The sequence below is a fragment of the Lentibacter sp. XHP0401 genome, assembly GCF_025751535.1.
In the GTDB taxonomy this organism is placed as follows: Bacteria; Pseudomonadota; Alphaproteobacteria; order Rhodobacterales; family Rhodobacteraceae; genus Lentibacter.
The window spans coordinates 112,836-158,648 of the sequence record NZ_JAOWLC010000011.1; the positions used below are offsets into that span (position 1 = coordinate 112,836).

The window sequence follows — 45,813 nt, forward strand, 5'->3', positions numbered from 1 at the left end:
CGGCGGTGCAATCGTGAACATTGCATCGCGCGCCATGCTTGGGGCCTCACAATACATCCACTACGCCACGTCCAAAGCCGCCGTGGGCGGGTTCACCCGCTCGCTGGCGCTGGAGCTTGCGCCAAAGGGCATCACAGTCAACGCAGTCGCCCCCGGAGTCATTGAAACCGATATGCTGCGCGCCCGATCCGACACCAACCTCGACGCGCTGCGCGCCATGCAGCCGGGCGGAACACTCGGCACACCAGATGACATCGCAGCCGCCGTGCAGTTTCTCGCCTCCCCTGAGGCCAAATTCATCACGGGGCAGATTCTACTCGTTGATGGCGGGCGCTCTCTGGGCGGCTCACTTGGAATTTGAAGGACACCACCATGACATTTGAAGGTAAAACTGTGGCCATCACAGGGGCCGCCGCTGGCATCGGACAAGCCACTACCCGCCTCTTCGCGACCCGTGGTGCGCATGTGATCGCTATAGATCGCGATGCAGAGGCGCTCAGCAGGCTCGACATCAAAGGCATCACCCCCTTGCAAGGCGACGTGACTGACCCGAACTTGCCCGCAGCGTTAAAGGCCCGGATCACAGCTCTCGGCGGGCCCCTCGCCGTTTTGGTCAATAACGCAGGCATTGGTGGCGGTGGCCGTATGGATCAGACCAGTGACGACGATCTGCGCAGCTTTTTCGAAATCAACGTGCTCGGCCTCTTCCGTCTTGCTCGCTTCGCCGTCACAGAAATGCAGACCGCAGGGGGGGGAAGCATCGTCAACGTCGCCTCAATTTACGCCGAAGTCGGCGCGCAGAACTCCGCAGGTTACTCAACATCAAAAGGCGCCGTCGCCGCCCTCACCCGACAGATGGCAACCGACTATGGCCATGATGGAATCCGCGTCAACGCCGTCGCTCCGGGCCTCATAGAAACCCCGCTCACAGAAGAGCGCATCCGCACCGAAAAATGGCGTCACAAGATCTTTGTTGAGCAATGCCCGCTTCAGCGTGTGGGTCAGCCGGATGATGTTGCCCGTGCCATAGCATTTCTCGCCAGCGACGAAGCCGCCTTCATTTCAGGCGAGATTTTGCGTGTAGACGGGGGGTGGGCCATGGGCCGCTTCCCGCGCGAGGCACAGCTATGAGCACCCCCGCCAAACCCGCAGACACCTATGATCTAATCGTTGTCGGCTCAGGCGCCGCTGGCATGGCTGCTGCCCTCACCGCCAGCATAGGCGGCCTCTCTGTCGCAATCTTTGAAAAAGATAAACAGTTCGGCGGCTCCACTGCCGTGTCGGGCGGCGCGATCTGGGTTCCAAATAACCCCCTTATGCGCGCCGCAGGGATGGACGACGACGCCGAAGCTGCCATGCAATATCTCTCGGGAGAGATCGGCAACCTGATAGACCGCGACCTCGTGCAAGCCTTTATCGACAGCGGCCCCGAGATGGTGAACTTCTTTCAAACCAACACCGAGCTGCAATTTGAGTATCGCGCCTATTCACCCGATTATCACCCCGACACACCCGGCGCATCTCTGGGCGGGCGGGTGCTTGATGCAATGACATTCGATGGCCGCCGCCTCGGCGCAGAGTTCACCCGCCTCAAAAACCCGATTGATGACTTTACACTCTTTGGCGGCATGATGCTCAACAGGTTTGACATCGGCCACTTCATGAACATGACCCACAAACCAGCGTCCGCCCTACATGCCGCCAAACTGCTGGCTCGGCATGCCCGTGACCGTCTCAGCCACAAGCGTGGCACGCGACTGACACTCGGTCAGGCTGTGGCAGGCCGCATGGTTCTCTCGGTCCTCAACCGCAACATCCCGATATTCACGGACATGGCGCTCGACAAGTTGCTTACCCAAGAGGGCGCAGTCACAGGCATCCAGACGTCCGATGGCACGCAGGTGCTCGCGCGGCGCGGCGTCGTTCTGGCCACAGGCGGCTTCCCTGCCAACGCATCCCTTCGCAAGGAGGTCATGCCCCATGTCGCGCGCGGTGAGGCACATTACTCCATGTCGCCAAAGCCAGCTACAGGTAGCGCCATCCTCGCCGCCGAAGATATCGGTGCACACTTCATCACAACAAACCGGAACGCAGCTTTCTGGGCACCCGTGTCACTCATACCAGAGAACGGTGGTGAACCTCGTCCCTTCCCTCACCTGTTTCTCGATCGCGCCAAGCCAGGCGTGATTGCCGTCTCCCCCGAGGGAAAACGCTTCGTCAACGAAGCCTCATCCTATCACGATTTCGTCTCAGGCATGCATGAAGCCAACCTCGCAAGCGGCTGGCTGGTCTGCGACCACCGCGCACTCAGGCGCTATGGCTTAGGGCCGGTGCGTCCAAGCCCTGCGCCCTACCGTCAACATTTGAAATCCGGCTACCTGAAAAAAGCGCAGACCCTGACAGAGCTCGCCATGCTCATCGGCGCGCCCGAAACAACGCTCACAGCCACATTTAAGCGCTTCAATGAAGATGCCGCCCAAGGCAACGACACCGAGTTTGGCAAAGGCTCCACCGCCTACCAGACATACCTCGGCGATGCTGACAATGCACCAAATCCCTGCCTGAGGCCTCTGAACACCGCGCCGTTCTACGCTGTGCGCATTTTTCCGGGCGATATCGGCACCTCAATGGGCCTCGCCGTCGATACCAACGCCCGCGTTCTGCGCGAAGACAGAACCGTGATCAAAGGCCTCTACGCCTGCGGAAATGATATGAACTCGATCATGGCAGGCACCTACCCAGGCGCGGGGATCACCCTCGGCCCGGCGCTGACCTTTGGCTACATAGCAGGGCGACATGCCTCTAGCTAGCAAGCCTCACAACCAAAAATGCGAGCAAAGCGAATTCTCAACGGGATCACATTGTTTTACAAAGGTAGCTTCAGAAGAGAACTACAGAACACCAAGTAACCCTTTGTTTTATATGGCGGTATAGGGAGTTCTACTCCCACCCTGCAGCACTAGGTATATTCCGACCGCGCAGAAAGCGCCCGCGCCTTTTCAGGTCAATCAGCCTTACAGCGCCCGCCACGGCTACAGCTCAGAATATCCTTCCGCGCGCGGGTGTTCTCCGCGCTGAAAACCGAGCCGGCACAAGGCTCAAGCTCAAGTTCATAGCCACCGCCGCTGATCTGCTTCAGAAATGCGATATATCGCTCCCCCGCCGCGATTCCGCCGCACCAAGGGCCGGCGCAGCTTATAACAAGCGTCACAGGAGCCGAAAACTTCGGCCCGAAAGCGCCTTGCGCAAGCTGCCAGCCCTCCATCCGCGCAGCAATCCTGTGTCCGTTTTCGGGCGTGTTAGGCACAGCCTGCCAGTCAAAATCAATCTGCCCCTCAACGACAACATAGTTTTCTTCCGCCGCCGCAAAACGTGCATAGCTTCTCTTCCCGTCCGGCGGCATACAAGACAAAGCCTGCGCCGCCCCCGCCGAAAACAGCATCAGGGCAATGGCACGTAAAATCATAATTTGTCCTCGAATTCGGCCAGAACCGCCGCATAAACCTCACGTTTGAACGGAACAATATTCCCCACCAAATCGCTCGGCGCCAGCCAGCGCCACTCTGAAAATTCGGGGTGCTCAGTCTCGATGTTTACATCATCATCCGCACCCTGAAAGCGCATCAGAAACCATTTCTGCTGCTGCCCGCGATACCGCCCTTTCCAGATGTTCGGCACAAGCTCGTGGGGCAGATCGTAAGGCAACCAGCCCGCGCTTTCGGCCTCGATCGTCACCTTGTCCGCCGTCACGCCCGTCTCTTCCCAAAGCTCGCGCAGCGCGGCAGTGCGGGCCTCTTCGCCCTCGTCCACACCGCCTTGCGGCATTTGCCAGGCATCTTGGTCACGGTCGCGCCGCTGCCCGACAAAAACATGGCCCTCGGCGTTCACAAGCATCACGCCCACACAGGGGCGGTAAGGCAGCTTGGAAATCTCGTCTAGTGTCATAAGACCCTCACTTCAGAAAAAACAACAGCGTCATAATCAGGCCCACGGCCACAATACCGGCGCGGAGCAGCTTCATATTAGTGATCTTACGCGCATAAGACGCGCCAAAATAGCCCCCTGCCGTGGTGGCCAGCGCCAGCACAAGCGCACTCTTCCAGGCAATCAGCCCCGCCATAGCCAGCGCCAGAGCCGAAACAATCGAAATCATCGTCGACATCAGGTTTTTCAACCCGTTCATGCCATGCAGGTTCATAAACCCCATCAGCCCGAACACCGCCAGAAGCATGATCCCCAGACCGCCGTTGAAATACCCGCCATAGATCGAAACAGAAAGCAGCACCGCAACAGAACTCACCGGCCCAAACCCCTTGCCCCTTAGCAAGCTCAAGAGCTTTGGCCCTGCCGCAAAAATCACGGTGGCAATCAGCAAGAGCCAGGGCACGAGGCCCACAAACGCCTCCTCGCTGGTCACCGTCAACAAAAGCGCCCCGATCAAGCCGCCCAACGCCGCCAGCCCCAGCATCACAGGCAGGCTTAAAGCTCCCTCCGCCGAGATATCCTTGCGAAACGCCCAGGCGCTGCCTGCATAGCCCGGAATGGCTGTTAAAGTTGCGGTGGCATTGGCCATAATCGGCGGAACGCCAAGCCAGACAAGTGCAGGAAACGAAATAAACGTTCCGCCCCCCGCAACCGCGTTGAGCGCGCCTGTGGCAAATCCCGCGACACATAGCACCAAAATTTCCAGCATAGCTTCATCTCCCCGGTTGCGCCCTTTCTGGCGCATTGCTCCACCGCCCGCAATCCCGCTTGGCCCCCAAGTCTCACTCTGGATCGCTCTTTCTTTTTGCCTCAAATATCCTGGGGGAGTGTGAGGGGGCAAAGCCCCCTCACCACCGCGACGCGGCGAAGCCGCGGCGCAACATACCCGGAACAAAGGGGCCGCGCCCTCACAGGCACGGCCCCTTCATGTCTCGGCCTTCGAGCCTTACTTATTATCTGGTCCAAGTGCCGAAAGGCCCTTCAGAATATCAATCGCATAGGCAAGCTGATAATCTTCCTCGCGCAGCTTCGCAGCGGCCAACGCCTTTTCCTGATCCTTCTTGATCTGTTCGATCTCGTCTTCAGTCAGGCTGTCGTTGCTGATGCTGCCGCGCAAGTCGGCCTCGGTGCGGGCATTGAACTTGGTTTGCTCTTCTTCCGTCGTCGCCTCCGGCTCGCGGCGTGGCTGTTCCACAACGATGTCGGGAGACACACCCAGCGCCTGAATAGAGCGCCCAGATGGCGTGTAATAGCGTGCCGTCGTCAGGCGCATCGCGCCTTCGCCCCGCAGTGGCATCACCGTCTGAACCGAGCCTTTACCAAAGCTCTTCGTGCCAACAACAATCGCGCGGCGATGGTCTTGCAACGCACCGGCAACAATCTCGGAGGCCGAAGCAGAGCCGCCATTGATCAAGACAACCACAGGCTTGCCACCTGTAAGGTCGCCCGCCGTCGCATTGTAACGGTCTCCGTCTTCAGGGTTGCGTCCACGAGTCGAGACAATCTCTCCCGATTCAAGGAAAGCATCCGACACGGCAATCGCCTCGGTCAGAAGCCCGCCGGGATTGTTACGCAGATCAAGGATAAAGCCGTTCACATTATCAATGCCGCCGGCTTCTTCAACCTGCTCCTTGATACCCGCTGCAAGGTTGGGCGAGGTCTGACGGTTGAATGTGGTCACCCGCAGCACAACGCTTGTGCCCTCAATACGCGAGCGCACAGCCGTCAGCTTGATGGTGTCGCGAATGATCGAAATCTCCAGCGGCTCGTCTGCACCCTCGCGCATAACCGTGATGATGATCTCGCTGCCCACCGGGCCGCGCATCATCTCGACAGCTTCATCAAGGTTCAGCCCCAACAGGCTCTCGCCATCTACATGGGTGATAAAGTCGCCCGCTTCCACGCCGGCTTCGTCCGCTGGTGTGCCGTCAATCGGAGAAACAACTTTTACAAAGCCCTCTTCCTGCGTCACTTCAATCCCGAGGCCGCCAAACTCGCCGCTGGTCTGCACTTTCATGCTCTCGGCGTCTTGCGGGCTCAGGTAGCTCGAATGCGGGTCAAGCGAGGTCAACATGCCGTTAATGGCCGCCTCGATCAGCTCGCCCTCGTCAACTTCTTCAACATACTGCGCACGAATGCGCTCGAAAATGTCGCCGAAGAGATCAAGCTGTTGGTAAACATTCGTCGTCTTGGCCGACTCCTGCGCCAGCAAAGGTGCCGCCACCTGCGTCGTGATCAAAACACCTGCGAGCGTTCCAGTTGCCGCCGCCATGAAAAATTTCTTCATGTCTCAGTCTTCCCTTTCTGTGCGAAACCAGCTTTCAGGGTTCACGGGTTCATTGTCTTCTCTTACTTCCAAATAGAGGGATTGTGAAAGGTCACTTCCCGTTCCATCACCGACTTGTGTCAATATTTCGCCGACAGCCGCGTCTTTCCCGCCCATCAGACCCAAAGGTGCGCCCTCGGCAATAACCTCTCCGGTCTGTCCATAAACCACATCAAGACCTGCAAATACCATAAGCAAGCCCGATTTCGGCTCGAGAATCATAACATTGCCAAAGTCCAGAAGCGGCCCCTGATAGCGAATGGTCGCCGCCGCAGGCGCACTCACAAGCGCGCGGGGCCGCGTGGCAATGAGCAGCCCCGCCCGCGCGATACCCGCCGCATCGGCCTCGCCCGCGCGGCGCAAGACACGCCCCGCCACAGGCAGGGGCAGCGCCCCCTTGCGCGCGGCAATGTCCTCGCTTGCGTTGGTTTCAAGTGGTCCACCGCTGATCTCGCCCAATCCGCCGGCAAAGCCTTCAAGCGTTTCCGTAGTGGCAATCAACAGCGCGGTCTTCACAGGATCTTCGATAAACTTGCGCGGAAGCTCGGTGCGGTCGCCAATCGCCTGGCTCAGCCCCGCGCGCGCCTCCTGCACGCCTGTCAGCCCCGCCTGCAACGTGTCCTCCGCCCCGCTCTGAAGCTGGCGCAGCGTGCTCACTTCAAGCAGTGTCTCGCGCAAGCTGTCTGCCTGCGCGTTCAAAGCGGGTGTCATCTGGCTCACAATCATCCCGGCCCGCGCCGTGCCGATCGCACCTTCGGGGTGTAAGAATAAGCTGGGCGAGCCAACCCGCCCGCGCGCCTGCAAAACCGTCAGCAGCGCCGCAATCTCCTGCTCCTGCCCTGCCAGTTTCAGGCTCAACTCGCGCTCGCGTATTGTCACTCGGCGTAGACCTGCGCGCACCGCACCCAGCCCCGCTTCATAGGCCTTCACCGTCTCGGTCAACGCCTGCACCCGCTCTTTTCCGCCCTTGGCCGCCTCAAGCTGTCCCTGTGCTGCGCGCAATTCTTCCAGCGCGGCACTCGCGGCATCTGCAGGGCTCCGATCCTGCGCCGATACCGCAACAGGAGCGCACAGCGTCAAAGCCAGAAGAGCAACACGCACCATCATGCAATCAAACTCTCGCCGGTCATTTCTTCAGGTTGCGGCAGCTCCATTAGCTCCAGAAGCGTGGGCGCAAGATCGCTCAAGCGCCCCTCGCGCAGCTTTGCGCCCTTTGGGCCACCCACCAGAATGACAGGCACAGGGTTCACCGTATGCGCCGTATGCGGCCCGCCTGTCACCGGGTCGGTCATCATCTCGCAGTTGCCATGATCCGCCGTCACAATCATCGCGCCACCCGCCTTGTTCAAAGCGTCAAGCACACGGCCAAGCCCTGTATCCACGGCCTCGCAAGCCTTGATAGCGGCTTTCAAATCCCCCGTATGCCCGACCATATCGGGGTTGGCATAGTTGGTAACAATCAGGTCGAACCCATCCTCGATCGCCCTGACAAAAGCATCTGTAACTTCGCCTGCGCTCATCTCGGGCTGCATGTCATAAGTGGCCACCTTCGGGCTCGGCGCCATATAGCGCACCTCGCCCTCCTCGGCGCCTTCCTTGCCGCCGTTGAGGAAAAACGTCACATGCGGATATTTCTCCGTCTCGGCGAGACGAAACTGCCTCAGCCCCTGCTTTGCGACCCACTCACCCAGCGTATTCACAATCACCCGCGAAGGGAAAACCGTGGCCATATAGCCTTCATGCGCGTCGGAATATTCGACCATCCCCAGCATATCCAGCTTGGGCCGCGCACCTGTGTCGAAGCCGTCAAAATCAGGCGCAGCCATAGCCGCCAATATCTCGCGCGCGCGGTCCGCACGGAAGTTGAGGCAGAAAACACCGTCACCGTCTTTCATCCCCTCATAGCCGCGGAGCACGGTGGCCGAGATAAACTCGTCCGTCTCGCTGCGGTTATACGCATTGGAAATCGCCCCGTGCGCATCCATCGCCTTATAGCCGCTCTGGCCCAGCACCATCGCGTCATAGGCTTCCTTAACCCGCTCCCAGCGGTTGTCACGATCCAGAGCAAAATACCGCCCCGTCACTGTGACAATCTTCGCACCCTCGGGCAAAGCCTCGGTTAATGCCGCGAAATATCCGTAGGCCGATTTCGGCGCCACATCGCGCCCGTCCGCAATCGCGTGGATGGCCACAGGCACACCCGCCGCCGTAATGGCGTTGATCGACGCAATCATATGCACCAGCGAGCCATGCACGCCCCCGTCCGAAACGAGGCCAACAATATGCGCCGTGCCGCCTGTCTCTTTCAGCGTCGCAATAAATGCTTTCAGCCGTGCATTCTCGAAATAGCTGCCATCCTCGATCGCCAAGTCAATCTGGCCCAGATCCATAGCCACAACGCGCCCCGCGCCAATGTTGGTATGGCCCACCTCGGAGTTGCCCATCTGCCCGCTCGGCAAACCCACATCAGGGCCATGCGTGGTAAGAAAACTGGAGGGACATTCCGCAGAAATACGGTCAAAATTCGGCGTGTTCGCCAGCAAGGGCGCATTGGCCTCTCGCCGCTCGGAATGGCCCCAGCCATCCAGAATACACAACACAACCGGTTTTGCCTTGCTCATGCGCTCAATCCTTTTTCAGAGCATTTACGCCCTGCCGCGCTTGGGGGCAACACCCGCAGCCTCATTCGCGATGATACGGCGCGCCCGCCAGAATAGAGGCCGCGCGGTAAAGCTGTTCACTCAGCATCACCCGCACAAGCATATGTGGCCAGACCATCTTGCCAAAACTGAGGCTATGCACCGCCTGCGCGCGCAAGCCGGGTGCAATCCCGTCCGCCCCGCCAATCACAAACGCCACATCCTGCGCGCCCGTATCGCGCCAGCCCGCCAAACGCGCGGCAAACTGCACAGAGCTCTCCACTTTCCCGCGCTCGTCCAAACACACCAAAGCGCACCCTTTGGGCAAAGCGCGCTCCAGAAGCACCGCCTCGGCCTCCATGCCGCCGCCTTTTTTGTCCTCAACCTCGATAACAGAAAGGGCGGTCAGCCCAAGCCCCCGCCCCGTGCGCTCGAAACGCTGCACATAATCGTCAATCAGCGCTTTTTCAGGCCCGCTTCGCAAGCGGCCCACGGCGCAGATATGAACACGCATATCAGGCCTTTTCCGCCTCGGGCGTCAGCCACATCTTCTCAAGCTGGTAAAAGTCGCGCACTTCGGGGCGGAACACATGCACGATAATATCGCCTGTATCTACCAACACCCAGTCGCCCGTGTTCTTGCCTTCGATCTTGGAGGTGCGCCCGTGCTCAACCTTGAGCCGCTCCGCAAGCTTCTCCGAAATCGCGCCCACCTGCCGTGACGAGCGGCCGGAGCAAACAACCATATAATCGCCAATAGAAGTCTTTCCGCGCAAGTCAATCTGCACGATATCTTCAGCTTTATCGTCGTCAAGAGATTTGAGAATGATAGCAAGCAGCTCTTCGCTGCTCAGCACTTTGGCCTTTTTCGGGGCCGCATTCGCCGCGCCGTTGGCCGCAACATCGTTAGGTGACAGGACGAAGTCCCTCCTTCTTACGCATCAGTTAGCCCCGATGCCGAGCATGGCTCAAGCGTAACACCCATGATGTAAATGCTCAATGACAGCTTCTCGCACGCGCGAAAATATGCGAACCACGCTTAATCACGCCGCTCTGGAGACTTCAATGCGTTTCGTCATTTCTGTTTGCGCCCTGTTCTACGCCACACCGCTTTTTGCTCAAGATACGATGGCTGTCGCAGCCCCCGCATGGTCCACGGGGCAGGCCGGCGAAGTCTCTTTCGCCCGTGCCACAGGAGAAACAGGCCTCGCCGCAACGCTTGGCTTTCAAAAGGGCCAATCAAGCGCAGAGCTGGTCATCACAGGCGTCTGGCCCACCAAGCCGCTCATCCTCCGCCTCTGGGTCGCCTATGGCAACGGTCGCCGCGTCCCCGTCGATACATACCGCGACGCCGAAATCATCGAAGTGCAAGGAAAACCCGCCTACAAACTCAACCTCACCCGCGCCGCCCTGCGCCCCCTCAAAGGCGGCGACACACTGGTGATCGAAGACCTGACCCGCCGCGCCACGATCCCCCTCACAGGGTCGTCCGCCGCGATCAAGGCCGCTGAGGCGAAGGCAGGGTTATAAGGGGCAGGAAGTAAATTTTTGCTGCGTTCGGCTTCAATGCCTCTTGGAAAACGACCAAGCGGCCGCCGTTGACTGTGCGAACGTGGGGTGTAAAGCCTTGTTGTTATCTATCGGTTTGATAATCTGCGAAAAACTTCGGCGTTCACATCCAAGCGGGACACATTGACCGCATCCCCAACGGGTCTGAACGAAATACTCTGGCAGATTTTGGAGAGCTGCCGTCTTGTCCATGATACTTGGTCTCAGTTAGGATGTGATCGAATGAAGTTCAGTCAAAACTCATGATCGACATCCAGCCCCTTGCCATTTTACGCGAAATCGAACGGACCGGCAGCTTGACCGACGCCGCGGACCGGCTGAACCTGACCCAGTCGGCCGTCAGTCACGCCATCCGCCGCTTCGAGGAGCGCCACGGCGTAAAGCTCTGGGAGCGCGAGGGCCGCAAACTGCGGCTGACGCCGACAGGGGACTATCTGCTTGGACTGGCTGCCCGGGTGTTGCCGCAGCTCGAACACGGCGCCTCGGTGCTGGAGGACTATGCACGCGGGCGGCGCGGTTCGATCCGCGTAGGAATGGAGTGCCATCCCTGTCAGGACTGGCTGATGCGGATAGTCGATCCGTTTCTCGCCGCTTGGCCGGATGTCGATCTCGACGTAACCTCGGCCTTCCAGTTCGGCGGGCTCGCGGCCCTACTGGGGCACGAGATCGATCTGCTCGTCACCCCCGACCCGGTCGAGCGCCCGGGCCTCGAATACAGGCCTGTGTTCAACTACGAGCTGGTTCTGGCGGTTGCCAATGACCACCCGCTTGCCCGGAAACGGCAGGTCACACCCTCCGATATGGCTTGTGAGACGCTCATCACCTATCCCGTCGCGCGTGAAAGGCTGGATATCTACACGCAGTTCCTCGTGCCCGCTCACGCCCTGCCGCGCAGGCATCGCACAGTCGAAACCACCGACCTGATGCTGCGGCTGGTCGCCTCGGGCCGCGCAGTCAGTGCCACGCCCGACTGGCTGCTGCGCAACGTCAAGAGCGTGACAGGCGTGCGCATCGGTTCCGGCATCCCGAAGTCCATCCATCTTGGCTACCGGATGGGGGCATTGCCGAGCTATCTCGAAGGGTTCATGCAGCTGGCGGAAACCGTCGAAGTTTGACGCTTTAGAGGGGGCAGCCGCCCGGTGCCTAGCCTCGCCCAACATGACAGAATGTCATGGCTCTCCGATAAAAAGTCATTTTATTTCATGTTTGTCATGCAGCAAAAGAGGGCATCCCAAAATCGTCAGGCCGCCCGCCTGCCGACACATGCTTCATAAACACTGACAGGAGACCGGACCGCCATGACCGAGCCCTTTGTATTCCAAATCAAGAGCCTTCGGTTCGACGAAACCTACACACCCGAGAGCGGCACACGGCTGACCACGAATTTCGCAAACCTCGCGCTCGGCGTGGATCGCCGGCAAAATCTGGCGAACGCGTTACGCATGATCAACAACCGGTTCAACGATCTGGCCAGTTGGGACAACCCTCAGGCAGATCGCTACGCAGTTGAACTGGATATTGTCTCCGTCGATCTGGACATGGACGGCAGCGGCGAAGCCTTCCCCGCTATCGAAGTGCTTCAGACCACGATCCTCGACCGCAGGACCGGCACCCGCACGCAAGGGCTCGTGGGCAACAATTTTTCGTCTTATGTGCGCGACTATGATTTCAGCGTGGTGCTGCCCGAGCACAACAAGGGGCGCGACAGCTTCAGCCTGCCTGACGATTTCGGCGAGCTGCATGGTAAGATATTCAAGGCCTTTGTTGCCTCGGATGCCTTCAGGGCGCAGTTTCGCAAGCTGCCGGTGATCTGCCTGAGCGTGTCGGAAACCAAGAGCTACGAGCGCACTGCAAACGTCCATCCCGTGCTTGGTGTAGAATATGTCCCGAACAGCGCCTCATTGACCGAGCAATACTTCGGTAAGATGGGCCTACAGGTGCGCTATTTCATGCCGCCGAGAAGCGTTGCGCCACTGGCCTTCTACCATTTCGGTGACCTCTTAAACGACCACTCCAACCTCGAACTAATCGCCACCATCAGCGCGATGGAGGCGTTTCAAAAAATCTACCGCCCAGAGATTTACAACGCAAATTCCGTAGCAGGACAGAGCTACAAACCAAGCCTCAAACACGAGGATTTCTCGCCCACACGCGTGGTCTACGACCGCGAAGAACGCGCGCGTCTGGCGACTGAGCAGGGAAAATTCGCCGAGGAAAACTTCATCAAAACGCACCACGCCCGGCTGACCGAATGGTCCGCCCAATACGCCACCTGACCCAAAGACCAAGGACCCACACCCATGACCAAACTGCTCCCCACCTCCATAGCCGGCAGCCTGCCGAAACCGTCCTGGCTGGCCGAACCCGAAAAACTCTGGTCGCCCTGGAAGCTTGAGGGCGCGGATCTCATTCAAGCCAAACAGGACGCTCTTCGCGTGACATTGGGGGAACAGCGCGGCGCGGGCATCGACATCGTCAGCGATGGCGAACAGACCCGTCAACATTTCGTCACCACCTTCATCGAAGGGCTCGGAGGCGTCGATTTCGAGAAGCGTGAGACGGTGCGCATCCGTGACCGCTACGACGCCAGTGTGCCAACTGTGGTCAGTGCCGTGTCCCGCCCCAGATCGGTCTTTGTCGAGGATGCCAAATTCCTGCGTGCCCAGACCGACGCTCCGATCAAATGGGCGCTGCCCGGGCCGATGACCATGATCGACACGCTTTATGACGCACATTACCGAAGCCGCGAAAAGCTGGCCTGGGAGTTCGCCACGCTCCTGCACGAGGAAGCGAAAGAGCTGGAGGCCGCCGGGGTCGACATCATCCAGTTCGACGAACCGGGCTTCAACGTCTTCTTCGACGAGGTAAACGACTGGGGTATGGCTGCCCTGGAACGCGCCATGGAGGGCCTGAAGTGCCAGAAGGCCGTCCACATCTGCTACGGCTACGGCATCAAGGCGAATACCGACTGGAAGGCGACGCTCGGCTCGGAATGGCGGCAATACGAGATGATCTTCCCGGCCATCCAGAAATCCAACGTGGATCTGGTGTCTCTTGAATGTCAAAACAGCCATGTGCCGATGGAGCTAATCGAACTGATCCGCGGCAAGAAGGTCATGGTCGGCGCCATCGACGTGGCAACCAACCGGGTCGAAACACCCGAAGAGGTCGCTGCCACCCTGCGCAAGGCGCTTGAATTCGTGGATGCGGACAAGCTCTATCCCTGCACCAACTGCGGGATGACACCCCTGTCGCGTCAGGTCGCGCGCGGCAAACTCGAGGCATTGAGCGCGGGGGCCGAGATCATTCGTCGTGAGCTGGGAGCCCTCGCAGCGCTATGACGGTCGGCACCGCAGATATCGACCCCAAGGCCCTGCGCGACTGCTGCGGCCGTTTCGCCACTGGCGTGACAGTCGTCACCACCCGCACACCCGAGGGCGATCACGGCATGACCCTCAGCGCCTTTATGTCGGTCTCGCTCGACCCGCCACTGGTCTGCATTTCAGTAGCGCGCGGCGCAAATATGCTGCCGAAGCTGCGCACGTCGGGGCGTTACGCGGTCAGTATCCTGAAGGAGAACATGCGCGCCCATGCGCAGCACTTCGCCGGACGGCACGACACGGCGCTCCGCGACCTTTTCGAGGACCGCGCGGGTCTGCCCGTCCTGCGCGGTGCGGCCGCGGTACTGGTGACGGATGTGGCCCAAACGGTCGAAGCAGGGGACCATGTGCTGCTGCTCGGCGCAGTCCGGCACCTCGAGTACAGGCCCGTAGCCCGGCCACTGCTGCATCACGCCGGACACTTCGGCGGCGTCATTGCCCACGCTGCCTGAGTCCTACATAAGTAAACCTCGGAACCCGCCATGGCGCAGGCTCCGAGGTCATATTTTTTGCCGATCAGACGGTTTCCGGCGCGACCGAGGCAACGATGTTCTGGTCCAGCGCCTCGAAGGCGCCCAGACCGATGGTGTCGTAGAGCTCCTTTCTCGTCTGCATCTCGGGGAGCATCGCGGTGGTGGCCCCGTCACGAGCGAGCGCGGCATACAGCCGTTCCTGCGCCTTGTTCGCCACCCGTAGGGACGACACGGGCCAGATCACCATGTTATAGCCAAGCTCCTCGAACTCCTGTGCGGTCAGCCCAGGCGTGCGGCCGAATTCGGTCATATTCGCGAGCAGCTTAACGCCTGGCAGCGCCGCGCGCATCTCGCGGAACATCTCGACACTGGTCAGCGCCTCGGGGAAGATCGCGTCGGCGCCGGCCTCGACGTAGAGCTTTGCCCGTGCAACCGCCCCTTCGATCCCCTCGGAGGCGGCAGCATCGGTCCGTGCGATCACCACCAGATCGCGCGCGGCTCTGGCAGCGGCGACGACCTTGGCCGCCATGTCCTGCGGCGCGACCAACCGCTTGTCGTTCAGGTGCCCGCACTTCTTGGGCAGGAACTGGTCTTCCAGGTGGACAGCCCCGGCACCCGCGTCCTCGAAACTGCGAACCATGTGCATAACATTGAGCGCCTCGCCATAGCCCGTGTCGCCATCCACCAACAAGGGCAAACCCGAGGCGCGGGTGATCTGGCGGACGAAGAAACACACCTCCTCCACCGTGATGATGCCAAGATCCGGCTGCCCCATGGAGGCGGTCATCGCCGCGCCCGAGAGGTAGAGCCCATCAAACCCGGCCGCCCTGGCCTGCAAGGCCGCATGTCCGTTGTGGGCACCGGGCAGGCGCAGGATGCCGGGCCGCTCCAACAGGGCGCGGAACCGGCGGCCCGCACTCTGGGTCGGGAGGTCGTCTGCGATCAGATAGGTCATGCACTCACTCCGCCGCTGCCGAAAGGGTGAACCCGCGTTTGCCGATCGGAACAAAGGCCCGGTTCTCGGGGCCGGTGTAATTGGCCGATGGGCGGATGATCTTGTTGTCCTGCCGCTGTTCAATCACATGCGCTCCCCAACCGGCGGTGCGCGCAATCACGAAGATCGGCGTGAACATGGCCGTCGGTATGCCCAGCAGATGGTAGGAGACAGCGGAATACCAATCGAGGTTCGGGAACATCTTCTTGGCATCCATCATGACCGCTGCGATGCGTTCAGCGATGGTGAACATCTTCATCGACCCGGCCTCTTGCGAGAGCTGTTTCGCAACCCGCTTGATGACCGCGTTCCGCGGGTCCGAGATCGTATAGACCGGGTGGCCAAAGCCGATGATCACCTCTTTCGCGGCGATGCGGGCACGAATGTCCTCTTCGGCCGTATTGGGGTCAGCATAGCGGCGCTGGATTTCAAAGGCGGCTTCATTGGCACCGCCGTGCTTGGGGCCGCGTAGGGCGCCGATAGCCCCCGTGATGGCTGAATAGACATCTGACCCGGTGCCCGCAATGGACCGCGCGGTGAAGGTCGAGGCGTTGAACTCATGCTCGGCATAAAGGTTCAACGTTGTATCCATAGCCCGGACCTGCGCTTGGGTGGGGACATGGCCGTGTAACAGATGCAGGAAGTGGCCGGCGATGCTGTCATCCTCCGTCTCAACCTCGATCCTTCGTCCTTTCTGGGTGAAGTGATACCAGTAAAGCAGAATCGACCCCTGCACCGCGATCAGCCGGTCGGTGATGTCGCGCGCACCGGGCGTGTTGTGATCGGCGGCTTCGGGAAGCGCGCAACCAAGCGCCGAAACACCCGAGCGCAACACATCCATCGGATGCGCCGCCGCCGGAATCGCTTCCAGCGTGTCACGCACTGCTTTGGGCAGGCCGCGCAGCTTGCGCAGATGGGCCTTGTAGGTGACCAGTTCGGCCTCGGACGGCAGATGCCCATGAATCAGCAGATGCGCGACTTCTTCAAAGGTGCAGGCCTCGGCCAGATCGAGGATGTCATAACCGCGGTAGTGCAAGTCATTGCCGCTTTGCCCGACCGAACACAGCGCTGTATTACCCGCCATGATGCCCGAAAGCGCCACGGATTTTTTCGGTTTTCTAACGTCTCCGCTCATGATTTCCTCCCGTCAAAGATGCCATTTGGACGCGGCGCGCCGAGCTTGTCGGCATCGACCACAAAGTTGAGTTGATCCAGCGCGCCCGCATCGAGGTCGGCCAGACCTTCGGCCACATCGAGAAAGCGCTGTTGCTCGGAGGCACTGAGCACGCCCTCCGACAGGGTCAGGAACTTGCGCACGTAATGCGCCCGCTCAAAGGGGCGCGCACCATCAGGATGGGCGTCGGCCAGCGCCAGTTCATCGACGATCTTCGATCCGTCCTCCAGCGTGATGGTCACGCGCCCCCCGAATGCCTTTTCCTTTGGATTGCGGGCATGATAGCGGCGCGTCCACTCGGGGTCCTCGGCGGTCGATATCTTGTGCCAGAGCGCAACCGTCTGGGGCCGCTGTGCGCGTTCGGGCGCATAGCTTTTCTCGTGATGCCAGCCGCCATCTTCCAGCGCGACCGCGAAGATATACATGATCGAATGGTCCAGCGTCTCGCGGCTGGCCTTGGGGTCCATCTTCTGCGGATCGTTCGCACCGGTGCCGATGACGTAATGGGTGTGATGCGAGGTCTCGATCAGAATCGAGGTGACTTTGGACAGATCCTCCACCTTCCGACGCATCTGCCGCGCCAGATCAATCAGCGCCTGGGACTGGTATTCCCCCGAATGCTCCTTGGTGTAGGTGTCGAGGATGGCACGCTTGGCCTCTCCCTTTTCGGGCAAGGGCACGCGATAGACGGCCTCCGGCCCGGACAGAAGCCAGGCAATGAACCCGTCCTCGCCTTCCCACGCCGGGCTCGGCGCGCCCTCACCACGCATCACGCGATCCACCGCCTCGATCGCCATTTTGCCGGCGAAGGCCGGGGCAAAGGCTTTCCAGCTGGAAATCTCGCCCTTGCGGGACTGACGCGTCGTCGTGGTGACATGCAACGCCTGCTGAACAGCCTGATAGATCACCTCGACCGGCAGGTTCAGCAGCGTGCCGATCCCGGCAGCGGCCGACGGCCCGAGATGCGCGATATGGTCGATCTTGTGCTCATGCAGGCAGATGCCTTTCACCAGATTGACCTGAATCTCATAGCCCGTCGCCAGACCCCGGATCAGCTCCGCGCCCGACAGGCCGAGATGCTGGGCAACGGCGAGGATCGGCGGGATGTTGTCACCCGGATGCGAATAGTCGGCAGCAAGGAAGGTGTCGTGGAAATCAAGCTCGCGCACCGCCGTGCCGTTGGCGTAGGCCGCCCATTCGGGGCTGACCCGCGTGGTTTTCATGCCAAAGACAGTCGCGCCGGGTGACATAGGATGGCACAGGGCCTGCGCCCGCGCCGAGGCAACCGGACGACGCGCCACGGAGGCCGCGGCGACGGCGGCATTATCGATGATCCGGTTGATGATCATCCCGGTCACGGCAGGCTCGACAGCAACCGGATCAGCCGCAACCTCGGCGATTTTCCAGGCAAGTTGCTCTTCGCGAGCCAGGTGTTCGGCGGATTTGTAGGTCCGCACCTCATGCGTTTTCATGTCTTGTCTTCCTTTGTGTTTCCAGCATCGCGCGGGGTCGGCCCGCATCGTCCACCGCAACCATCACGAAGCGCCCCGTGAGCACGCCGGTGCCTGCCACGGTCCCGGTGACCTCGACGGTCAGGGACGACTGGCCGGTGGAGATGACCTCGGCTGTCAGCTCGAGCAGCGCGCCAACGGCCACAGGAGCGGTGAACTCCACATGCTCGACGGCCGCCATCACCACTGCGCCGCCAACCTGCCTGAAGGCTGCCGCAAAGGCCGCTTTGGCAAGAATGCCAAGCGCATGGCCCCCGAACAGGGTGCCATAGTGATTGGCGCGCTCGGGCAGGATCAGTTCGCTGGTGGTGATCGGGTGGGTCATTAGAGTCCGCTTCGCAACATTCGCAAAGACAGCTTTTCACAAGACGCACGGTCATCTAAACTACTGAATATGAATATTTTAGCGAAGACTGCACTTGCGAATTGCGAAGATTGCGAAGGGTGACACCATGAAGAAGCCATATATGGGAGTGCGGTTGAAGCGCCTGCGCGAGGAACGCGGAATGAGCCAGGCGGCTCTTGCCCGCAGCCTTGAGTTGAGCCCCAGCTACCTCAACCAGATGGAGCGCAACCAGAGGCCGCTGACGGTCCCGGTGCTCTTGCGGTTGAACGCGGTTTTCGGTCTCGATGTTCAGCTCTTCTCCGAGGCCGAGGAGGCGCGGCTGATCCCCGATTTACGCGCAGCCCTTGCCGATCAGGGGGTGAGAGCCTCGATGGCCGAGATGCGCGAGATCACCTCTAACATGCCCGGCGTGGCACGGGCCATCATCGACATGCAGACCCGCCTGCGCGAAACGGCGGAACAGGTGGACGTCATGGCCGGACATCTGACAGGCGCTGTGTCGGGCGAGCCTGCCCCCTTCGAGGCGGTGCGAGACTATTTCTACAACAATCGCAACTATATCTCCGCGCTGGACGAGGCCGCCGAGGCGCTTGGCCTGAGCGTCCGGCCCGGTCGTATGGCCGAAGGGCTGACGGACCGGCTGGCGGGACGGCACGGCATCCGCGTCGCGACAGAGGATGACGCGTCGGCGCTGCGCCGGTTCGATCCTCAGGCGGGGATGCTGATCCTGTCGTCGCGCCTGACCTCGGGACAACGGGCCTTTCAGATGGCCACGCAGTTGGGTTTTCTGGAACAGGGCAACCTGATCGAGCAACTGGCGCGTGATGCCGAAATGGCAAGCGATGACGCTCGTGCCCTTCTACAGATCGGTCTTGCGAACTATTTCGCCGGTGCCGTGATCCTGCCCTACGGTGCCTTTCTCGAAGCGGCCGAGACAGAAGGGTATGACATCGAACGTCTGGCGCATCGCTTTGGTGTCGGATTCGAGACGACCTGCCACCGCCTGTCCACCCTCCAACGGCCCGAAGCGCGCGGCGTTCCTTTTTTCTTCATTCGTGTGGACCGGGCGGGCAACATCTCGAAACGACAATCAGCCACGGATTTCCACTTTTCGCGGATCGGCGGATCCTGCCCTCTGTGGAACGTCTATGAGGCGTTCGCGCGCCCCGGAGAGGTACTGACCCAAGTCGCCCAGATGCCCGACGGGCGCAGCTATCTCTGGGTGGCGCGGACGGTCAGCCATGGCTCGGGGGGCTACGGCGCACCGGTCAAACGGTTCGCGGTCGCGCTTGGCTGCGACCTCGTGCATGCCGAACGACTGGTCTATTCACGCGGGCTGGATCTCAGGAACCCGGATTTGGCGACACCGATCGGCGCGGGCTGCAAGATCTGCGACCGCCGCGCCTGTCCGCAACGGGCCTTCCCGATGACGGGGAGGCCCGTACTACCGGACCCCAAGCTGTCGCGCCTCGCCCCCTATTCAAGCAAAGAAGCCGGTTGAAACCTGGCTGACCCATCCGCGGGTATATACTATCGGAGGACACCCGGAGGAGGTGCTCCGCCTAGCAACCGCGCCCGGCAATCTGGCCTTGTCCTCCGCTCCGGTCGGCGCCGTGAAGGGATATCGCTGCGGAGATGGTCGAAAGGCAGGTCAATATCAAATGCTGAAGCCGGGTTATTTTTGGGCGTTCATTGAGAACGATGAGGCAACCATCAGGCCCATTCATAACTCGCCAATTCCGCGCCCGATCAGACCGGTTTTCGCGATCACATCATTCAAGGTCGCTTTCGGGGCAGTCGGGGCACATCGCCGGACCTAATTAGAAGAAGCAAGGTGCCGCCCTCGGCGAATCGCAATGCGCGGTCAAAGAGGCGGAGAATTGGGAAGCCGGTGAGAGTCCGGCACTGCCCCCGCAACGGTAATGGCGTTGCAAGGGACGCAACGAAGACCACTGGGGTGGAGGATCCCCGGGAAGGTGTTGCGCCTTGGCCCAGACGGGCCGCGCCAAAGTCCGGAAACCAGCCTTTGCACTACGTCAAACCGCGGGTGGCGGTGCGGGTGCGGATATCCGGGTGGCTCCTCCAATGCCGGCCCTCTTGTCTGTTGCTCGTATTGCCTTCTCGCACCAACAAGGCCGCGGGGCGCGGCAGGAGGCCAGATATGAATACCCCACCGATCAGCGAGTTGCTGGCGCGGCGCAAGCCGGACCATGCACTGGAACAGGCATTCTACAACGATCCGGAGATCTTCCGGATGGACATGGAAATGATCTTTTATCGCGACTGGCTGTTTGTAGCGCCGGCCTGCGATCTGCCCAAACCCGGAAGTTACATCACGCATCAGATTGGTGACTACGGAATAATCATTGTGCGCGGCCACGATGGGGAGATCCGGGCCTTTCACAATTCCTGCCGCCATCGCGGTTCGGTTCTGTGCAAGGCCTCGAAAGGCACGAACCCCAAGATCGTGTGTCCGTATCATCAATGGACCTATGAACTTGACGGGCAGCTACTCTGGGCGCGGGATATGGGAGACGATTTCGACGCCAGCCAGCATGGGCTGAAAACGGTACATTGCCGCGAGCTTGCAGGGCTGCTCTACATCTGCCTTGCCACGGTTGCGCCGGATTTCGACACCTTTGCAGAAACCGCTGCACCCTACCTCGCAGTGCATGACCTGAGCGATGCCAAGGTCGCACATGAGACAACCATTGTCGAAAACGGTAACTGGAAACTTGTCTGGGAGAACAACCGCGAGTGCTATCATTGCGGGGGCAACCACCCCGGGCTGTGCCGGTCTTTCACGGATGATCCGACCGTGACAGGGATCGAGGAAGGCGTCAGCCCGCCGCATCTTCAGGCGCATTTCGACAGGCTGGAGGCGCAGGGCTATCCCTCGCAGTTCCGTATGTCGGAGGACATGCAATATCGCCTCGCGCGGATGCCCTTGTTGCCAGGGGCCAAGAGTTTCACCATGGACCTGCAACCGGCTTCGTCCAAGTGGCTTGGCCGGGTCAAGGACGATTCAGCGGGCACGCTGCTCAAGTATCACTACCCGACGACCTGGAACCACTTCCTGCCGGATCATTCCATCGTCTTCCGGGTGACTCCGCTGACACCGCAGACCACCGAGGTCACGACGAAGTGGCTGGTGCACAAAGATTCGGTCGAGGGCGTAGATTACGACATCAAACGCCTGACAGAGGTCTGGATCGCCACCAATGACGAAGACCGGCAGGTGGTCGAAGACAATCAGAAAGGTATCAATTCCCCGGCCTATGAACCCGGGCCCTATTCTCCAATCCATGAGACCGGCGTAATGGGCTTTGTCGACTGGTATTGCAACACGATGACACGGCGGCTCGACCCCGTCGCCGTTGCGGCGGAGTAGGATCATGAACAACATGTCCACCATTCCGGCCCGCGCAATCTGGTCGGATGAAGAGATGCTGGAATGCGTCTCAATCATCCCCGAGGTGCCCAACACCGCGACATTCACCTTCCGTGCGCCTTCCGGTGCGCTGTTTGACTTTCTGCCGGGGCAGTTCCTGACACTGGAGATTCCTGCGCCGGGCGGCCCCGTGCACCGGACCTACACGATCTCCTCCTCGCCGTCGCGGCCAAGGTCGATCTCGATCACGGCCAAGGCGCAGAAGGACAGTATCGGCACCCGATGGATGCTTGACAACCTGGCCCCGGGGGTTCGGATCAAGGCGTTGGGGCCCGCAGGGCTTTTTTCCCACCTGAACCACGAAGCGGGGAAGTACCTGTTCATCTCTGCCGGATCCGGCATCACGCCGATGATGTCGATGAGCACCTTCATGTTCGATCTTGGGAACGAGCCAGATATCGTCTTCGTCAACTGCGCCCGCAGGCCGAGCGAGATCATTTTCCGCGAGCGGTTGGAGCATATGGCCTCGCGCGTTCCGGGGATCGACCTGAAATGGGTGGTGGAGACCCCGGACCGCTACGCACCGTGGACCGGTTTTCAGGGACAGTTCAACCAGTTGATGCTGGGCCTGATGGCGCCCGATTACCTCGAGCGCGAAGTGTTTTGCTGTGGCCCCGAGCCCTTCATGCAGGCGGTCCGAGACGCTTTGCAAGGCTTGAACTACGACATGGACCGTTATCATCAGGAGAGCTTTCATGCCCCCGTATCGACAGAGGCGCAGGCACCCGTACTTGACGATGTGGTCCCGGACGAGGACACGCGGGCCGAGGTCACATTCTCTGCCTCGGGCGTAACAGCCAAGATTACCGAGACCGAAACCATTCTCGCAGGGGCCAAAGCCAACGGGCTCAACATCCCATCCGGCTGCACCTTCGGCGTCTGCGGGACATGCAAGATCCGCAAAACAGAAGGCGAAGTCCACATGGTCCACAACGGTGGAATTTCCGAGGACGATATCGCAGCGGGCTATATCCTCGCGTGCTGTTCACACCCTATTGGTAAGGTGTCGGTCGATGTGTGAAGCGCCAGATCCAACCCTGTCTGCGGTCTCTTTGCCACACGGGCCCGAAGAAAAAGACCAGACAGGATGGCCATCCTCGATGGCGGCATGGGCCGGGAGTCGATTGCTTGCAGCCAACGACTGCCAACACCACTATGTTCAAGCAGGGTCATGCAGAACACCCCAAACCTGATGCGCGCGGTGCATGATGACGTCTTTAGCGCCGGATCAATTGGCCGCTCGGCCACGAAACGAAAGGCCGGTCAGGGTGGTTACCGCAAACTCAGTGCCTTATGGCTAGACTTTGATATCAAACCTGACCACCATCTAACGGCAATCGCACATAAGCGTACCGAATAGGATGGGTGAGAATGAATTTTGGTGTGTACATTCTATTTGCAGGCACCCTTTTGGCTGTAGAAGCGCAAGCAGGATGTCCACAAGGACAAGAAGCCTTCACCTCATGCCAAATTAAAGGCCGCAACACGGAAGTCTTCGTGTGCTTCGACGATCAGATTGCAACCTATACCTACGGGCCGATTGGCGGTGCCGCTGAACTACATATCTCAGAAGCCATCGAGCGCGTAGACTTCGTGCCTTGGTCGGGGGTGGGCGTGTCGATCCACGAAAGCGTCACTTTTTTCAGCGGAGACTACGCATATAATGTTGGCGGCGGTTTTGATCGTCCGTTTTCCGAAGAAGATATGCAGCGTGAACTGAGGCGTTTCGGATGGATCGAGGTAACAGAAAACGGTGAACATGCCGCCGGCCTTGAGTGTATTCCTTACACAGTGAGCTACGGCTTTGGCGGCGGGATCTATGACCTCAAAGTGGCCGCGGGCCAAACGTGGGATCCCTATTCTTTCACCTGGGTTTCCGATCTCATTCAGCCGACAGTCACCTCGACGCTGCAGAAAAGTTCCCACGACAACATCATCGAGTATTGCCTGCCTACGACCGAGTTTAGCCTTGGGGGCGTGCGTATGGGCGATCCACTGAGCGCGCTTGGGAAGCTTGGGTCACCAGAGACCATTGAAGACCCCGACGGGCGCGGCGAAGCGATTGATCGCATGACACTTGTCGGCATGAATCTCGATATTTTTCAAGATGCCGTTGTTGCCATGTCCACCACATCGCCCGATTGGGAGATGCCTTCAGGCCTGAGAGTTGGGCTGACGCGCGGCGAAGTGATCCGCCTCTTGGGTCGGGTGCCAGACGGGTATACCGCCACATCGCAAACCTTCACGTCTTACGTCTGCTCGGAAAAACCGGTTCCTGATCCCGAATGGACGATGGTGATCGAATTCGGACAAGATAAGCGGGTGGAGCGTATCTATTTTGTGAGCCTGTCGTATTAGCAAATTGCCAGCCGATCGAGGACGTGGGCTTGTGATTAAACTCCGCTTAAGAGAACGATCTCGAACATTTGCAAAGGTCAGCTTTTCAGGAGGCAGGTATGGGAGAAAGGACACTTTGAAAATTTTACCCTCCTTCCTTATCCTCATCTTTTGGATCAGTAGCTGGTTTCCAACCTCGCTAGATAGAGGCGCCATATTTGTGGCCGTGTTCTGCATCATCGGTTTGATGGCGGCACATTTGAGCGCGAAACCTCAGAACAAACACGCCAGACCCTCAAAGACGACTGCGGCTCTCGCTGCCGCCCTCCTTATCATTGGCGCGCTCCTCGCGTTGATGACATGGGCAGAAGGCACGTCTGCAAACGCTGCAATCCTACTCTTCTATGTGTTGGGTGTTGCGGGGTATCTCTTGCTGGTCAGAGCGATTCTATCGCACAAACAAACCTCGCCTGGGTATCGCCGCACAGGAGGCTTGGCTCTTTGCCTTTTGGCGAGTTGGTCCTGGGCCTCAGCGATTGGCATGTATTCCCATCGCGGCGCGGAAAAACAGGCCAGCCATGCTTGTATTCTTGTGCCCAACCCGAGTGAATACGATAGAAAACTAAACTCCATATGGGAAATGCGTCTGCCCCACATTGGATCCCGGAGAACAAGTCCAAGCGGCAGCTACGTTTGGGAGTATCATGCCATCCTTGTCGCGCAAGTTGACCGCCGAACCGAACTCTACAACTGGTCAAAAAAATGGATACGCTTCGAACGCCTTGATCCTGCGCGCAATCCGTATCTACCGACAAATTGCCCATAGGATTGCCCGGTTCAGGTGACGTGTCACCGACATGCAGGGAGACAAATTCGGCTGGAACCGGTCATTCGCTGCGCCTGCGCCAACGGCTGCTATGCGGGACGGTTTGCTTCAAATGATGCGCTAAAATTCCTATCGCTGCGTAGATCATTGTCATGTTCTAGCGCCTCGATTTGGGTCGGAGGTGTGTTGGCCTGAGCCGTAACAATGGCAACATTGGCGTGCTTAGGAGAGAAAAGGACGGAAAACGAGATGCATTCTTATGCACACACCGTCTAAATGACTCCATCTTCCACCTATCGGGGTTCGTTAAGTCTATACCTCGCACTCACACGGAAACATCGTCTCATGAAAAAAATCAGCCTTGATGCAACAGATATACGCATACTGAGCGCTGTTCAGCAGTATGGGCAACTGAGCAAAACCAAATTGGCCGAACTGGTGAACCTGTCGCCAACACCTTGCTGGGCGCGACTTGATCGCCTGAAGGCTGGTGGATACATTCGCGGGTATCACGCAACGCTGGCGTTAGAGCGCATTGTCGATTTCACCCAAGTCGTCGTGACAGTCTCACTCACCCATCATCGCAAAGCCGATTTCGAACGCTTCGAAGCCTATATTCAGGGATTGGATGAGGTGACAGACTGCGTCGCGACGGGTGGTGGGATGGATTACGTCATGAAGACAGCAACGCCAAGCTTGGCCGCGTTTCAGGCGATGATGGAAGAGATGCTGTCGGCCGATCTGCAAATCGACCGCTACATGACTTACATCGCAACTCGGCAGGTCAAGACGAGTCGGCCAAATCTGGCAAAACTTGTCGCAAACAGATCATGAAAAACGAGCGCAGCCTGAACAGTCTGAAATCCGCTCATTTATCAGGCCGTTCAGCCTGTGAGCACGTTTTTTTAAGTCCAGTATCTCCAAGTTATTCGCTCTAGATCACTAACAGGTTTTACCACTCCACTGGCCTGTCAGGCCACCTGCTATGAGGGCGAAAACATGACACAATCAGACGACTTTGGCTTCGGCACACAAATCCGCAAATCTCCCTATTTCGATGCAACCGTACGTTGGGGTGCCAAGGGGTTCTCTGTTTACAACCACATGTATATTCCGCGGGATTTCGGCGATCCCGAGCAGAACTTCTGGAACCTCGTGAACGAGGCGATCCTGTGTGATGTGGCCGTCGAGCGCCAAGTTGAAGTCACCGGGCCGGATGCAGCCAGGTTCGTTCAAATGCTGACGCCACGCGATCTTTCAAAGATGGCGGTGGGTCAGTGCAAATACATCCTGATCACCAATGCCGACGGCGGCATCCTCAATGACCCGATCCTACTGCGTCTTGCCGAAAACCACTTCTGGATATCGCTGGCCGACAGCGACATCCTGCTCTGGGCGCAGGGCGTGGCCGTGCATTCGGGCATGGACGTGCAGATTGGCGAGCCTGATGTCTCTCCGCTTCAGCTTCAGGGGCCAAACTCGGGTCTCATCATGCAAGAACTCTTTGGCGAAGACATCATGGACCTCAAGTATTACTGGCTGCGCGAATTGGAGCTTGACGGTATCCCGCTGATCGTGTCCCGCACGGGCTGGTCGAGCGAATTGGGCTACGAGCTTTACCTGCGCGACGGGTCGAAAGGCGACCTTCTTTGGGAGCGTATCATGGCCGCGGGCATGCAATACGGCCTTAAGCCGGGGCACACCTCTTCGATCCGCAGAATTGAAGGCGGCATGCTCTCCTATCACGCCGACGCTGACATCCACACCAACCCCTTTGAGCTTGGCTTCGACCGTCTTGTGAACCTCGAAATGGATGCCGATTTCATCGGTAAGGCCGCGCTGCGCCGCATCAAGGAAGAAGGCCCCAAGCGTAAGCAGATCGGCCTCGTGATCGACTGCAACCCCCTCACAGGCCCGAACACGACTTTCTGGGAGATCAACTTCAGCGGCGAATTGATCGGCAAGGTGACATCGGCGGTCTACTCTCCGCGCCTTGAGCAAAACATCGCGCTAGCGATGGTCGACGCGGAGCATGCCAACATCGGTGCCGTGGTGGAGGTCGTGACCAAGTCCGGCCCGACACGCGCAACAATCGTGGAACGCCCCTTCTACGATCCAAAGAAAAAGATCGCCGCCGCCTGAAACCAGCACGTCTTCCCGGCGCGCGTGTCCCGAAGCGCGCGCCATCGTCTTCTTGCAAAACCAGAAAGTTCAAACATGTCCGATCTTGCGATCGAGCTGCATTGGCAGCGCGCAGAACCTGCACTGACCGCAGGCAAGTATTCCAACGAGCACACCGTCCAATATAATAGCAGTTTTGATGTTCAGGTCGATTCCGCCCCCGACTGGGGCGGCGATCCGTCGAACACGAATCCCGAACAAGCGCTGGCCTCCGCGCTCTCCAGCTGCCACATGATGACGTTCCTTGCCCTCGCAGCCAAGGCGGAATGGCCCGTGGCGAGCTACCATGACTACGCAGAGGCGCATCTGGGCAAAAACGCGAAAGGGCAAATGTCGGTTACGCGGATTGATCTCAACCCTGTCGTACGCTTTGACACCGGATTCTCCGTGGATGATGCGGAGATGGCCCGTATGCAGGACCGCGCACACCGCTATTGCTTCATCGCCAATACGTTGGCTGACAGTGTTGAGATCAACATCCGCTAAAGGACCGCCCCATGACTGCGACAGACATTCTCCTCTCCGATCTGGACCATGATGGCGTCCTGCGCCTCACCCTCAATGATGTGGCCCGCCGCAATGCGCTTTCCGAAGCCATGCTGGGCGCTTTGAGCACCACCATTGCCGAAGCCGGGCAGAACCCGGCGGTGCGCGTTGTCATCCTCGCTGCCAACGGCCCGGCCTTTTGTGCAGGTCACGACCTCAAGGAAATGACAGCAGGCCGCGCGGGCGCCGACGGCGGCAAGTCCTATTTCGCCAAGGTCATGGCCATGTGCTCGGGCGTGATGCAAGGAATCGTCAACTGCCCCAAGCCCGTCATCGCCGAGGTCACGGGCATTGCGACAGCGGCGGGCTGTCAGCTTGTGGCCAGTTGCGATCTGGCCATCGCGGCAGACACAGCCAAGTTCAGCACGCCCGGCGTTCACATCGGCCTCTTCTGCTCGACTCCCATGGTCGCCCTGTCGCGCAATGTCTCGGCCAAGCACGCGATGGAAATGCTCCTGACCGGCGAAATGACGCCCGCTGCCCGCGCGGCCGAGATGGGCCTCATTAATCGCGCCGTTCCCGAAGACATGCTGCGAGAGACCACGCTGGAAATGGCCCGCAAGATTGTCTCCAAGTCGTCGATGGTGCTGGCAACGGGCAAGCGCGCCTTCTATACACAGCGCGAAATGACGCTTTCGGAGGCCTATGACTATGCCTCCCGGGTGATGGTCGAAAACATGCTCGCACGCGACGCGGTAGAAGGCATCAGCGCCTTCATCGAAAAGCGCGCGCCTGAATGGCAGGACGCATAAGTGATGAAAGCAAATCTCTATAACACCGACCTGGACCGCAACCCGGCCAACCACCAGCCACTAACGCCGCTGACCTTTTTGGAACGCGCGGCGACGGTCTTTCCCAAACATACTGCCATGGTCCATGGCCCTCTGCGGCGCAGCTATGCCAGCTTTTATGCCCGAGCGCGCCAGCTTGCCTCGGCCCTCGCGGCACGTGATATCGGGCGTGGCGATACCGTTTCGGCCATGCTGCCCAACACGCCGGCCATGCTCGAATGCCACTATGGCGTCCCCATGTGCGGCGGCATCCTACACTCGATCAACACGCGGCTGGATGCGGCGATTATCGCCTTTCAGCTCGATCATGCGATGTCAAAAATCGTAATTGTCGATGCCGAATTCATGCCTCTGATGCAAGAGGCACTCGCGTTGGCCGAAGTCTCTCCGCTGATTATTCAGGTGGACGATCCCGAGTATCCCGGCACACGCTTGGCCTTTGACGGGCCGGACTATGAAGACATCGTTGCAGGCGGCGATCCCGCGTTTGACTGGCTCATGCCCGAAGACGAATGGGACGCGATCTCGATCAACTACACCTCTGGCACCACAGGTGATCCAAAAGGTGTCGTCTCGCATCACCGCGGTGCCTATTTGCTGGCGCAAGGCAACGCGCTGACCACGTCCATGCAAAAGCACGCGGTCTATCTCTGGACCTTGCCCATGTTTCACTGCAACGGCTGGTGCTTCCCCTGGACGCTCTCGGCGATCATCGGCACACATGTCTGCCTGCGCCAGGTCCGGGCCGAGCCGATCTGGAACGCGCTTGCCAATGAGAAGGTCACCCACCTGTGCGGCGCGCCGATCGTCATGTCGCTGCTGATCTCCGCACCCTTGGATGTTCAGCGCACGCTTGATCACACCGTGCAGTTCTTCACCGCCGCCGCGCCGCCCCCCGAAAAGCTGCTGGCAGACATGAAAACAGCAGGCTTCGACGTGACCCACCTCTATGGGCTCACCGAAACCTATGGCCCCGCCGTGGTAAACGACTGGCATGAAAGCTGGTCCGCCCTGCCCGGTGACGAGCAAGCACGACTGAAATCACGCCAGGGCGTGCGCTACCTGCCGCTTGAGGGGCTCGAAGTGCTCGATCCAGAAACCATGCAGCCCGTCCCGCGCGATGGGGAGACATTAGGCGAGGTCATGTTTCGCGGCAACGTCGTGATGAAGGGCTACTTCCGCAACCCCTCTGCCACGCAGAAGGCCTTCGCGGGCGGCTGGTTCCATTCCGGAGATCTGGGCGTGATCCATCCCGACGGCTATATCCAGCTCAAGGACCGCTCGAAGGATATCATTATTTCGGGCGGCGAGAACATTTCCTCGATCGAGGTGGAAGAGGTGCTCTACAGCTTCCCCGCCATCGAGATCGCCGCTGTTGTCGCCATGCCGCATGAGAAATGGGGCGAAACGCCCTGCGCGTTCATCGAACCGGCACCGGGCCAGGAAATTGACATCGAGGCGCTGCGGACATGGTGCCGTGACAGGCTGGCGGCCTACAAGGTTCCCGGTCGGTTTGTCGTGGCAAGCATTCCCAGAACGTCGACGGGTAAAATTCAAAAGTTTGCGCTGCGTGAAAAGGCAAAGGAGTTCGCGGCACAATCATGAACCAACGCCCGTGAATTCTTGACAGATATTGATTGATTGCTGTGACAGCTCCCCAGTCGAAGGCCCAATCATCTCTGAAATTCTTGATACGTTTGGTCACATAGCAGTCATCCTTGCACTTTGCAGCATTATGTAAAATGGGCTCAAACTGCCAAGTTCTGCGTGACGCAAAAACGGTGGCAAGCCCCAAGAAGAAGACAAATGGCGCTCGGAAAACCGCAAGCATGTGGATTGCAATCTCTGGACAACCAGCAGTCATAAAAAGTGGGCTTTCGATTGAACAGTGGCCCATTCAGATCAACTCGGTTCACAGCATCAACACGGCATTCAAGTCCTCTCTGGACGTCGATGCTGCGGTCCCTGTCATGCTGACCCGTCCGGAGTCGATTCCCAGGAACAGATCGGAAACCCCTGCAAGCATGTTGAGGTTCTGCTCGCAGAGAAGCACACCTGCTCCCTCGGCAACCCGCTCTTTAAGGCAACCGGCCATGCGGTCGATGTTTTCTGGCTGAACGCCTTCGGAGGGTTCGTCTAGGATGATCAGCTTCGTGTCTTCGATCATTGTCCGGACAAAGGCGAGTATCTTTCTTTCTCCACCCGACATTGTTCCGGCAGGTTGCTTTAGACGTTCCGCCAGTCTGGGGAACAGGTCAAAATAGCGATCTGGTGGTTTCCCGTTGCGCCCGAGGCTCAGGTTTTCTTGGACCGTGAGATCGTCAAACACCATTGCCGTTTGAGGCATATAGCCAATACCCAGGCATCTACGGACATGAGCAGGTAGGTTGCCAATGGGCTGACCGTCCAACCGGATTTCTCCGTGACTCGCTTGGATCCCACCTTGAACAAGACGGGCAAACGTTGTTTTCCCAACCCCATTTCGACCGAGGACACCAAGTAGGCTGCCAGCTTCGATTTTTACCGAAATATCGAACACTACGTTGGTGTCCTGGTATCCACCGGTCAATCCATCAATTTCCAAGAGCGCGGTCATTTTGTTCCCCCTGCATAGACAGCCTGAACATCTGGGTTATCGCGAATCTTTTTGTAGTCATCAAAGGCGAGCACCTGTCCCAAATGCAGAACCAGAACTTTGTCGGAGATGGCTTCGACAATACTCATGTCGTGCTCGATGATGATCACCAATCCTGCCGTTTCGATTTGATAGACACGGACGAGTTCGGTCATCAGCGCCGTTTCGTCGGGGGAGAGGCCGGCACAGGGTTCATCCAGCAAGAGGACCGATGGTTCTGCCGCCACCGTCATGGCGTATTCCAGAAATTGCCTGTGACCCTGTGGCAGATGCTGAACCGGGTCGGTCAGTTCGTTCTTCAGCGGCACCGACGGATTGTTCAGGACCCTGGACAGAGATCTGGACCGCCATTGGAGGGGTGTTGTTCTGAACAGGTCGGCCATTCTGAGCCTGCCCGCCATCATCGCGATGGCAAGATTTTCCGAAACGCTGAGCGAAAAGAAGACAGATGGAACCTGAAGTTTGCGACCAATGCCATTGCCCAGAGCATTGTGCGGCGGACGTGAATCGATCCGGACCTCGCCCAGCATAATCCGGCCTCCGGTCACGTTCAGATTGCCTGTGATCGTGTTGAGCGCACTGGTCTTGCCCGCACCATTAGGACCGATGACACTGACGATACCGGTGGCAGGTGTTTCAAAGGAGACCCCGTTCAGAATTCGAACAACACCAATCTTTAGTTGCACATCTTCAAATCGCAGGGGGGCTGGCCTGGTTCCGGACCGGGTTGGCGGGGCAACCACAGAGGGCGTGAGAGGCGTTGGCGTTTTTGGCCAGACACGCCGGAATGCCGCTTCGAGCAACTCGGCGATCCCGCCTGGTGCCTTCAGCACGACCAATATAAAGACCAGCGCCATCAACAGTTCCCAATAAGGGAAACTGCCGCGCAGTTCAGCCGACGCCCACCCCACGATGACGGCTCCAATCAGTGGCCCAAGAACATGAAAGCGGCCCCCGACCGCAGTCAGGATAACCATTTCTGCGGACAAGGCGAAACCGGTAGACGTCGGGGTGACGATGCCTTGGTGCGATGCGAACAATCCGCCTGCCATTGCCGCAATCATGGCAGAAAACGCAAAGGCGGCCCCTTTGATCATATGGGTTGGAAACCCGAGCAGTTGCATACGTGGTTCATTGTCTAGAACGGCCTTGGCGATCAAATTGATTGGCAATCTGTTCAGGATGAAAAGAAGTAAGCTGACCGCTACCGTCGCCGCGACAATGACGTAGTAGAAATTGCCGAAAGGATCGAGGTCTCCAAGGCTGTTGAACCCGCTCATTCCGTTGAAGCCGCCGGTGAGCGATGTGGCCGTGCCCGCAACCTGCTCTGCGATCATAACCAAGGCCAGAGTGATCAGCGAAAAATAGGGGCCACTTTCGTTTCGACCCCGAAAGACGAGTGTTGCCAACACAAAGGCAACCCCCGCAATCAATGCCAAGACCATGGCGGCCAACACAAGGTTCAGGAAGAGATTACCGTCGACCTTGAGTGTGATAGCCGTAACATAGGCCGCAATGCCGAAGAACAGCGATTGCCCAAGCGGTAAAACACCTGTCTTGCCCCAGAGAAACCCAATTCCCTGAGCGGCGATGCCATAGATCAGGTAGAGCCCGATCTGGTAGGCCATGAAATCTCCGAACAGCTCCGGGATCAAAAGCAGGACTGCAAGCAGCAGACTAGTGGGAAGAAGAACGGACACCATTTGGTTTCAGCCATAGAAAGAGGATTGAAAGGGTGAGGACCGCCAGATACCCGTAGGTCTGGCTGGCAACCGCACCGAGAAACGTTTGGGTTCCGGCAATGATACCAGCGCCGATCCCGAGTCCTTCGAGGCTGCCAAGTCCACCGACGACAAGGGCAAAAAAGGAACGGATCAGATAGTCGAGACCCATCATCGGCTCGATCCGCACAGTTGGGGCCAGTATCAGCCCGGCAACCCCGGCAGTGCAGCAGCCAAAGACAAAGGCCCCTGCAGAAAGACGTGCCGTGTCGATGCCGATGGCTTCTGCCAGTTCCGGATTGCCAACCATGGCCTTGATCTGTGTGGCGACTTTCGATCTGGTATTCCACAGATATAGACCGATGAATCCCAGGACGATGCCGATGATCACGGCAATGCGGTAAGCTGGGTAATCCGCCCCGAGAACACTGAATGTCCCGGTCAGCGGGGGGCTAACCGACTGATAGCCACGACCAAAGACCAACTCCACGATTTCACGCAAGAGAATCGCGATACCCCAGGTGGCAAGGAGACTGTCGAACATCCGGCCATAAAGGTGACGAATGATCGTGCGCTCCAAAACAAAAGCCACAAACCCTACCGTCGCCAGACACACTGGCAGTTGCAACCAACCGGGCAATCCAAGCATCGATGTGATGACCGGAGCATAAGCCCCGATCATCACAAATTCCCCATGTGCCATGTTCATGATCCGCAGTTTGCCGAACACGATGGCAAGTCCCAGGGCTACCAGCGCAAGGGTGCTGATCTGCCAGGCGAGGTTCAGAAGAAGAACAGACGACATGGGCGGGAGATCAGTTCGAACAGGCTTCGGAGGAAGCCACGTTGTCAAATGATGCGACAACGTTGAATGCTCCACCGCTGCCATCGGCAAGATAGATCGTCTGAGCCATGTGACGACCGGTCAGCGTATTTTCACCCCTTGGCGTGCTCCATGTGGTGCCCTCTGCAGCGGCGTCCATGGCGGCCACATCGAGGCTGCCAGCCTTGTTTGCGAGGGCTGCCAAGAGCATTAGACCTTCATAAGCCGACTGGCCCAAACCGTTGAGAGCCGGCGCATCGGAGCCAAAGGTCTTCGAATAATCTGCGGCAAAGGAAGCCGCCATGTCGGTCTCGATAGACGCGAAGTAGCCTGAGGAGGAGTAGAGCCGATTGGCATTATCGGCACCGATGCCTGCCAGCGTGTTTTCCTCGATCAGGGTGCCAAGGCGGATCGCCTGATCATCAAGACCAAAGCCTGCGAAGCTGACGTTGAAGCCAACCGAGCCACCGCCGACAAGGGTGACCAGAACCGCGTCGGCGCCGCTTTCCTTAATGCGCTGAAGCGAAGAGTCAAATTCACTGACAGTAAACGGCACGTATTCTTCACCGACAACTTCACCGCCCGCATCGGCAATGTAGCCCTTTGCCAGAGCGTTGGTGTCGCGCGGCCAGTTATAGTCATGGCCAATCAGATACCATTTGGACACACCTTCTTTCTCCGCAAGGAAGGGGATGACCGGTTCAAGCTGTTGGCTGGGTGTCTCGCCAGTTACATAGAGACCGTCCGCGCAAGACTTGCCCTCGTAAACTGCCGTATAGACATAAGGCACCTGGCCGTTGAAGCGGCCGATCAGAGCTTCGCGCACAGCGGAATCGTGCATACCGACGAAGGCTTTGACCCCTTCTCCTTTCCATAGCCGCAATGCAGCCTGTGCGGCTTCTGCGGGAGGAACGCCAACATCGGCAAAGACCAGTTCGATCTGTTCGCCGTTTATGCCACCACTGGCATTGATCTGCTCCGCTGCCAGTGCTGCCGAGTTCCGCGTAGATGGACCGAACAGCCCCGCAGGTCCGGAATCCGGCACCAGAACGCCAACCATGATGTCGGCAGAGGCCGATACGGTTCCAAGCGCCAGGGCCAAGGCGGCACTGGACAATAGGGGTGCAGTTTTCTTCAACATTTTGGGTCTCCCTTAGTTGGTTGTTGACGTCTATTGCGCCATTGCTTTTTCCGCTGCCCTTGCAAGGGCCAGCAGTGACCGGTCCTGTCCCGGCAAAGCATCGAATTCGATGCCGACGGGCAGACCGGAAGTGACAGGACAGGGCAGTGAAATTCCTGGAGCGCCGATATTCGAGCCCAGATCGGTATTGCGAATGTAGGTCGGGAAAGTCGGAACCTGATTGCCATTCAACTCGACAGTTTCGTCACCGCCGATAGGCCTTGCTGGAAGAGGTGTTGTCGGGAAGGCAATCGCATCCAACCCGTGGGTTTCGAAAACCTGCCCGTAAATCCTGCGCATCTCGGGGCGATGGGTGTCCATGGCGGCCCGATAGGCCGCTTCCGGCATCGCGTCATCGCCCAGCTGACTGCCGATGGCACCAGCGACATCGGGTGATCCGATACCTGCCACCAGCGCTTCAAACGTCAGTTCCGGGGCATGCTCCGCCAGATAGGCAGGCAGGTCGCGCATGGCCTCATAGAAGACCACAGGAAAACTGAAGGCTTCGTTGTGGGGCCAGATCTGTTCAAAGCTGACTTCGATAAGCTTGGCGCCCAGAGACGACAACGACGACAGTTGCGCATCAACTGCCATTGCAACACTAGGGTCGAGGTCATCAAAGAACATCTGTTTCGGCACGCCAATTGTAAAATCGGCAATATTCGCGTCAGCGACGCCCGAGCTATCGCCAGACAGAACACCATCGAAAAGAACAATGTCACGAACGCTTCGGGCCAGCGGACCAACGGTGTCACGGGTATGCGAAATCGGAACGACACCATCACCAGCATACCGCCCGGTCGTCGGGCGAAACCCGATTACACCACACAAAGCCGCAGGGATTCGGCAAGACCCGCCCGTATCGGTGCCAAGGCCGGCCGGGAAAATGCCTGCTGCAATCGCAGCAGCAGTTCCCCCGGACGAGCCGCCAGGAATCATGCTCAAATCGTGCGGATTTCGAACCGCCCCCGTAATGGCGTTGTTCGAAGTGATTCCGAAGGCCAGTTCGTGCATTCCGGCCTTGGCCCCGATGAAGCCACCGGCTTGAACGATCCGTTTCACGACACCGGCATCATTTGCCGGAGTATGATCAAGCAGGGCCTTTGTCCCGCCGGTAGTCGGAAAGTTTGTGGTATTGATGTTGTCCTTGGCCACGATAGGAAGGCCGGACAAAGGGGCCTCGGGATGAGCTTGGAAAGCCTCTGTTGCAGTCCGTGCCAGATACTTCGGATCGAAGCTTTGCAGGGCATTCAGCTCCGAGTGCTCTGCCGCCCGACCTGCCAAGCTTTCGGCATATGCAGCCGGTGAGACTGAACCATTTTTGAATGCCTCTACGGCAGCCGTTGCATCCAGTCGCTCCAAATCTAGCGTCATCCTTGCCTCCCATTTAACTGGAGAACAGGTTAGAAAAAGGAAGGACTAAATTCCTATCATCACAAATGATGGTTTTTCTCGGCCAGATATTGGGCCAGTTGGGTGCGTCGGTTCAGACCGGACTTTCGGAAAATCGCGGCAATGTGGCTCCGCAATGTTGGCTTGGAAAACCCGAGCTTCTCGCAAATCTCATCATCGGTCAGCCCGAGGACAAGAAGATCGGCGACCTCGGCCTCTCTGGCTGTGAAGCCCAACCCATCCACGATCTGACTGAATCGCAAGGAAGGTTGTTGCTTGGACGCACTTCTCGCCCGGATCAACGCATTCACAAGGCTTGGACCGACAGCATCAATAATCTCGGCATCGCGCGGTGTGAAATCCTCCCGGTTTGCTCCGCGCCATATCCGCAGATCACCAATGTTGTCACCCCGGTCATATGCAAAGAAGTTCATGCCGTAACACAGACCGTCCTGCTTGAGAAAATCGTTGAAGAATTCGGTTTTTACCAACCGGTCGTGTCGCATCACTTCGCTGACCGGTGTTGCCTTGCGACGATTCTGAAGTGTTAGGGTAATCGGATCATGAAACTGGAAATAGCTTTCATATTGACGAAGATTATCATCGGTCATGTTGATTTGCACACACGACACAAATTTCTGACTGGCATCATCCCAGACATAGGAGGCAAAGTAATCCGCCTTCAGCAGTTCCAGCAATTTCTGACCAACACGCCTTCGAACCTCGGAATGGTCGAACTCCCCACTCAGGTCTCGCATGATCGAAAAGATCAGATCGGCTTCTTGGTCGGTTAAGTTCACTGCAGCTGCGTCCTCTAAAGGTCTCTAGATCTGGTCAACTTGGCGTGGATGTGCACTTCCGAGAAACCCATGATTAAAATCGCGGGTGTCCAATTGCGCCACGAAGTGCTTGCCGCTTACCTTTTCTATGTCAAACTGCGCACATACTTGCCATTCGTGCAAGCGCAGCGAATTCACAGTTAGTCCCGCAAGCCGTGAGCTCGACATCGGGTCAGGGCCGTGCGTGACGTCGATACCCGTAGTGTTGGCGCTCGACGCCGCGACACAGTAGAGGCCCGGAAACAACCCGAAGTGTACGATGCTGCAGATCCTTCAAATGACTGCGGAGGTTCGCTATATACGGCCATTCACGAGCCGAGAGCTCTGTGAGCACGGCAAGCTCCGAAACCCTTCTTTGCGTGATCGGCCTATCATTTTCCCATTCTCTCGAGCACGTTGCGCGTGATCTGCTCTATCTGGCTATCTTGTCGGATCAGACCGGCGACCCACTCGCAGGTTGCGGCTGTGAATATCTCGCCTTTGCCACGATGCCACGAGACGATCATCCCGTTGCCACGCTTGCAGGCGTCGAGTGTCTCGGGAGTGACCTCACCAAACAAACCCTGTGCCTTGAACGCCGCGTCGGCCGATCTGATGTAAAGCGTCTCGCCCCAGACGCCGTGGTCTGTCTCGATGTTGGTCGCCAGACCCATGGCGAGAATCTCGATTTCTGCAGCAGCCCCGTCCGTGCAGGTTGGGTATGGCAACCCGTCCTCGAAACGATAGTCAAGCCCGTCGACCTCATAGCCGAAGATCCTCGAGCGGGCCCCCAGCACATCGCCATAGCCGACGCCGGCACCGTCAAAAGCCCAATGTTCGTCGCGGTAGACCGTGAAGCCGCCTGCGCCGCCGCCCACACAATTGCCAAGACCGGCATAGACACCACGCAGGGCATTGACACCGAAGGTCAGCGCGCCGGGGCGGCTCACCGGCGCGACCTCGAAGGCGCCCGAGACGCGATGTTCCTGATCCGTGCCCATCAACGGATCCTGATCTGCGATATACTTGTAACAGACTTGCGTGCGGCCCTCGTTTTCAATCCGTGTCTGCCAAAGGAAATTGCCAGCAAACCGTGCGACATTGCCGCCGCCCTCGACATAGGCATCGACCGCGTCGCGCATCTCTGCGCTCCAGTATTCGTCGTGGCCGACGAACACGGCGCAGGCATAGCGGTTCAGCAAGTCCGGCTCGCAGTGCAGATCATGCTGTGTGATCACGTCGAACTCATAGCCTTCGCCCTCGGCCCAGCGGGCAAAATGGCGCTCGTAACTGGCCCAGCCCGCCGAGGCGTATTTCTTGGAATAGCCATAGGCATAGGCCCATTCCATGTATGGGTAGCGCACCATCTCCCCCGGTCTTGTCGGCTGTTCACGCAATGCACGGGGTGCACCCTCGGGCAATTTACAAAAGCCGCGGCTCCAGGGCCTCTGGGTCGAGACGACAGGGGAAAAGGCGTTGCCGTCCAGCCCTGTGATGCCCTCATAGTGGTTCGAGCCGCCCCAGCAATTATAGGCCAGCCATGTGCCAGTCGCGCAAACCAGCACATAGGGCGGTGGCGGGGTGCCGGACGCGCTTCTGACCAAAATAATATGATGCTCTTCAACCAGATCATCACCGCGGCGGGCGCGAAAAGTCATCAGATAGCCGCCGGACGTCCAACTTTCGGGAATGGTGAATGCATAGGTCTCGGGCCAACCGCAACCATTAACCGAACAATCAGTTTGTGTAGGATGGTGCACGCCCGGCAGGCCCGTCTCGGTGAGAAGCGGTTCATAGATCAGCCCGTCACGACCGATCTCGAGATCCCATTCAGGAGCCGTCGTCGATACATGCAGCGCCACGCGGTCACCGGGGGCATAGCTCATCTCGGGCGTGTAGCCCCAGATTTCCAGCACCCGGTCATCCCGGGCTGGCCCGATGTAATAGTGATCAAGAATATGGCGCGCCTTTGCCCGTGTGCGCGGAGTGATGGCAGGTCCTGTCTGGTTTTGGGTCATGTTTTTACTCCGGTAGGTATCGTTCCGACCAGCTCTCTGAGGCCGCGCCTGTATCGATCATGTTTTGAATTTCGGCGTCGTCATAGCCTAGGCCCGCAAGGATCGTGCGTGTGTTCTGTCCGTATTTCGGCGCAGGCCCCGGGATGGTGATCTGCGCTTTCTCTGCGCGCACGGCATTGGGCGCAACCAGATCGACCCAGCGACCCATCGGGTGATGGTCATGGCGGACGGCGCGGAAGGTTGCTTTGCAAATGTCGATCCCGCCGTCGCTTTCAAGATGAAGCCCTTCATCGCGGGTGTCGTGGAGCGAGCCAAGCGGCGTGACACCGGCCGAACCGCCCGCAAAGGCACGTGCCCAGTGGGCTGCTGGCCTTTGCGCAAACCGGCTGGAAAGCGCGGCTTCCATGTCAGTATCGCTCCCTACAAGATCGGATAGTTCCGGCACGCGGGCCAAGGCTGTTTCGCGTTCCGTCGGCGCCGCAAAGAACATCCAGCGATCAGCGGCGGCATAGCAACGATAGAACGGCCCCCAACCGCGTGCTTCACGCCCCGATGGTTCGTCAAATGCAAGGCGACCGTCAAAATCATACATGAACTGGGCCTGAATCATTTCGCCAGCCGCAGCAAGAGAAGCCCGGGCAATTCCGCCCTTGCCCGTCAGCCTCAGCCGTTCCAGCGCGGCACCCAGCGCCACACAGGCGCAATGCCCCGTGAGCGCGTCTATCGTGCCGAAGTGAGCGTGCTCCTCCGGTGTTTCCGGCCCGCCGCCAAAGCGGGTCATCACACCTGTCGCGGCCTGTGCAAGATCATCATAGCCAAGGTGATCAGATTTCGGCCCGCTCCGTGGTCCGCCCCAGGCATCAAGCTGCACCAGAATGAGTCGTGGATTGGTCTCTGCCAGACGTGTTTCGCTCAGCCCCAATGCCTCACGCTGCTGATCCGTGCCGTTCATGGTGATCACATCCGCCTTGGCCACCAACCGCCAGAGTGCCTCTCGCCCTTTCTCAGAGCGCAGATCAAGCAAGACGCTCTCTTTCCCGCGCTGTGCGTGCAGGCCGAACACCACCGCGTTCCACGGATCAACCGAAGGCTGCACTGGCTGAACCAGCGTCACCCGCGCCCCAAAGCGCACCAGTGTCGACCCGATCGTCGGCCCGGCAATGACGTTGGTCAGATCGAGAACCTTCATTCCATCAAGCCAGCCGCCTGTGCCGTGGCCGCCGGTGGGCGTTTTCGGCGGCTCGGCAAGAACCGCGGCAAGTGCGCCTCTGAAATCATCAGGCTCGGGCCCTGCAGTCTTGTTCATCGCCGCCTGATCACCGGCGAGCCAGGCCACGTTCCCCATCTGCCGCATCCGCCCGTATCGGGGATCGTCAAGCTCGACGACCAACCCCGAGGCCAGCGCGTGCTTGTCCGCCAGCCATTCGGCGGTGCTGCGCTGCGCCGTGGCGGGGGCCTTGGCCTCACCGAACAGCGTCTCCCACTCATGTGACGGACGGGTCAAAAATGCCGCCTTCATCGCGTCCGACAGGCGCTTGCGGTCATGCTTGCCAACGGGATAGCTGCGCAGGGCCCAGTCGGCGGGCCAGTCCGCACGATCAACATAGACATCGAAATCCGGCAGTTCCTTGAGCAGATCGCCCAGCCCCAGAACCTCAAGCACCCGTTGCGGATGGTTCACGATCGAGCAGGAAACAATGTAGAAGCCGCGCCCATCGGCGCAGGTATAGGTGCGGTAGAACGGATCGAGGAATTCTGACAACTCGGCAAAGCTCAAATCATTGGGCAGCCCTTCGCGCGCGCGGCGCTCCAGCTCCAGCTCGCGGGGGGATTTGTAGCGCTCGGGGTAGTCTTCGATCTGCTCGCAATTGTAGACGAGCCCTTCCAGCAAAGCCGAGGCCAGCGGCACCTCGATGTGCTCGCCCCCCATGCGCTCGCGCGCAGTCAGTGCAAACAACACGGACATCGCCCCGAAGGCAGCGCCATAGGCCGAGGCAAGCCCAAGCGGCGTGAACGACGGGTTGATCCCCATCAGTCGCCGGTTCAGGCCCATGTCGGTAAACTGCCCCGTGCGCGCGGCAATCACCGCTTCCCATGCGGCAAGACCTGCAAACTCCGGATCGCTCGAAGCGAACCCCGGTAACGAAAGCGAGATGATATCAGGGTTAACCTGTCTCAGAAGCTCTGATCCAAGCCCAAGCCGTTTCATCACACCGGGGCGAAAGTTCTCGATCACCACATCAGCACGGCGCACCAGTTCGTACGCTGCGTCTCGTCCAACCTCTGTCTTGAGATCAAGCGTCAGTGCGCGTTTGCCGCGCGACAGCATGTCAAAGGCCGGATCATGCCATTTCGGTCCACTCGGAGGATCGATCCGGATCACCTCGGCGCCAAGATCGGCCAGCATCATGCCGACCAATGGGCCTGCGAGGTAATGCCCAAAATCAAGCACGCGGATGTGGGAAAGGGAACGATTATTCATTGACGCAATGATCCTGATGTAGATGTGTCTATCAAGCACTCTAGAAACTAATGTTGCCAATCGTCATACTCATCCTGCCAAAAATGGGATCAATTCTGCCAATGCACTCCATCAATATCTCCGTCTTCTTGTGTGATGCCTTTTCAAACATGGTGCTGGCTTGTCTTCTTGAGCCCTTGCGCGTGGTGCGCGACCAAACAGGCGCTGACATAAGCTGGAGCATTTTGACAGATGGCGACCGCGCGGTGACCAGCTCCAGCGGGCTGAGCGTCTCGCCAGAGATGCGGATTGCCGAAGCTCCGCCCCCGGATCTGGTCATTATTGTCGGCGGTGACACCTTTCGCGACAGGAAGGGGGCAACAGCCCCCCGCATTCTTGGGCGGTTGATGCAGGGCGCGACTGTTATTGCTGCCGATACCGGATCTTGGGTGCTGGCGCGGGGCGGCTTTCTGAACGGTCGCAAGGCGACGCTGCATTGGCAACTTCTTGAGGAGTTTGCCGAAGAGTTTCCCGACATCTTGGTGAGTTCCGACCGGTTCGTGCAGGATGGCGAATTCTGGACATGCGGCAGTGCGGCGGCTGCCCTTGATTTGATGTTGCACTTTATTCGGGACCGGTTCGATGCTTCTGTCGCCTTCGATGCCGGCGCGATGTTTCTGCACGATAATTCCAGACGGCACGGCGCCTCTTATCCTGATCAGGCGATATCGCAATCAGTGTCGCCAAAGCTCAAGCAAATCGTCGTGCTGATGTCCAAGGCGGTCGAAACTCCGCAACCGATCCCTATTCTTGCGAAAGGGGCCCACATATCTGAGCGATCCCTGCATCGTTTGTTCTGGAAGGAACTTCAAACAACACCGGGGCGGTATTACCTGCTTCTTCGCCTCACGCGCGCACGCGAACTGCTGCGCTATAGCGACTTGGCACCTGGGGAAATCGCTCTGCGTTGCGGTTTTGCAAATGCGACGACGCTCTTTCGTAGCTTGCGGAAAAACTTCCCAAACGATCTGCGCGAAAAATGTCAGGCAAATCCATGAACTGACCACATGGGGAACGCCCCAAGTTACGGCTCGGCATCAAGCATGGGTGCAATTGATGTCCCTGCAGCAAAAACGGTCTTGAACGTCACCACGCCAAATGACCGCATCACTCGCTGTCCTGACTTTCTAAAAATCCTGTCAAATGCCTGCTCCGTCCCACACACTGCCATTTCACCGATGGTCCGGTTTTGCGCCGTCAGCGAACGTCCGGTCCGGTGAAGCCGCGTTGCGGCATGACCTCACACTATGATTGGCCACTTTGGGCCGTTCGTGATGAGCCGGGCGGTCACTCCGCAGCCAAAGCCGCCCGATCCTGCCGGGGCGAGAGGCCGAACTTCCTTGTATACTCCCGCGAGAACTGGGCCGAGCTTTCGTAGCCTACGCGAAAAGCGACCTCCGACACTTTGGTAGACGAGCTGCGCAGCGCGTCGCGCGCGTGAAGTAAACGCAGGTCCTTCTGATATTGCAGGGGTGAAGTGCCCGTCACCGCCTTGAAATGCTCGAAAAAGGCGGAGTTGCTCATGCCGACTCGACCGGCGAGTTCCCCGACAACCACCGTGCGCGACAGATCGGACTGTATCTCGCGTGTTGCCTGAAAGATGCGGCTGGCGGTCGTCTCGTGCCAGAGCAGTTTTTGCAGCGCGTCGGCATGGGGGCCGAGAAGCAGCCGGGCGTGGATTTCCTGCCGGGTGATCGGGGCCAGAAATTGGCGCGTCTCATCGCCTGTACATTGCTCTAGATACCGGGTCAGCGCGTCCTCCATAGCAGGATCGGTTGAACACAGCGTGATCGAAAACGGGTCATGGCTGCGCGTTCCGCGCGCGGGCGGCATGGTTACGGTCAGACCCCGCAGCAGGTCGAGGTCGAGCGGAAAGACCAGCGCGGCATAGGGCGTCTCGGGCGTGGCGTGGGTGACCCTTGAGACGACTGGCAGCGCGTGGCTAACGAGCAGCGATTGGCCAGCCGCCACAGTCAGGCTGTGCGCGCCCGCGCTGACCTGCTTGGCACCTCGCAGCACAAGGCACAAGAGTGGGCGATAGACGGTGGCCTGCTTTGGGCTAGGCGCGTCGAACCTCAGGAAATGCATCCCGCTTTCGGTATGGGCAAGCCCGCCCCGAGGTATCCCGGCTTGATCCATCAGCGCCATGGCGCGATCCAGCAACCCTGTCATGTCGCTCTCCTTTCACAAACCTCGTAGCACGGCATAGTCCGCTCTTGTGGAGGATTATTTCGCCAACCGGAGGATCAGGCAAGTATTTCGGACAATCGGGAAAGAAATAGAACCCGGCTCGGAGTATCGTCCTCTTATCACAACGACAAGGACAGGGCACATGGCTAGAGTCTTCATCACCGGGATAGCGGGCGGCTTTGGACTGCCCACCGCAAGGTTGCTTTTAGCGCAGGGGCATCAAGTGGCGGGCACCGTCCGCAGCCGCTCGGGCCGCAACGCCGACACGGTCGCCACGCTGGAGGCAGGAGGCGTGCAGGTCGTCGAGATGGACGTGACTGACACCGCCAGCACAGAAGCGGGCGTGGCCAACGCGATCACCGCGCTGAACGGGCTGGACGTGCTGTTCAACAATGCCGGGATCGGATCCTATGGCATTCAGGAACTGATGTCGCCCGAGGACATGACCCGCATCCTTGATGTGAACGTCACGGGCGTGCAGCGCGTGATGCGCGCCGCCCTGCCGCATTTCCGGGCACAGGGGGGCGGCACGATCCTCTATACGTCCAGCCTGATCGGGCGCATCGCGACGCCGTTTTACGGCACCTATTGCGCGTCGAAATGGGCGCTGGAGGCGGTGGTCGAATGTTACCGCACGGAACTGTCAGGCTTTGGCATCGAATCCTGCATCATTGAACCGGGCGCCATGCCCACGGCCTTTTTCGACGGCATGATCACGCCCGATGATCCCGCGCGCGAGGCTGAGTATGGCGATTTCGCCGCCGTTCCCGCCATGTCGGCACAGGGGCTGGCGCAGATGCTGGAGGCCACGCCCGACCAGCGCCCCGAGCGCATCGCCGAGGCCGTCGCCGCTCTGCTGGCGCTGCCCTTCGGCCAAAAACCCTTTCGCACGGTCGTCGATCACACAGGCGTCGGCCCCGAGATCGAGCGTTACAACACCGCGCTGCATGACGTCACCCGCACCGTCCTGACCAATTTCGGCATCGAAGAGATGCTGCGTCTCAACGCCTGAAGGAGCCCCCCATGCCCACCATTCTCATCACCGGCGCATCCTCCGGTATCGGCAAGGCTACCGCCGTTCGTTTTCATTCCGAGGGCTGGAAAGTCATCGCCACCATGCGCGATCCGGCGGCCGCCGACCTTGCCGACCTCGACAATGTGCTGGTCACCCGCCTCGACGTAACAGACCCCGCCTCGATCACCGCGGCGGTGACCGCAGGGATTGAACGTTTCGGTGCCATCGACGTCCTTCTGAACAACGCGGGTTATGGCGCCTACGGCCCGCTCGAAGCGTTTTCAACCGACCGCATCCGCCGCCAGTTCGATACCAACGTGATTGGCCTCCTGGAGGTAACGAAGGCCGTCCTGCCGCACATGCGCGCGCGCCGGTCAGGCACCGTCGTCAACATCTCGTCTATTGGCGGGCAGATCACTTTTCCGCTGGGCACGCTCTACCATGGCACGAAGTTCGCTGTCGAAGGCCTGTCAGAGGCGCTGCATTACGAGTTGGAGCCACTGGGCATCCGGGTGCGCATCGTCGAACCGGGCATGATCAAGACCGACTTCGGCGGGCGCTCCTTCGATTTTGCTATGGACGACAGCCTGACCGACTATGCCCCCAGCGCCGAAGCGATGGGGCGCCTCTTTGGCAAGCTGGCGTCAAATCCATCCTCCCCGGAGGTCGTGGCTGACGTCATCTGGCAAGCCGCAAACGCGCCCGGCGAACAACTGCGATTCCGGGCGGGGCCAGATGCAGCCGACCTTCTGGACAGGCGCAAAACGCAGGATGACGCGACCTTCATCGGTAGCATCAAGGCTTGGATGACAGAATGAGCACCTGAAAACCCCAAGCGGGAAACTCTCCGCTTCGGCGCGCTGCACTGCAGAAAAAATCCACCTGACGAACGCCAGCTAATGGGATGTACCGGCTGCTTCACCCAGCAGGTTAGGCTGAGCCTAGTTCACCTGCATATAGGAGAAGTAGCAT

At 59.1% G+C, this 45,813-nt stretch carries 43 protein-coding genes and 1 riboswitch (1 of these 44 cut by a window edge); of the genes, 22 read left to right on the forward strand and 21 right to left on the reverse strand.

What is annotated here, in order from left to right:
• The 3 genes in view from OE750_RS14460 to OE750_RS14470 are tightly spaced (at most 11 nt apart) and all read left to right on the forward strand, a layout consistent with a single transcriptional unit that may run on beyond the window.
• Window positions 1-361, forward strand: partial view of an SDR family NAD(P)-dependent oxidoreductase gene (locus OE750_RS14460; RefSeq protein WP_263764993.1) — the 3' portion only. It extends 374 nt beyond the left edge of the window; 361 of the gene's 735 nt are visible here — the last part of the coding sequence; the start codon falls outside the window, past its left edge; its stop codon occupies window positions 359-361.
• Between the two features lie 11 nt (window positions 362-372).
• Window positions 373-1,131, forward strand: coding sequence for an SDR family NAD(P)-dependent oxidoreductase (locus tag OE750_RS14465; RefSeq protein ID WP_263764994.1), 759 nt, complete (start codon window positions 373-375; stop codon window positions 1,129-1,131).
• On the forward strand, window positions 1,128-2,810 hold the full coding sequence (locus OE750_RS14470) for an FAD-dependent oxidoreductase (protein WP_263764995.1): 1,683 nt from the start codon (window positions 1,128-1,130) through the stop codon (window positions 2,808-2,810). Before OE750_RS14465 ends, OE750_RS14470 begins: the two co-directional genes overlap by 4 nt.
• 194 nt (window positions 2,811-3,004) lie before the next feature.
• Here OE750_RS14470 and OE750_RS14475 read toward each other — a convergent pair whose 3' ends face one another.
• From OE750_RS14475 to rsfS, 8 genes are all read right to left on the reverse strand, one after another.
• Window positions 3,005-3,466: a hypothetical protein gene (locus OE750_RS14475; protein WP_263764996.1), complete on the reverse strand. Its 462-nt coding sequence runs from the start codon at window positions 3,464-3,466 to the stop codon at window positions 3,005-3,007.
• Window positions 3,463-3,945 carry an RNA pyrophosphohydrolase gene (locus OE750_RS14480; RefSeq protein WP_263764997.1) on the reverse strand — a complete coding sequence of 161 codons (483 nt, stop codon included), beginning with the start codon at window positions 3,943-3,945 and terminating at the stop codon, window positions 3,463-3,465. Before OE750_RS14480 ends, OE750_RS14475 begins: the two co-directional genes overlap by 4 nt.
• 7 nt (window positions 3,946-3,952) lie before the next feature.
• Complete coding sequence (locus OE750_RS14485; protein WP_263764998.1) at window positions 3,953-4,693, reverse strand: sulfite exporter TauE/SafE family protein; 741 nt, start codon at window positions 4,691-4,693, stop codon at window positions 3,953-3,955.
• Window positions 4,694-4,930: 237 nt separating this feature from the next.
• Window positions 4,931-6,271, reverse strand: a complete 1,341-nt coding sequence (locus tag OE750_RS14490) for a S41 family peptidase (RefSeq protein ID WP_263764999.1) — start codon at window positions 6,269-6,271, stop codon at window positions 4,931-4,933.
• 3 nt (window positions 6,272-6,274) lie between these two features.
• The gene (locus tag OE750_RS14495; RefSeq protein WP_318528002.1) at window positions 6,275-7,417 is read right to left on the reverse strand and encodes a murein hydrolase activator EnvC family protein; all 1,143 of its coding nucleotides are present in this window, start codon (window positions 7,415-7,417) and stop codon (window positions 6,275-6,277) included.
• The gene (gpmI, locus tag OE750_RS14500; RefSeq protein WP_263765000.1) at window positions 7,414-8,931 is read right to left on the reverse strand and encodes a 2,3-bisphosphoglycerate-independent phosphoglycerate mutase; all 1,518 of its coding nucleotides are present in this window, start codon (window positions 8,929-8,931) and stop codon (window positions 7,414-7,416) included. The genes OE750_RS14495 and gpmI overlap by 4 nt, the downstream gene beginning before the upstream one ends.
• Window positions 8,932-8,992: 61 nt before the next feature.
• A complete protein-coding gene (gene rlmH / locus OE750_RS14505; RefSeq protein ID WP_263765001.1) occupies window positions 8,993-9,463 on the reverse strand; it encodes a 23S rRNA (pseudouridine(1915)-N(3))-methyltransferase RlmH in 471 nt (156 codons plus the stop codon).
• 1 nt (window position 9,464) lies between these two features.
• Window positions 9,465-9,806, reverse strand: a complete 342-nt coding sequence (rsfS, locus tag OE750_RS14510; protein ID WP_263765002.1) for a ribosome silencing factor — start codon at window positions 9,804-9,806, stop codon at window positions 9,465-9,467.
• 142 nt (window positions 9,807-9,948) lie between these two features.
• Between rsfS and OE750_RS14515 the strand changes: the two genes are divergently transcribed.
• The 5 genes from OE750_RS14515 (at window position 9,949) to OE750_RS14535 (ending at window position 14,350) form a co-directional block, all read left to right on the forward strand.
• The gene (locus OE750_RS14515) at window positions 9,949-10,479 is read left to right on the forward strand and encodes a hypothetical protein (RefSeq protein ID WP_263765003.1); all 531 of its coding nucleotides are present in this window, start codon (window positions 9,949-9,951) and stop codon (window positions 10,477-10,479) included.
• A 281-nt stretch (window positions 10,480-10,760) separates the two neighbouring features.
• Window positions 10,761-11,633: a LysR family transcriptional regulator gene (locus tag OE750_RS14520; protein ID WP_263765004.1), complete on the forward strand. Its 873-nt coding sequence runs from the start codon at window positions 10,761-10,763 to the stop codon at window positions 11,631-11,633.
• Window positions 11,634-11,816: 183 nt separating this feature from the next.
• Complete coding sequence (locus OE750_RS14525; RefSeq protein ID WP_263765005.1) at window positions 11,817-12,794, forward strand: DUF1852 domain-containing protein; 978 nt, start codon at window positions 11,817-11,819, stop codon at window positions 12,792-12,794.
• A gap of 24 nt (window positions 12,795-12,818) precedes the next feature.
• A complete protein-coding gene (locus OE750_RS14530) occupies window positions 12,819-13,859 on the forward strand; it encodes a methionine synthase (protein WP_263765006.1) in 1,041 nt (346 codons plus the stop codon).
• Window positions 13,856-14,350: a flavin reductase family protein gene (locus OE750_RS14535; protein WP_263765007.1), complete on the forward strand. Its 495-nt coding sequence runs from the start codon at window positions 13,856-13,858 to the stop codon at window positions 14,348-14,350. Before OE750_RS14530 ends, OE750_RS14535 begins: the two co-directional genes overlap by 4 nt.
• A gap of 64 nt (window positions 14,351-14,414) precedes the next feature.
• Here OE750_RS14535 and prpB read toward each other — a convergent pair whose 3' ends face one another.
• From prpB to OE750_RS14555, 4 genes are read right to left on the reverse strand one after another with little or no spacing between them, the layout of a single operon-like run.
• Window positions 14,415-15,326: a methylisocitrate lyase gene (gene prpB, locus OE750_RS14540; RefSeq protein ID WP_263765008.1), complete on the reverse strand. Its 912-nt coding sequence runs from the start codon at window positions 15,324-15,326 to the stop codon at window positions 14,415-14,417.
• A 4-nt stretch (window positions 15,327-15,330) separates the two neighbouring features.
• Window positions 15,331-16,500 (reverse strand): 2-methylcitrate synthase, encoded by a 1,170-nt coding sequence (gene prpC / locus OE750_RS14545; protein ID WP_263765009.1) that lies wholly within the window; start codon window positions 16,498-16,500, stop codon window positions 15,331-15,333.
• On the reverse strand, window positions 16,497-18,011 hold the full coding sequence (locus OE750_RS14550) for an MmgE/PrpD family protein (RefSeq protein ID WP_263765010.1): 1,515 nt from the start codon (window positions 18,009-18,011) through the stop codon (window positions 16,497-16,499). The genes prpC and OE750_RS14550 overlap by 4 nt, the downstream gene beginning before the upstream one ends.
• Entirely contained in the window at window positions 17,998-18,375 is a 378-nt protein-coding gene (locus OE750_RS14555; protein WP_263765011.1) for an acyl-CoA thioesterase, read from the reverse strand. The genes OE750_RS14550 and OE750_RS14555 overlap by 14 nt, the downstream gene beginning before the upstream one ends.
• Window positions 18,376-18,502: 127 nt before the next feature.
• Here OE750_RS14555 and OE750_RS14560 point away from each other — a divergent pair, with 127 nt between their 5' ends.
• The 11 genes from OE750_RS14560 (at window position 18,503) to OE750_RS14610 (ending at window position 30,133) form a co-directional block, all read left to right on the forward strand.
• Window positions 18,503-19,897 (forward strand): short-chain fatty acyl-CoA regulator family protein, encoded by a 1,395-nt coding sequence (locus OE750_RS14560; RefSeq protein WP_263765012.1) that lies wholly within the window; start codon window positions 18,503-18,505, stop codon window positions 19,895-19,897.
• A 314-nt stretch (window positions 19,898-20,211) separates the two neighbouring features.
• Window positions 20,212-20,439, forward strand: a riboswitch (cobalamin riboswitch).
• A 118-nt stretch (window positions 20,440-20,557) separates the two neighbouring features.
• On the forward strand, window positions 20,558-21,787 hold the full coding sequence (locus tag OE750_RS14565) for an aromatic ring-hydroxylating oxygenase subunit alpha (protein WP_263765013.1): 1,230 nt from the start codon (window positions 20,558-20,560) through the stop codon (window positions 21,785-21,787).
• A gap of 4 nt (window positions 21,788-21,791) precedes the next feature.
• Entirely contained in the window at window positions 21,792-22,868 is a 1,077-nt protein-coding gene (locus tag OE750_RS14570) for a hybrid-cluster NAD(P)-dependent oxidoreductase (RefSeq protein ID WP_263765014.1), read from the forward strand.
• 66 nt (window positions 22,869-22,934) lie between these two features.
• On the forward strand, window positions 22,935-23,207 hold the full coding sequence (locus OE750_RS14575) for a hypothetical protein (protein WP_263765015.1): 273 nt from the start codon (window positions 22,935-22,937) through the stop codon (window positions 23,205-23,207).
• 11 nt (window positions 23,208-23,218) lie between these two features.
• Window positions 23,219-24,205, forward strand: coding sequence for a hypothetical protein (locus OE750_RS14580; RefSeq protein ID WP_263765016.1), 987 nt, complete (start codon window positions 23,219-23,221; stop codon window positions 24,203-24,205).
• Between the two features lie 31 nt (window positions 24,206-24,236).
• Window positions 24,237-25,010, forward strand: coding sequence for a hypothetical protein (locus tag OE750_RS14585; protein ID WP_263765017.1), 774 nt, complete (start codon window positions 24,237-24,239; stop codon window positions 25,008-25,010).
• A gap of 345 nt (window positions 25,011-25,355) precedes the next feature.
• Window positions 25,356-25,844, forward strand: coding sequence for an Lrp/AsnC family transcriptional regulator (locus tag OE750_RS14590; protein ID WP_263765018.1), 489 nt, complete (start codon window positions 25,356-25,358; stop codon window positions 25,842-25,844).
• 165 nt (window positions 25,845-26,009) lie between these two features.
• Window positions 26,010-27,152: a glycine cleavage T C-terminal barrel domain-containing protein gene (locus tag OE750_RS14595; RefSeq protein WP_263765019.1), complete on the forward strand. Its 1,143-nt coding sequence runs from the start codon at window positions 26,010-26,012 to the stop codon at window positions 27,150-27,152.
• A gap of 75 nt (window positions 27,153-27,227) precedes the next feature.
• Window positions 27,228-27,677, forward strand: a complete 450-nt coding sequence (locus OE750_RS14600; RefSeq protein WP_263765020.1) for an OsmC family protein — start codon at window positions 27,228-27,230, stop codon at window positions 27,675-27,677.
• A gap of 11 nt (window positions 27,678-27,688) precedes the next feature.
• Window positions 27,689-28,489 (forward strand): enoyl-CoA hydratase, encoded by an 801-nt coding sequence (locus tag OE750_RS14605; RefSeq protein WP_263765021.1) that lies wholly within the window; start codon window positions 27,689-27,691, stop codon window positions 28,487-28,489.
• 3 nt (window positions 28,490-28,492) lie between these two features.
• Window positions 28,493-30,133 carry an acyl-CoA synthetase gene (locus OE750_RS14610; RefSeq protein ID WP_263765040.1) on the forward strand — a complete coding sequence of 547 codons (1,641 nt, stop codon included), beginning with the start codon at window positions 28,493-28,495 and terminating at the stop codon, window positions 30,131-30,133.
• Window positions 30,134-30,440: 307 nt separating this feature from the next.
• On the opposite strand, the gene OE750_RS14615 is transcribed toward OE750_RS14610, so the two are convergent.
• From OE750_RS14615 to OE750_RS14650, 8 genes are all read right to left on the reverse strand, one after another.
• Window positions 30,441-31,124: an ABC transporter ATP-binding protein gene (locus OE750_RS14615; protein ID WP_263765022.1), complete on the reverse strand. Its 684-nt coding sequence runs from the start codon at window positions 31,122-31,124 to the stop codon at window positions 30,441-30,443.
• Window positions 31,121-32,863 carry an ABC transporter permease subunit gene (locus tag OE750_RS14620; protein ID WP_263765023.1) on the reverse strand — a complete coding sequence of 581 codons (1,743 nt, stop codon included), beginning with the start codon at window positions 32,861-32,863 and terminating at the stop codon, window positions 31,121-31,123. Before OE750_RS14620 ends, OE750_RS14615 begins: the two co-directional genes overlap by 4 nt.
• Window positions 32,841-33,689: a branched-chain amino acid ABC transporter permease gene (locus OE750_RS14625; RefSeq protein WP_263765024.1), complete on the reverse strand. Its 849-nt coding sequence runs from the start codon at window positions 33,687-33,689 to the stop codon at window positions 32,841-32,843. The genes OE750_RS14620 and OE750_RS14625 overlap by 23 nt, the downstream gene beginning before the upstream one ends.
• A gap of 10 nt (window positions 33,690-33,699) precedes the next feature.
• Window positions 33,700-34,848 carry a substrate-binding domain-containing protein gene (locus OE750_RS14630; protein ID WP_263765025.1) on the reverse strand — a complete coding sequence of 383 codons (1,149 nt, stop codon included), beginning with the start codon at window positions 34,846-34,848 and terminating at the stop codon, window positions 33,700-33,702.
• 30 nt (window positions 34,849-34,878) lie between these two features.
• A complete protein-coding gene (gene iaaH / locus OE750_RS14635) occupies window positions 34,879-36,261 on the reverse strand; it encodes an indoleacetamide hydrolase (RefSeq protein WP_263765026.1) in 1,383 nt (460 codons plus the stop codon).
• A gap of 59 nt (window positions 36,262-36,320) precedes the next feature.
• Window positions 36,321-37,079 (reverse strand): response regulator transcription factor, encoded by a 759-nt coding sequence (locus OE750_RS14640; protein WP_263765027.1) that lies wholly within the window; start codon window positions 37,077-37,079, stop codon window positions 36,321-36,323.
• 410 nt (window positions 37,080-37,489) lie between these two features.
• Complete coding sequence (locus tag OE750_RS14645; RefSeq protein WP_263765028.1) at window positions 37,490-39,115, reverse strand: N,N-dimethylformamidase beta subunit family domain-containing protein; 1,626 nt, start codon at window positions 39,113-39,115, stop codon at window positions 37,490-37,492.
• Between the two features lie 4 nt (window positions 39,116-39,119).
• Window positions 39,120-41,597: a CoA transferase gene (locus tag OE750_RS14650; protein WP_263765029.1), complete on the reverse strand. Its 2,478-nt coding sequence runs from the start codon at window positions 41,595-41,597 to the stop codon at window positions 39,120-39,122.
• A gap of 149 nt (window positions 41,598-41,746) precedes the next feature.
• On the opposite strand from OE750_RS14650, the gene OE750_RS14655 reads away from it, so the two are divergent.
• Entirely contained in the window at window positions 41,747-42,634 is an 888-nt protein-coding gene (locus OE750_RS14655) for a GlxA family transcriptional regulator (RefSeq protein WP_263765041.1), read from the forward strand.
• Window positions 42,635-42,923: 289 nt separating this feature from the next.
• Here the strand turns inward: OE750_RS14655 and OE750_RS14660 are convergent, their stop codons facing one another.
• The gene (locus tag OE750_RS14660; RefSeq protein ID WP_263765030.1) at window positions 42,924-43,808 is read right to left on the reverse strand and encodes an AraC family transcriptional regulator; all 885 of its coding nucleotides are present in this window, start codon (window positions 43,806-43,808) and stop codon (window positions 42,924-42,926) included.
• 160 nt (window positions 43,809-43,968) lie between these two features.
• Between OE750_RS14660 and OE750_RS14665 the strand changes: the two genes are divergently transcribed.
• Window positions 43,969-44,838 (forward strand): SDR family NAD(P)-dependent oxidoreductase, encoded by an 870-nt coding sequence (locus tag OE750_RS14665; protein ID WP_263765031.1) that lies wholly within the window; start codon window positions 43,969-43,971, stop codon window positions 44,836-44,838.
• Window positions 44,839-44,849: 11 nt separating this feature from the next.
• A complete protein-coding gene (locus OE750_RS14670; protein WP_263765032.1) occupies window positions 44,850-45,659 on the forward strand; it encodes an SDR family oxidoreductase in 810 nt (269 codons plus the stop codon).
• The last annotated feature ends 154 nt before the right edge of the window (window positions 45,660-45,813 follow it).

Coding starts and splice junctions, on each gene's coding strand:
- OE750_RS14465 (WP_263764994.1), top strand. CDS start 373: ATGACATTTGAAGGTAAAACTGTGGCCATCACAGGGGCCGCCGCTGGC.
- OE750_RS14470 (WP_263764995.1), top strand. CDS start 1,128: ATGAGCACCCCCGCCAAACCCGCAGACACCTATGATCTAATCGTTGTC.
- OE750_RS14475 (WP_263764996.1), bottom strand. CDS start 3,466: ATGATTTTACGTGCCATTGCCCTGATGCTGTTTTCGGCGGGGGCGGCG.
- OE750_RS14480 (WP_263764997.1), bottom strand. CDS start 3,945: ATGACACTAGACGAGATTTCCAAGCTGCCTTACCGCCCCTGTGTGGGC.
- OE750_RS14485 (WP_263764998.1), bottom strand. CDS start 4,693: ATGCTGGAAATTTTGGTGCTATGTGTCGCGGGATTTGCCACAGGCGCG.
- OE750_RS14490 (WP_263764999.1), bottom strand. CDS start 6,271: ATGAAGAAATTTTTCATGGCGGCGGCAACTGGAACGCTCGCAGGTGTT.
- OE750_RS14495 (WP_318528002.1), bottom strand. CDS start 7,417: ATGATGGTGCGTGTTGCTCTTCTGGCTTTGACGCTGTGCGCTCCTGTT.
- gpmI (WP_263765000.1), bottom strand. CDS start 8,931: ATGAGCAAGGCAAAACCGGTTGTGTTGTGTATTCTGGATGGCTGGGGC.
- rlmH (WP_263765001.1), bottom strand. CDS start 9,463: ATGCGTGTTCATATCTGCGCCGTGGGCCGCTTGCGAAGCGGGCCTGAA.
- OE750_RS14515 (WP_263765003.1), top strand. CDS start 9,949: ATGACAGCTTCTCGCACGCGCGAAAATATGCGAACCACGCTTAATCAC.
- OE750_RS14520 (WP_263765004.1), top strand. CDS start 10,761: ATGATCGACATCCAGCCCCTTGCCATTTTACGCGAAATCGAACGGACC.
- OE750_RS14525 (WP_263765005.1), top strand. CDS start 11,817: ATGACCGAGCCCTTTGTATTCCAAATCAAGAGCCTTCGGTTCGACGAA.
- OE750_RS14530 (WP_263765006.1), top strand. CDS start 12,819: ATGACCAAACTGCTCCCCACCTCCATAGCCGGCAGCCTGCCGAAACCG.
- OE750_RS14535 (WP_263765007.1), top strand. CDS start 13,856: ATGACGGTCGGCACCGCAGATATCGACCCCAAGGCCCTGCGCGACTGC.
- prpB (WP_263765008.1), bottom strand. CDS start 15,326: ATGACCTATCTGATCGCAGACGACCTCCCGACCCAGAGTGCGGGCCGC.
- prpC (WP_263765009.1), bottom strand. CDS start 16,500: ATGAGCGGAGACGTTAGAAAACCGAAAAAATCCGTGGCGCTTTCGGGC.
- OE750_RS14550 (WP_263765010.1), bottom strand. CDS start 18,011: ATGAAAACGCATGAGGTGCGGACCTACAAATCCGCCGAACACCTGGCT.
- OE750_RS14555 (WP_263765011.1), bottom strand. CDS start 18,375: ATGACCCACCCGATCACCACCAGCGAACTGATCCTGCCCGAGCGCGCC.
- OE750_RS14560 (WP_263765012.1), top strand. CDS start 18,503: ATGAAGAAGCCATATATGGGAGTGCGGTTGAAGCGCCTGCGCGAGGAA.
- OE750_RS14565 (WP_263765013.1), top strand. CDS start 20,558: ATGAATACCCCACCGATCAGCGAGTTGCTGGCGCGGCGCAAGCCGGAC.
- OE750_RS14570 (WP_263765014.1), top strand. CDS start 21,792: ATGAACAACATGTCCACCATTCCGGCCCGCGCAATCTGGTCGGATGAA.
- OE750_RS14575 (WP_263765015.1), top strand. CDS start 22,935: ATGGCCATCCTCGATGGCGGCATGGGCCGGGAGTCGATTGCTTGCAGC.
- OE750_RS14580 (WP_263765016.1), top strand. CDS start 23,219: ATGAATTTTGGTGTGTACATTCTATTTGCAGGCACCCTTTTGGCTGTA.
- OE750_RS14590 (WP_263765018.1), top strand. CDS start 25,356: ATGAAAAAAATCAGCCTTGATGCAACAGATATACGCATACTGAGCGCT.
- OE750_RS14595 (WP_263765019.1), top strand. CDS start 26,010: ATGACACAATCAGACGACTTTGGCTTCGGCACACAAATCCGCAAATCT.
- OE750_RS14600 (WP_263765020.1), top strand. CDS start 27,228: ATGTCCGATCTTGCGATCGAGCTGCATTGGCAGCGCGCAGAACCTGCA.
- OE750_RS14605 (WP_263765021.1), top strand. CDS start 27,689: ATGACTGCGACAGACATTCTCCTCTCCGATCTGGACCATGATGGCGTC.
- OE750_RS14610 (WP_263765040.1), top strand. CDS start 28,493: ATGAAAGCAAATCTCTATAACACCGACCTGGACCGCAACCCGGCCAAC.
- OE750_RS14615 (WP_263765022.1), bottom strand. CDS start 31,124: ATGACCGCGCTCTTGGAAATTGATGGATTGACCGGTGGATACCAGGAC.
- OE750_RS14625 (WP_263765024.1), bottom strand. CDS start 33,689: ATGTCGTCTGTTCTTCTTCTGAACCTCGCCTGGCAGATCAGCACCCTT.
- OE750_RS14630 (WP_263765025.1), bottom strand. CDS start 34,848: ATGTTGAAGAAAACTGCACCCCTATTGTCCAGTGCCGCCTTGGCCCTG.
- iaaH (WP_263765026.1), bottom strand. CDS start 36,261: ATGACGCTAGATTTGGAGCGACTGGATGCAACGGCTGCCGTAGAGGCA.
- OE750_RS14645 (WP_263765028.1), bottom strand. CDS start 39,115: ATGACCCAAAACCAGACAGGACCTGCCATCACTCCGCGCACACGGGCA.
- OE750_RS14650 (WP_263765029.1), bottom strand. CDS start 41,597: ATGAATAATCGTTCCCTTTCCCACATCCGCGTGCTTGATTTTGGGCAT.
- OE750_RS14655 (WP_263765041.1), top strand. CDS start 41,747: ATGGTGCTGGCTTGTCTTCTTGAGCCCTTGCGCGTGGTGCGCGACCAA.
- OE750_RS14660 (WP_263765030.1), bottom strand. CDS start 43,808: ATGACAGGGTTGCTGGATCGCGCCATGGCGCTGATGGATCAAGCCGGG.
- OE750_RS14665 (WP_263765031.1), top strand. CDS start 43,969: ATGGCTAGAGTCTTCATCACCGGGATAGCGGGCGGCTTTGGACTGCCC.
- OE750_RS14670 (WP_263765032.1), top strand. CDS start 44,850: ATGCCCACCATTCTCATCACCGGCGCATCCTCCGGTATCGGCAAGGCT.